The sequence below is a fragment of the Streptomyces sp. NPDC051684 genome (assembly GCF_044453445.1).
In the GTDB taxonomy this organism is placed as follows: Bacteria; Actinomycetota; Actinomycetes; order Streptomycetales; family Streptomycetaceae; genus Streptomyces.
The window spans coordinates 261,145-318,815 of record NZ_JBITCS010000002.1 but is presented as its reverse complement, the minus strand read 5'-3'; the positions used below and the strand labels follow the sequence as shown (position 1 = coordinate 318,815).

43 protein-coding genes and 1 pseudogene (1 of these 44 running past the window's edge) are annotated in these 57,671 nt (G+C 71.7%); 19 read left to right on the top strand and 25 right to left on the bottom strand.

What is annotated here, in order from left to right; translation table 11 throughout:
• Positions 1-155: 155 nt before the first annotated feature.
• Together ACIA8D_RS03915 and eccE are read right to left on the bottom strand one after the other, a co-directional pair.
• The gene (locus tag ACIA8D_RS03915; protein WP_399228423.1) at positions 156-1,709 is read right to left on the bottom strand and encodes a hypothetical protein; all 1,554 of its coding nucleotides are present in this window, start codon (positions 1,707-1,709) and stop codon (positions 156-158) included.
• Complete coding sequence (gene eccE / locus ACIA8D_RS03910) at positions 1,709-2,926, bottom strand: type VII secretion protein EccE (protein WP_399228546.1); 1,218 nt, start codon at positions 2,924-2,926, stop codon at positions 1,709-1,711. The genes ACIA8D_RS03915 and eccE overlap by 1 nt, the downstream gene beginning before the upstream one ends.
• Positions 2,927-3,369: 443 nt before the next feature.
• Between eccE and eccB the strand changes: the two genes are divergently transcribed.
• From eccB to ACIA8D_RS03865, 9 genes are all read left to right on the top strand, one after another.
• The gene (gene eccB, locus ACIA8D_RS03905) at positions 3,370-4,872 is read left to right on the top strand and encodes a type VII secretion protein EccB (RefSeq protein ID WP_399228422.1); all 1,503 of its coding nucleotides are present in this window, start codon (positions 3,370-3,372) and stop codon (positions 4,870-4,872) included.
• 82 nt (positions 4,873-4,954) lie between these two features.
• On the top strand, positions 4,955-6,193 hold the full coding sequence (mycP, locus tag ACIA8D_RS03900; RefSeq protein WP_399228545.1) for a type VII secretion-associated serine protease mycosin: 1,239 nt from the start codon (positions 4,955-4,957) through the stop codon (positions 6,191-6,193).
• 177 nt (positions 6,194-6,370) lie between these two features.
• Positions 6,371-6,712 carry a hypothetical protein gene (locus ACIA8D_RS03895; RefSeq protein WP_399228420.1) on the top strand — a complete coding sequence of 114 codons (342 nt, stop codon included), beginning with the start codon at positions 6,371-6,373 and terminating at the stop codon, positions 6,710-6,712.
• Positions 6,713-6,726: 14 nt separating this feature from the next.
• Positions 6,727-8,286: a hypothetical protein gene (locus ACIA8D_RS03890; protein WP_399228418.1), complete on the top strand. Its 1,560-nt coding sequence runs from the start codon at positions 6,727-6,729 to the stop codon at positions 8,284-8,286.
• 87 nt (positions 8,287-8,373) lie between these two features.
• Positions 8,374-9,759, top strand: a complete 1,386-nt coding sequence (locus ACIA8D_RS03885) for a S8 family serine peptidase (RefSeq protein WP_399228416.1) — start codon at positions 8,374-8,376, stop codon at positions 9,757-9,759.
• 181 nt (positions 9,760-9,940) lie between these two features.
• Positions 9,941-10,105: a hypothetical protein gene (locus ACIA8D_RS03880; protein ID WP_399228415.1), complete on the top strand. Its 165-nt coding sequence runs from the start codon at positions 9,941-9,943 to the stop codon at positions 10,103-10,105.
• Between the two features lie 434 nt (positions 10,106-10,539).
• Entirely contained in the window at positions 10,540-11,547 is a 1,008-nt protein-coding gene (locus ACIA8D_RS03875; protein ID WP_399228414.1) for an SUKH-4 family immunity protein, read from the top strand.
• 280 nt (positions 11,548-11,827) lie between these two features.
• Positions 11,828-11,953: a hypothetical protein gene (locus ACIA8D_RS03870; protein WP_399228411.1), complete on the top strand. Its 126-nt coding sequence runs from the start codon at positions 11,828-11,830 to the stop codon at positions 11,951-11,953.
• Positions 11,954-12,020: 67 nt separating this feature from the next.
• The gene (locus ACIA8D_RS03865; protein ID WP_399228409.1) at positions 12,021-12,320 is read left to right on the top strand and encodes a DUF397 domain-containing protein; all 300 of its coding nucleotides are present in this window, start codon (positions 12,021-12,023) and stop codon (positions 12,318-12,320) included.
• Here ACIA8D_RS03865 and ACIA8D_RS03860 read toward each other — a convergent pair.
• Genes ACIA8D_RS03860 through ACIA8D_RS03850 form a run of 3 tightly spaced genes read right to left on the bottom strand, consistent with a single transcriptional unit; the run spans position 12,317 to position 17,647 of the window.
• Positions 12,317-13,243: a serine/threonine protein kinase gene (locus ACIA8D_RS03860; RefSeq protein ID WP_399228407.1), complete on the bottom strand. Its 927-nt coding sequence runs from the start codon at positions 13,241-13,243 to the stop codon at positions 12,317-12,319. The two genes, ACIA8D_RS03865 and ACIA8D_RS03860, sit on opposite strands and share 4 nt — an antisense overlap.
• 49 nt (positions 13,244-13,292) lie before the next feature.
• Positions 13,293-15,386, bottom strand: a complete 2,094-nt coding sequence (locus tag ACIA8D_RS03855) for a protein kinase (protein WP_399228405.1) — start codon at positions 15,384-15,386, stop codon at positions 13,293-13,295.
• A gap of 56 nt (positions 15,387-15,442) precedes the next feature.
• The gene (locus ACIA8D_RS03850) at positions 15,443-17,647 is read right to left on the bottom strand and encodes a protein kinase (RefSeq protein WP_399228403.1); all 2,205 of its coding nucleotides are present in this window, start codon (positions 17,645-17,647) and stop codon (positions 15,443-15,445) included.
• 223 nt (positions 17,648-17,870) lie between these two features.
• Here ACIA8D_RS03850 and ACIA8D_RS03845 point away from each other — a divergent pair.
• The 7 genes and pseudogenes from ACIA8D_RS03845 to ACIA8D_RS03815 form a co-directional block, all read left to right on the top strand.
• Positions 17,871-18,077, top strand: a pseudogene (locus ACIA8D_RS03845) (SCO5717 family growth-regulating ATPase); the annotation flags it as partial.
• A 1,977-nt stretch (positions 18,078-20,054) separates the two neighbouring features.
• Positions 20,055-21,128 (top strand): MinD/ParA family protein, encoded by a 1,074-nt coding sequence (locus tag ACIA8D_RS03840; protein WP_399228543.1) that lies wholly within the window; start codon positions 20,055-20,057, stop codon positions 21,126-21,128.
• 304 nt (positions 21,129-21,432) lie between these two features.
• On the top strand, positions 21,433-23,322 hold the full coding sequence (locus ACIA8D_RS03835) for an ABC transporter substrate-binding protein (protein ID WP_399228401.1): 1,890 nt from the start codon (positions 21,433-21,435) through the stop codon (positions 23,320-23,322).
• Between the two features lie 49 nt (positions 23,323-23,371).
• Positions 23,372-24,457, top strand: coding sequence for an ABC transporter permease (locus tag ACIA8D_RS03830; protein WP_399228399.1), 1,086 nt, complete (start codon positions 23,372-23,374; stop codon positions 24,455-24,457).
• Positions 24,454-25,395, top strand: a complete 942-nt coding sequence (locus ACIA8D_RS03825; RefSeq protein ID WP_399228398.1) for an ABC transporter permease — start codon at positions 24,454-24,456, stop codon at positions 25,393-25,395. Before ACIA8D_RS03830 ends, ACIA8D_RS03825 begins: the two co-directional genes overlap by 4 nt.
• Complete coding sequence (locus tag ACIA8D_RS03820; RefSeq protein ID WP_399228396.1) at positions 25,392-26,387, top strand: ABC transporter ATP-binding protein; 996 nt, start codon at positions 25,392-25,394, stop codon at positions 26,385-26,387. The genes ACIA8D_RS03825 and ACIA8D_RS03820 overlap by 4 nt, the downstream gene beginning before the upstream one ends.
• A complete protein-coding gene (locus tag ACIA8D_RS03815; RefSeq protein ID WP_399228394.1) occupies positions 26,384-27,400 on the top strand; it encodes an oligopeptide/dipeptide ABC transporter ATP-binding protein in 1,017 nt (338 codons plus the stop codon). The genes ACIA8D_RS03820 and ACIA8D_RS03815 overlap by 4 nt, the downstream gene beginning before the upstream one ends.
• 70 nt (positions 27,401-27,470) lie before the next feature.
• On the opposite strand, the gene ACIA8D_RS03810 is transcribed toward ACIA8D_RS03815, so the two are convergent.
• The 10 genes from ACIA8D_RS03810 to rimP form a co-directional block, all read right to left on the bottom strand.
• Positions 27,471-27,941, bottom strand: coding sequence for a carboxymuconolactone decarboxylase family protein (locus ACIA8D_RS03810; protein ID WP_399228392.1), 471 nt, complete (start codon positions 27,939-27,941; stop codon positions 27,471-27,473).
• Positions 27,942-28,054: 113 nt separating this feature from the next.
• Positions 28,055-29,005 carry a bifunctional riboflavin kinase/FAD synthetase gene (locus ACIA8D_RS03805; RefSeq protein ID WP_399228390.1) on the bottom strand — a complete coding sequence of 317 codons (951 nt, stop codon included), beginning with the start codon at positions 29,003-29,005 and terminating at the stop codon, positions 28,055-28,057.
• A gap of 121 nt (positions 29,006-29,126) precedes the next feature.
• Positions 29,127-32,729, bottom strand: a complete 3,603-nt coding sequence (locus tag ACIA8D_RS03800; RefSeq protein ID WP_399228388.1) for a serine protease — start codon at positions 32,727-32,729, stop codon at positions 29,127-29,129.
• A 240-nt stretch (positions 32,730-32,969) separates the two neighbouring features.
• Complete coding sequence (gene truB, locus ACIA8D_RS03795; RefSeq protein WP_399228386.1) at positions 32,970-33,875, bottom strand: tRNA pseudouridine(55) synthase TruB; 906 nt, start codon at positions 33,873-33,875, stop codon at positions 32,970-32,972.
• A 2-nt stretch (positions 33,876-33,877) separates the two neighbouring features.
• Positions 33,878-34,348 (bottom strand): 30S ribosome-binding factor RbfA, encoded by a 471-nt coding sequence (gene rbfA, locus ACIA8D_RS03790; RefSeq protein ID WP_399228385.1) that lies wholly within the window; start codon positions 34,346-34,348, stop codon positions 33,878-33,880.
• Positions 34,349-34,396: 48 nt separating this feature from the next.
• Positions 34,397-34,690 carry a DUF503 domain-containing protein gene (locus tag ACIA8D_RS03785; RefSeq protein WP_385761001.1) on the bottom strand — a complete coding sequence of 98 codons (294 nt, stop codon included), beginning with the start codon at positions 34,688-34,690 and terminating at the stop codon, positions 34,397-34,399.
• 137 nt (positions 34,691-34,827) lie between these two features.
• Positions 34,828-37,902 carry a translation initiation factor IF-2 gene (gene infB / locus ACIA8D_RS03780; RefSeq protein ID WP_399228383.1) on the bottom strand — a complete coding sequence of 1,025 codons (3,075 nt, stop codon included), beginning with the start codon at positions 37,900-37,902 and terminating at the stop codon, positions 34,828-34,830.
• Between the two features lie 146 nt (positions 37,903-38,048).
• Positions 38,049-38,327, bottom strand: coding sequence for a YlxR family protein (locus ACIA8D_RS03775; protein ID WP_399228381.1), 279 nt, complete (start codon positions 38,325-38,327; stop codon positions 38,049-38,051).
• Between the two features lie 101 nt (positions 38,328-38,428).
• Positions 38,429-39,439 (bottom strand): transcription termination factor NusA, encoded by a 1,011-nt coding sequence (nusA, locus tag ACIA8D_RS03770; RefSeq protein WP_399228379.1) that lies wholly within the window; start codon positions 39,437-39,439, stop codon positions 38,429-38,431.
• 2 nt (positions 39,440-39,441) lie between these two features.
• Entirely contained in the window at positions 39,442-39,960 is a 519-nt protein-coding gene (gene rimP, locus ACIA8D_RS03765) for a ribosome maturation factor RimP (RefSeq protein WP_399228377.1), read from the bottom strand.
• Between the two features lie 238 nt (positions 39,961-40,198).
• On the opposite strand from rimP, the gene ACIA8D_RS03760 reads away from it, so the two are divergent.
• The 3 genes from ACIA8D_RS03760 to ACIA8D_RS03750 are packed head-to-tail and all read left to right on the top strand — an operon-like array spanning position 40,199 to position 42,111.
• Positions 40,199-40,714: a hypothetical protein gene (locus ACIA8D_RS03760; RefSeq protein ID WP_399228375.1), complete on the top strand. Its 516-nt coding sequence runs from the start codon at positions 40,199-40,201 to the stop codon at positions 40,712-40,714.
• Positions 40,711-41,181: a ferritin-like domain-containing protein gene (locus tag ACIA8D_RS03755; RefSeq protein ID WP_399228373.1), complete on the top strand. Its 471-nt coding sequence runs from the start codon at positions 40,711-40,713 to the stop codon at positions 41,179-41,181. The genes ACIA8D_RS03760 and ACIA8D_RS03755 overlap by 4 nt, the downstream gene beginning before the upstream one ends.
• Positions 41,182-41,208: 27 nt before the next feature.
• Complete coding sequence (locus ACIA8D_RS03750) at positions 41,209-42,111, top strand: aminoglycoside phosphotransferase family protein (RefSeq protein WP_399228371.1); 903 nt, start codon at positions 41,209-41,211, stop codon at positions 42,109-42,111.
• 1,090 nt (positions 42,112-43,201) lie between these two features.
• Here ACIA8D_RS03750 and ACIA8D_RS03745 read toward each other — a convergent pair.
• The 10 genes from ACIA8D_RS03745 to ACIA8D_RS03700 form a co-directional block, all read right to left on the bottom strand.
• Positions 43,202-44,902 carry a proline--tRNA ligase gene (locus ACIA8D_RS03745; RefSeq protein ID WP_399228370.1) on the bottom strand — a complete coding sequence of 567 codons (1,701 nt, stop codon included), beginning with the start codon at positions 44,900-44,902 and terminating at the stop codon, positions 43,202-43,204.
• A gap of 108 nt (positions 44,903-45,010) precedes the next feature.
• Positions 45,011-45,574, bottom strand: a complete 564-nt coding sequence (locus ACIA8D_RS03740) for a GNAT family N-acetyltransferase (RefSeq protein WP_399228368.1) — start codon at positions 45,572-45,574, stop codon at positions 45,011-45,013.
• A 29-nt stretch (positions 45,575-45,603) separates the two neighbouring features.
• Positions 45,604-46,452 carry a GNAT family N-acetyltransferase gene (locus ACIA8D_RS03735; protein ID WP_399228367.1) on the bottom strand — a complete coding sequence of 283 codons (849 nt, stop codon included), beginning with the start codon at positions 46,450-46,452 and terminating at the stop codon, positions 45,604-45,606.
• Between the two features lie 257 nt (positions 46,453-46,709).
• A complete protein-coding gene (ispG, locus tag ACIA8D_RS03730) occupies positions 46,710-47,867 on the bottom strand; it encodes a flavodoxin-dependent (E)-4-hydroxy-3-methylbut-2-enyl-diphosphate synthase (protein ID WP_399228365.1) in 1,158 nt (385 codons plus the stop codon).
• A gap of 184 nt (positions 47,868-48,051) precedes the next feature.
• Positions 48,052-49,341 carry a M50 family metallopeptidase gene (locus tag ACIA8D_RS03725; RefSeq protein ID WP_399228541.1) on the bottom strand — a complete coding sequence of 430 codons (1,290 nt, stop codon included), beginning with the start codon at positions 49,339-49,341 and terminating at the stop codon, positions 48,052-48,054.
• Positions 49,342-49,349: 8 nt separating this feature from the next.
• Positions 49,350-50,618, bottom strand: coding sequence for a 1-deoxy-D-xylulose-5-phosphate reductoisomerase (gene dxr / locus ACIA8D_RS03720; protein ID WP_399228364.1), 1,269 nt, complete (start codon positions 50,616-50,618; stop codon positions 49,350-49,352).
• A gap of 61 nt (positions 50,619-50,679) precedes the next feature.
• Positions 50,680-52,614, bottom strand: coding sequence for an acyl-CoA dehydrogenase family protein (locus ACIA8D_RS03715; RefSeq protein WP_399228361.1), 1,935 nt, complete (start codon positions 52,612-52,614; stop codon positions 50,680-50,682).
• Between the two features lie 198 nt (positions 52,615-52,812).
• Complete coding sequence (locus ACIA8D_RS03710) at positions 52,813-54,255, bottom strand: aldehyde dehydrogenase family protein (protein WP_399228359.1); 1,443 nt, start codon at positions 54,253-54,255, stop codon at positions 52,813-52,815.
• A gap of 306 nt (positions 54,256-54,561) precedes the next feature.
• The gene (locus ACIA8D_RS03705; protein WP_399228356.1) at positions 54,562-56,223 is read right to left on the bottom strand and encodes a PucR family transcriptional regulator; all 1,662 of its coding nucleotides are present in this window, start codon (positions 56,221-56,223) and stop codon (positions 54,562-54,564) included.
• A gap of 217 nt (positions 56,224-56,440) precedes the next feature.
• A protein-coding gene (locus tag ACIA8D_RS03700) for an ATP/GTP-binding protein (protein ID WP_399228354.1) crosses the window boundary here: on the bottom strand, positions 56,441-57,671 show its 3' portion. The gene runs 1,130 nt beyond the window's last position; 1,231 of the gene's 2,361 nt are visible here — the last part of the coding sequence; its start codon lies beyond the right edge, outside the window; it ends in the stop codon at positions 56,441-56,443.

Below are 57,671 nucleotides of genomic sequence, written 5' to 3'. Positions count from 1 at the left end.
CAGCCGTTCGTCCGGACAGCGTAAACGGTTCGGGGCGGCCCCCGTAAAGGCGGTACGTGTCACGTACCCGTCGGTACACGTCGCGTACCCGCTCTTCACGGGGCCACCCCACGCCTCTTCGGGGCCACCGGCCCCACGCCCGGTTCCGGCGGGTATCAGTCCATCCGGCGCGGGCCGCCGAGCAGCCCGGTCTCCGGCTCCGTCGGCTGCACCATGACGAACTGGCGCTTGTCGCCCGCGATCCACAGCATCGTCGCGTCGCTGAGCGTCGGCAGCGTCTGGGTGAGCTGCTCGGGAAGGCGCAGCACCCGGCCGATGACCTCGGCCTCCTGCGGGGAGAGGTTCTGCAGTCCGATGACGTCGGCGCGGGCGAGCAGACGCGGCGCGCGCGGGCCGAGGAACGGCACGACGGTGAGCGTCGACTGCCAGGGCGTCGGAGCGATCTGGGAGCGTCCGGGCTGCGCGCCCAGGTCCCGTACGACGAGGACCGGGCTGGCGACCGACGCGCCCTGCGCGGCCATTTGGCGCGGCTCGTACACCGAGACGCACTGCAGTCCGCCGCCCGCGGCCTGCGCCATCGGCGCCCACGCGGCGGGCCGCACGGACTCGACGGCGATCCGGGCGCCGATCGCCGCGGTGCGCAGCGCGATGATCTGCGCGGTCCACATCGAGCCGACGACGAGGATCTCGCGCGGCTTGGGCCGCAGCACGTCGAGGACGGCGGGCGCGCCCTGCGGGTCGACGCCGATGACGACGCCGTCGTCGCCGACGCTCACGCCGAGCGAGCCGAGGGACCTCTTCGACATGACGTGCCGACGGCGACGCGGGCCGCGCAGCCCGTAGCCGGGGCTGGTGAACTCCTCCTCGAACTCCGCGAAGTCGTCCTCGTGCGCGGGGTCCTCGGGGAGCGCCCGGTGCGTGGGCCGGCCGGAGCCGACCTCCGGCGCGGGCGCGTACGTCATGGTGGTGCCGGTGGCGGGGGCCGCCTGCTGCGGCACCTGGGCGATGCCGCCGACGACGCCCTGGGACGGGTCCTGCGGCTGCTGGTCCGGGTGCGGCTGCGCGTACTGCTGCTGGGCGGCGGCCTGCTGCTGGGCCGCGAGCTGTTGCTGCTGCGCCATCTGCTGCTGGCGCTGCTGGTCCTCCCACTCGCGGCGGCGGGCCTCGGCCTCCTCCGCGCGGCGCTGCTCCGCCTGGTAGCGGGCACGCAACTGCTGCTGCTCCGCGGCGTGTTGGGCCGCGGCGGACTGCTGCTGGGCGGCGGCCTGCTGCTGGGCCGCCTGCTCGGGGGTGGGCTGCTGTTGGTGCTGCTGCGGATAGCCGTAACCGCCCGCCTCGGGCGTGGGCTGCTGCTGTTGTTGCTGCTGCTGCGGGTAGCCGTAGCCCCCCGCCTCGGGAACCGGCTGCTGCTGTTGCGGGTAACCGTATCCGTCCGGCTGCTGGGCGGCGGCCTGCTGCGCCTCCCACTGCCTGCGCCGCTCCGCCGCCTCCGCGGCCCGGCGCTCCTGCTCCGCGTGCTGCTCGGGCGTCAACTGCTGCTGTTCCTGCTGCTGTTCCTGCTGCGGGTAGCCGTACCCACCCTGCTGCTGGGCGGCCGCCTGCTGCGCCTCCCACTGCCTGCGCCGCTCCGCCGCCTCCGCGGCCCGGCGCTCCTGCTCCGCGTGCTGCTCGGGCGTCAACTGCCCGTTGGGGCCCTGGGGGGTGCTCATCAGCGCGTGCCTCCGAGGGGAAGGGTGGCGAGGAGGCCGGGCAGCTGTTCCCGGTCGAGACGGACGAGGCCGGCCTTGAGGCCGGAGGCGGCGCGCTCGAGTTCGCGCTTGGCCTGCCCGAGTTCGTTCTCGCTCCGCGCCGAGAGGCGCACGTGCCCGCTGACCGCGACGTCCTCACGGCCCGCGCGCGCGAGGGCGACGCTGAACGTCGTCGCGAGCGTACGGGTCGTGGACAGGCCCGACGCGAGCGCGCCGAGCGGCGTGCCACCGCGGCCGAGCTGCGGCCAGGTGCCGATCCAGTACGAGGCGTGCCAGCGGTCGTCGCACCGCCAGGCGCGCACGCTCTCCTCGGTGCGCGGGCCCGAACGGCCCTGCTGGGACTGGGCGTTGAGGTTGGCGCGCGGGTTGACGCAGGTCGCGACGGAGAGCGCCGAGAGCACGGCGTTCTCGTCGAGGACCTCGGCGACGAAGCCCTGTCCGTTGAGCCGGCTGATCAGCTGGTCGGCGGCGCGCAGCAGCGCGCGCTGGGCACCGCGCAGGTCGCCGCCGCGGGCCTCCACGGCCTCGGGGCACAGCTCGGGGTCGAGCTTGAGCGCCACCCACGTCATACGGACCGCCGGGGTGCCGGCCTGCGCCTGGAGCGCGGCGTACGCCTGCGCGGCGAGGGCCTGCGGCGGCAGGTGCGGGGCGGGCGCGGGCTGGGTGTACTGCACCAACTGCACCGATTCGAGGTGGATGTCCTCGACGTCGAGGGAGTCGGCCAGCAGCTCGACGGGCAGCGGCCGCGCGTCACCCTGCGGGCGCAGCGGGCCGGGCGCGGAGTCCACCTGAACGAGTGCCGTCAGGAACGAGCCGTCGCCGACGAAGCCCACCAGGCGCCGGTCCCGGGCCTCGTACTCGTACGTGCGCAGGCTCGGGTCGGCTTCGAGCAGCGGCGCGAAACCGCTGTCGATGTCGGCGGGCGGCGGCCCGTTGAAGGCGCGGCGGCGGCGCTTGAGGGCGCGACCGATCGCCATCCACTCGGGCAGCGGGTGGCGGCGGCGCCGGCCGAGCTGCAGGAAGACGAGCAGCCCGCCGACTACGGCGGCGGGCAGGATCAGCACGGCCTTGATCGCGGCGGCCGCCACGACGAGCGCCAGCGCGATCTCGATGATCACCAAGTGGTGCGTGCTGATCGGTCCGAAGCTGCCGATCTTGCGAGGCAGCTTCGGCCGCACCGGACCTGCGGCCTGCTGCTGCGGCGGCGGAGCGACCTGCGCGGGGCGGCCACCACGCCCGCCGCGTCCGCTCTGCCCGCCCGGTCGACCGGTGGGGCGACCGCCGGAACGGCCCCCTCCGCGGCGCCCGTTCGGGGCCGGTCGCCCCTGATTGCCGCGCTGTCGGGTCCTGCTGGCGCTGGACATCCCCCGCCCTGCTCCTTCGCTCGCTGCTGTGATGATTCGTGATGGCCGGCTGGGTTGAATCGGTCGGAATCGGACCGCCCCGGGCCATCGGGACCCAACGTCGGCTGGCGCGTGGAAAAACCGTACCCGTACGCTACGGCCCGATCACCACACGGCATAGTAGAGGCCCGTGCGGCGCATGCGCCGGGGGTGGTCCAGAAGTGGGCCAGCAGCAATAGTCCAGCACGGTCCAGCGAAGACGGGGAGAAAACGTAACGATGGCATCACGTCGTGATGAGCTGAATGCCTACACTTTCGCACGCAAGCGGACCGTTGCCGCTTTTCTCAAGCCACTCCCCAATGGATCGGTGGACAGCGCCCCGCGGCCGCTCAAGCACGCGGTCCCGGGCATCGTCATGGCCGTGGTGGTACTGGCCGGCTTCGGCGCCTGCGGCATGATCAGCCCGGTGGCGCCCAAGGGTTGGGACACCCCCGAGGCCGGGATCATCGTCACGGACCCGTCGGCCACGCGATACGTCGTACTCAAGTCGGACAAGAAGGATAAGAACGGCAAGGACAAGCCCGTCCTGCACCCCGTCCTCAACCTCGCGTCCGCGAAGCTTCTACTGAACCCGAAAAACAGCGGTGAGGGTTCCGTGAAGACCGTCAAGGAGAAGTTCCTCGACGAATCGAATATCGCCCAGGGTTCGATGGTCGGAATTCCGTACGCCCCCGACCGAATGCCGAACGACAAGGACGCGGGCACGTCCAAGGTGTGGGCGCTGTGCCAGCAGGCGATCGGCGGCGCCGACGCGATGTCCACGTCCACGCAGCAGACCGTGTTCGTACTCGACAAGGACGACGCGAAGAAGGTCACGGCGAAGGGCTCCGGCAAGCTGGACTCCGGCAAGGCGCTGTACGTCCAGGACGAGGCGAGAACGCCGTATCTGGTGAGCAGCCGCGGCGTGGCGTACAAGCTCGAGGCCGGCCGGGGCGGGAGCCTCGACTCGCTCGTGCGCACCCTGTTCGGCAACAGCGCCCAGCCGCGCACCGTCACCGACGACTGGCTGGCCACGCTCGCCCAGAGCCGCCAGCCGATCAAGCTGCCGTACGTGCCGGGCGACGGCGGCACCTCCAACGCGAGCGGCGTTCCGCCCAAATTCCGCACCACCGGCACGCTCCTGAAGACCAACGGCGGCGACCACTACCTGGTCGAGCAGGACCAGGTGGTCCCCGTCTCCGACTTCCAGGCGAAGCTGCTCCGGGAGACGCTCAGCGACTCCACCCCGAAAACGATCCAGGAGCCCGAGTTCTCGGTGGACAGGGGCGCGTCCATGCAGGGCGCCAACACCTGGCCCACCCAGTCCGTCTCGCTCGCCAACGGCGGCTCGAACGACACCTCCTGCTCCGTCTACAACGGCGGCAAGTCGACCAACCTGTCCGCCTGGGCCGGCTCCTCCCTGCCCATCTCCTCGGTCGCGTCGAGCGCATCCTCGTACGTGAGCCCGGGCAGCGGCCTGCTCTACCAGGAGGAGGAGGGCCAGTCCGCCAGCGGCTTCAACTACCTGGTCACGGACACCGGCCTGCGCTACTACCTTCCCGTCAACAACGACTCCGGCAAGGACTCGTCGGGCTCGGAGAAGGAAGAGGTCGGCAAGGCGCAGATCCGCCTCGGCTACGAGAAGACGCGCAAGGTGTCGGTCCCGGCCCAGTGGTCCAAGCTCCTGCCGTCCGGTCCCGACCTGACGACCAAGGCCGCCGAGCAGACGCAGAACTCCTGACGCGGAACTCCTGACGCCGCATCGCCGGCGCAGAACTCATGGCGCAGAACTCATAGGGGGAACAGAGACCGTGGCACCCACCATGGCACCCATCGTCACCGCTCGACGCACGGCCGCCGCGCTCGCGACGCTCGCGGCGACGACCGTCCTCGCCTGCCTGACCGCGACGCCCGCCGTCGCCGACGACGGGACTCAACTGGCCTCCACCGACTGCCAGTTCGGCGGCAACGTCATCAAGGGCACGCCGTGGTCGCTGCAACGCGTCATCCCCGAGCAGCTGTGGGAGGGCACGTCGCTCCAGGGTGCCGGCGTGACCGTGGCCGTCATCGACACGGGCGTCGACACGAAGAACGAGCAACTGGCGGGGAAGGTCCTCGGCGGCAAGTCGTTCGCGAAGGGCAAGGCCACGACCGACGGCGTCGGCCACGGCACGAAGGTGGCCGGCATCATCGCGGCCTCCCCGATCTCCGGCTCGGGCTTCCACGGCCTGGCCCCCGACGCCAAGATCCTGCCCCTCCAGACGAGCACGGCGGAGGAGGGCGGCAACCTGGCGACGATGATCGACGCCATCAACGCCGCGGTCTCGGCCGACGTCGATGTCATCAACATCTCGCAGGGCACGACGGCGAACGTGTCCAAGCTCGCCCCCCTGCAGGCGGCGGTGAACCGTGCCGAGGCCAAGGGCATCCTCATCGTCGCCTCGGCCGGCAACAGCGGCTCGTCCGGCAAGGCCTCCGACACCTACCCGGCGGCCCTTCCGAACCCCAACGTGCTGTCCGTCGCGGCCTCCGACCGCAACAACGAACGCGCCCCGTTCTCCACGCCGAACAAGCACGTGGACCTCGCGGCCCCCGGCGTCGACATGGTCTCGACCGTCCCGCAGGGCGGCCAGTGCGTCGACCAGGGCACGTCGTTCGCCGCTCCGTACGCGGCCGGGGTGGCCGCCCTGCTCAAGCAGAAGCACTCCAAGTGGACGCCCGAGCAGATCATCTGGCACCTCGAGGACACGGCGTCGCGCTCGCACGCGTACCGCGACAACAACATCGGCTGGGGTGTCATCGACCCCGTGGCCGCCATCAAGGACGAGACCCCGCCGGCCCAGCAGATCACCAACAAGGACCTGCAGGGATCGACGGCCGCAGGCCCCGGCGGCGAAAAGATCACCGCCGCGAAACTGACCCTCGGCGAAACCCCGGCGGAGCGCAACTCCCGCTATGGCACGTACCTGGTGATCGGCGGCGGCATCGGCCTCGCGGTGATCGCGGCCGGGGCGATGGCGCGACGGGACTGGTTGCGGCGGCGGGGCGAGGACGTTGTGTGAGGCGGCGGGGCGGTTCGCTGCGCGGGCGTGAGGCGGCGCGGCGGGGACGTTCTGTGAGGGAACCTGTGCTCGACTTGTGAGTTCAGTGTGCGGAGAGAGATCCTAGAGAAGCTGTCTGCGTACTGAACTGCGCGCGGCACAACAGCATTTCGGGGAGAACGGGGAAGGCGGCCTGCGATGGCTGATGGTTACGAGGTCGATCTTGACGCCCTTGACCAGGTGGTCAAGGAGCTGAATCAGGTCCTCAGCGATATGAGTGGACCGAAGGACAAGGCGAAGTACGGGACGTACCTGCCGAACGGGTCGTTGGGGAACGGCTTCACCGAGGCGCAGGAGCTGTACGACGCGCACGGTGAGATGAAGCAGAAGATCGAAGTCGACATGATCGCGAAGATCGAGAAGCTCGTCGACAAGTTCGGCAAGAAGGCGGACAAGGCCCGCGGCGTGTATCAGGACGCCGAAGCGGAGAATGCCGTCAAGGAAACCGGCGGCTCCGGCGTCGCCGACCGCAACTCCTGAAGGGGGACGAGGAGATGGTGAGCGCGGCACAGGACGGCGGCGGAGCGAGCGGCGGCGGTCAGGGCGAGAAGTGGGACACCCACTTCAACCAGAACGACCTCGACAAACTGAAGCAGATGGTCGCGGACGCCAAGCCGCAGACCGTCAAGGAAGTCGCACAGAACTGGACCGAGGTCCACGAGCACCTTGTGGGTTCGGACGGCAGCGGCGGCCTCAAGAAGCAGTTCGACGACGCCGTGAAGAAGGTCCTGGAGAAGTGGAAGGGCTCCTCCGCAGACAAGTTCATGGGAGAGGCCGACAAGATCAGCCAGGAGATGGCGACAGGCGGCAACTTCGCCAAGCTGGCGGGTGACGCGATGGACCACTCTGCGGACCAGCTCTACCAGATCCAGGACCAGATCCAGAGCATCGACGTCAGCTGGTGGGACGAGGCATGGGACACCGCGACGGACATGTTCACCAACATGACCGCCACGGACTACGCCAAGATGATCGCCCACCCCGCCTCTGCCCTCTACGCCGACTATCAGCTGTACCAGCGGGTCAGAAGCTCCGAGGGCAGTATCCAGGCGGACTTGGCCAGTGGCATTTCGTCCAAGAACGTCTTGGATCGATGGGGCGACAAGATGGGCGCCAAGCAGCAGGCGGCACTCCAGGCTGCCATGCACATGGAGTCGTTGGGGTCGACCTACAAGTCGAACGCCTCTTCGCTCAAGAACGCCGGCCCCGGTGAGTCGTTCAAGCCGCCCAAGATCGACAACCCGGGTGGTGGCGGTGACATGAACGTGCCAGGAGCTGGTGGCGCGAACCCGGGTATCAGCGGCGGCGCGGGCATCGGTGGCGGCGGTGCGGGCCAGGGCATCCCCGGCTTCCGATCGGACGGCCTGAAGCCGCCGACCGCCTCCGGCGCCGAACTCCCGGACGCGTCCCAGATCGGTACGGGTCTGGAGAGCGCCGGTCCCGGTCTCGGCGGCGGCGCCGGCTCGGGTGCCGGCCTCGGCGCGGGCGGTGGCCTCGGCGGCGGAGCCGGAGCCGCGGGAGCCGGTCTCGGCGGCGGCATGGCCGGTGGTATCGCCGGTGGCATGGCTGGCGGCGCGGCCGGTCTGGCCCGTGGTGCCGGAGCGGGCGGTGCCGCAGGACGTGGCGCGGGCGCCGCTGGCCGGGGCGCCGGTGCCGGCACGGGTCGAGGCGCGGGCACGGGTCGCGGTATGGGCGGCATGGGCGGCGGCGCAGGCGGCGCGGCCGGCAAGGGAGCACTCGGCGGCAAGAACGGCGCAGGAGCACGCCTGAAGGGCGGCGTGGTCGGCGGAGCCAAGGGCAAGACCGGCGGGGCATTCACCCCCGGCGGTTCGGGACTCCGCAACCGTGGCGCGGGCGCGGGCGGTGCCGGCGCCGCAGGCAAGGGCCAGAACGGCCGCAACGGTTTCGGCCCCGCCGGAGCCGCCGGTGGGCGCGGTGCAGGAAAGCAGCGTGGCGAGGGCGGGAACGGCAGTCGTCTTCCCGATTACCTCGTCGAGGACGAGAGCACCTGGAAGCCGAAGGACCGCAAGGCGAATCCGCCCGTCATCGAGTAACCAGATACCGTTCGTGGGGCCCACGACCATTCCGGTCGTGGGCCCCACGTACATCGGCACGGAATTCACCACGAAAGGTGTCAGAGCATGCGCTTCGCGCACAGGACGCTACGCGCGATCGGCGGCGCGGCCATGGTGGGAGCCCTGGTGCTCGGCACCGCATCGGCCGCCTCGGCAGACGCGACCCGCGACAAACAGTGGCAGAACAAGGCGTTCGACATCGACGCCGTCCACAAAGTCGCCACAGGCAAGGGCGTCACCGTCGCCGTCCTCGACGCCGGTGTGGACGGCGAGCACCCCGACCTGACCGGCAGCGTGCTCGCCGGTAAGCGCTGCTCGGACGGGCAGCCCGCCAATCGAGAAGTCGACGACGACCACGGCACCGGAATGGCCTCGCTGATCGCCGGCCACGGACACGGCGCCGGCAACAGCCAGGGCATGCTCGGAATGGCCCCGGACGCGAAGATCCTCCCCGTCGACATCTACAAGACGGATGGCGGGACCATTGGTGAAGCCAGGCCGGTCGCGTGCACGGTCGGCGAAGCGATCCGCTACGCAGTGGATCAGGGTGCTGATGTCATCAACATGTCCCTGTCCAACGACTACGCGGGCGCGGACACGAAGGATGCGATCGCCTACGCAATCGCCCACGACGTCGTGCTGGTCCAGGCATCCGGTAACGACGGAGTCGAGAACAACAGCGGCATCGGCTCCACCCCTGGTATCGCCCAGGTGGGGGGCTCCACGCAGGACGGCAGCCGCTGGGACGATGACAACGGTGGCTCGAACTACTCCAAGCAACTGATGTTCACCGCCCCGGGCAAGGACATCACCGTCGCCACGTCCAACGGCGACTTCGACGACGCCGACGGCAACAGCCACAAGGGCGACTACCTCACCACCGACGGCACCTCCATGTCGTCCGCGGTTGCCTCCGGCACCTTCGCCCTCCTCAAGCAGAAGTTCCCGGACTACACCCCCGGCCAGTTGGTCAACCGCATCATCAAGTCGACCTACATCGCCAAGGGCGTCGACAAGTCGAAGCTCCCGGACGCGTACCACGGATATGGCGACCTGAGCCCGCTCAAGGCCCTCACCGCCAACATCCCCAAGGGCGACGCGAACGGTCCCTGGGACCTGTCCTCGCTTCCGAAGGCATCGGGTGACAAGGGCAAGGCAGCCGGCAACTCGTCCGACGCCGCCTCCGACTCCTCGGACAGCGACAGCTCCAACATGCTCCTCTACGTCGGCATCGGCCTCGCCGCGCTCGTCATCATCGTGGTGGTGGTCGTCGTGATCGTCGTCTCCCGCAACAAGAACAACCGCGGCGGCCCGGGCGGGCCTGGCGGACCCGGTGCCCCCGGCACCATGCCCCCGCCCGCCTACCACCAGGGCGGCTACCCGCCCCAGCCCCAGCAGCCCGGCCCCTATGGCCAGCAACAGCCCCCACAGTGGGGGCCTCCGCGCCAGTAAGCAAGACCACGAGACGAGACCCGTGACCGCTCACCCGGTCACGGGTCTCGTGCATTCCGTGGCGAACTGCGTGCCGTGGTAGCCCTGTTGTTCGAGTGCAATTGGTAACCTCCGCGCAAAATTACGTCTGTTGAGGCACACGGGGCCCTGCGGGTGTACGGCGACACGGGGAGATGCCGCCATGGCGATGATGCTGCCGGATGAGCTGGCGTGGCCGTTGGAGATGTTTGGGTTCGATTGGCCGACGGCCAATGAGGAGCACATACAGGATCAGAGTCACACCGCATACGAGAACGGGGCGGTGCTGCTCAGTGGTCCACTGAGCGCGAACGGGGCGGTGGAATGACGCGGAATTCACGCTGATCGGTCGGGCCGCCGTCGCCGCCCGGCTCGTGAACTGACTCGCCGAGGACGCCCCCTGGGATCCGGTGCGGGTCGTCACGTGGTCCCGAGGTTGTGGAAAGTCCTGGTTCACTTCTTGGGCGATCATGGCTTCCGACGCCGACGCCCGGGAGCACGTCCCTACCGTCGTCGACGAACTGCCGCCGGTCGGGACCATCGATCTGGCCCTCGACTGCCGACAGCGCACCACGGCCGAGTTGACCGCCACTCTCTCGCAGGCTCTGCTGCTGGACCGCGAACCGCCTCCGGGGAACCCGGGGAGGCTGCCTCTCATCGAGTTGGCGCGCGGCCGAGCGCAGGGGACGGTCGTTCACCCTCGCACTCACGGACATCACCGGCAGTGGCCGGCTCCGGGGCAGCGGTGAAGCGGAGAAGGTGTTGGAGCACCTGGTGCTGCCCCTGGTCACCGCGGCAGAGCGGGTGCGACGTTCCGTCACGGCGTCACGCGCCCCGGTGCGTCTTCTGGTTGACCTCCCTCAGGACATGGCGGCCGCACTGACGGCCGCCGCCGAGCTGCCCGACCCGGCCGTACTCGATCTGGACGCGGCGCCCTACGCGCCTCCCCGTGTCGAGTTCGGCGACTGGGTTCGGCGGTTGCTGGCACACCACCGAGGCGAGGGACTCAGTACGGAGCAGCAGGCGCGAACGGCTCAGTTGATCTGCGAACAGGCCTGGCCGAACTTTGTGTTCGCCGAGTCGCTCGCGAGCGACTACCGCTCCCGCCCCGCCGCCTCGCTCCCCGACTCCCTCGATGCGCTGCCGCGCGGCCTGGCGCACGCTTGGCACGACATGGTCACCTTCCGGAGCGCGGGCCGGGACCGGCTGGACATGGTGGCCGCCCCCATCATGCTCGCGCAGGGGGAACTCGGTATGCCGGAGTCCTTGTGCGCGGAAGCCGTCGAGGCCCTGACCGGACCGCACGGAGCGCCGTGTGCGCGGTCGGTCCGCCCACCAGCTCTCCCCCCCTTCTTCCGCGCGGACACCGCCCCGACCACTCAGCTGTGCGATCTCACTCGCTTCGCACAGATCAATGGAACCGATCTCCGAGCCGAAGTTCAGGAGAGCCATCAGCAGCGCGGCTATCTCCGGCTCGGGGACGATTTCGGACGCGAAATGTGTTTGGAGCAGGCCACAGGGCAGGTGTGGCCCGTGGAACTGACGTCCGGATGGGCCTCTTTCGTGAACTCGGACGTCCTCCGCTTCGCCGAGTGCCTTTCACTGCTGGCCCGACGATGGCCGGCCCGGCGCGGCCTGAACTCTCGTCAGGCCGCGGTCGACACCGCGGAATTCCAGCGGGATCTCGCTGCCATCGATGAAGCATGCCTGGCTGGGGCCAACCGATGGTGGGCGGTCATCGTCGAGCAGATGTGGAACGGCCTTCCGTGAAGCCGTATGCCCAGCCGACAGTCGACACCCGCCCGCCCTCTGGTGGAGTAGCAAAATGACCTCTGCTGAAAACCACGGCCCCACGCCTCCCCGCAATCCCGACGAGGCACTGGAGACAGTTCTCCGCACCTACGGTCGACCGACCAGACCGGACGGCACGCCGCTGCCCCTACGGGTACGTGAGTTCTCCATCGGGTATCTCGTCCATGCCACGGCCCCGCCCCTTCCACCTGCCGACGGCACACCACGCCCCGCGGCGCCAGGTGGAAGCTGTTTCATCGTGGCCAAGGACACCGGGCAGACCACCCCCGTTCCCAACTACCCGCCCGATCGGGCGATCGACGTCTACCTCCGTCACGTCCAACGGCTCGCACCGGACGCCGCGCAGCGGCCCACCGATTCCTGACTGCCGTCGCCCGACTCTCGCTAAGCTGAAGTTGTTTGCCATGAGAAACGGAAAGGGCTGATGCGGCGTGGGGACCACAGGCGAGACGCCGGAGGAGATCGAGGCCCGTAAGGAGCGCGAGAAGAACGAGTTGTACGCGCTCGACATCTCCGGCGTCACGTGGGAGAGCGCGCCCGGGACCGAGCAGGACGAGGAGCGCGTCGAGATCGCCAAGTTGCCGGGCGGCGCCGTGGCCATGCGGTCGTCCCTCGAGCCGGAGACGGTGCTGCGGTACACCGAGGCCGAGTGGACGGCGTTCGTGCTCGGTGCCCGGGACGGGGAGTTCGACCTGGAGCCGGCTCCGGGCAATGGTGGCGCGGAGGTCTAGTAGCCGTACGTACCCGTCGCCGGCGGCGCCGTCGGCACCGGCATGTCCGCGTCCAGCACCGACGCCGCCTGGTGCGCCAGCGCGGCGACGAGGCGGGCCGGCAGCCAGCCGGGCGTGAGGAGCGTCGAGGCGTGGTCGGTCGAGCCGAATCCGGCGGGGCGGGCCGCACCGCCGGCGCTCAACTCACCTACCAGTTCGGCAAGTTGGGGCCGCCGCACCGGGTCCCGCGACAGGCATCTGCTCACCAGTGAGCGCAACGACGCCGGGAGTTCGTCCCGTTCGGGCACCGTGTGGCCCGTCGCGGCGTACGCGAGCGTCGCGCCCAGTCCGTACACGTCGCCGAGCGGGCGCGGCTGTCCGCCCGCCGCCTGCTCCGGCGCGAGGGCCGTGGCGTCGACGCCCGGCAGGTCGCGGCGCACCGCGCCGTCGGGTGCCACCGCCCGTACCGCGCCGAAGCAGTCGAGGCGCGGACCGTCGAAGGAGAGCAGTACGGCCGCCGGGGAGAGCCCCGCGTGGACGAGGCTCTGGCCGTGGATGACGGACAGGGTCTCGGCGAGCGCGACGCCGAGTGCGCGGACCGTACGCTCCGGCAGCGGGCCGCCGTTGAGTGCGAGGGCGATCGGCAGCGGCAGTACGGGGACGTAGGGGCGCGCGTGCCAGGGCGCGCCGCCGGGCGGCGCCAGTTCGACGGTCGGCAGCGTCCAGCTGCCCAGCAGGTAGCGTGCCGCGTCCGCCTCCGCCATGAATCGGTTCGGGTCCACTCCGGGGGCCGGGGTGCTCAGCAGGACCGTGCGGTCGCCACCGACGGTGCGGGCGATCCAGCGGGCCGCCGGCGCGCCGCCCTCCTGGTCGATGGGCGTGAGCAGCAGATACGGGCCCACCTGTTGGACGCCGCCCCCGCCCCCGCCTCTGCCGCTGTGCACCTGCGATCACTCCCCCGTACGAACCCGATGCCGTCGACCCTACCGCCGCCTAGAACACCGACAGCGCCTCCACCGTGCTGTCCATCAGCAGGAACACCCGGTTTCCACCGACGGCGAGCTGCGTGTAGTGGGGCCGCGGGTACCTGGTCGTCCAGGGGTTCTTGCCGTCCTTCTGCGGGATGCCCTTCAGCTGGAGCTCCCCGATTCCGCCGCCGTCGTCGACGGACCAGACGCTGGTGCCCTGGGTCAGCACCCGGCTGGCCGTGGACGGGCCGACCGCGAACCACTCCTGGTTGCCGTCGGCCCGGTTGTGGCAGCGGGTGACGTCGACGGCGTTGGCGTACACCCGGTCTCCCTTCACCTCGGGCGGACCCCACTTGCTGTACACGGAGTCGGCGCCGCCCAGCGGGAACGTGCTCCACTCCCGGTTGCCGTCGCGGAGCCGGTAGGCCTCCAGGGTCTTGCCGTTGAGGTAGACCATGCCGTCGGCGATGGCGGGGCGGACGACGGACTCCGACTCCTCGTTCTGCTGCCATGCCGTGCGGCCGTCGTCGGTGCGCACCGCGAGCACCGTGCCGTCGGTGGACGGGACGGCCAGGACGCCCCCGCCGACGGCGGCCGGGCCGTGCAGCTTCTTGCGGAACTTCGCGGGCACGGTGACCGTCCACCGCACCTCGGCGTCCTCGCTGTTGACGCAGCGCAGCCGGTCGTCCTTCGTGATCAGGTAGACCGCGTCGGGGCCCGCGGCGAGCAGTGTCTCGGCCTCGGCCTGCTCGCACGTCCACTTCGCCGCTCCGGTGGCGGGTACGAAGGTGTGCAGCGTGCCCTGTTCGTCCGCGCCGACGACGAGCCGGTCGGCCACCGACACGTAGCCGGACCTGGCCCGCAGTCCGGCGGCGGACCAGCGCCGCTTGCCGTTCTCGACGCCGTACGCCCCGATGCCGCCGGAGCCGAGCGCGAAGACCAGCACGTCGCGCACGGGCAGCAGTTCGGGCGAGGTCGCGTCGGCCGTGGTGACGGACCAGAGCTTCATGGACCCGCCGCTCTCGGCGTAGTCGTCGGCGGGTTTGGGCTTCAGGGCCTGGGCGGGGGTCCTGACCGCGGCGGGGACGTCGAACAGCGCGCTGTCGGGGCGCGAGCCGTACCACCAGGCGGCCGTGCCGCCGCCGACCGCGGCGACGCTGCCGCCGACGGCGAGGGTCGTCAGCAGGCGTCTTCGCGACATGGCGGGCTGCTGCGGCCGCACCCCGCCCACGACGGTGGTCGCCAGATGCCTGGCCCCGGTCTCCCGCTCGGTGATGGCGTCGGCGATGGAACCGCGCCGCCAGGTCTTCTCCGCACCCTTGGGCGGCCGCATCGCCTCGGCGATCTGGGCGGGGACGGGCCGGTGGGTGGGGTCCTTCGCGAGGCAGGGGGCGATCAGTGCGAGCAACTCCGGGTTGATTCCCTGGAGTTGGGGCTCGCCGTGCACCACCTCGTACTGCACGGCCGCCACGTGTCCGCCGTCGAACGCGCGCCGCCCGGTGGCCGCGTACACGAGCACCGCGCCCAGCGAGAAGACGTCGGCGGCCGGTGTGACGCGGCGGCCGAGCACCTGCTCGGGCGCCCCGTACCCGGGGGTGACCGGCACTTCCCCGGTCGTGGTGAGGGTCAGTCCGTGCTCGGGGCGGGCGATGCCGAAGTCGATGATGCGCGGGCCCGTCGACGTCAGCACGATGTTCGGCGGCTTGAGGTCGCGGTGGATGAAGCCGGCCGCGTGGATGTCGGCGAGGGTGTGCGCGAGGGAGGCCGCGAGGGCGCGGAGGGTGGGTTCGGGCAGCGGGCCGTGCGCCTCGACGGCCTGGTCGAGGGTGAGCCCCGCGAGGAACTCGGTGGCCATCCACGGGCGGCCGCCCTCGGTCCACGCGCCGAGGACGTTCGCGACTCCCTTGCTGCGTACGGCCTGTGCGGCCTGCGCCTCGCGCACGAACCGCTGGGCGAGGTTGGTGTCGTGGGCGAGTTCGGGCTTGAGCACCTTGACCGCGGCGAGCGTCCCGGCGCCGTCCTGACCGACGTACACCTTGCCCATGCCGCCCTCGCCGAGGACGCCGAGGACGCGGTAGGGACCGAGGCGGAGGGGGTCGCCGATGCCGAGGGGTTTCATGTGGGGCCTTCTGCCGGGGAGGCGGTCTTGGAACGTATGCGTGCGTGGGGGGGGTGTCACTTCATGGGGTACGCGGCGAGCTTCGCGTTGTCGCTCAGGGAGAGGATCCGCGTGCGTTCCGGGTTCGCGTAGAAGCGGTCGCCGTCCGTCTTGTACGTCCACGCGACCTCGTGGCTCTTGAGGTCGACGGCGTGCAACTGCGCGCCGTTGCGGTAGTACGCGCACTGCTTGCCGACGAGCGGCCGCCACGCCCTGGACTGCTCGTCGGCGCTGCCGTCCTTCTCCACCCACAGCCGTTCGCCGCCGCCCGCCTTGTACGCGGCGAGTCCGACACCGTCGCCCACCGCGTACACGACACCACCGTCCAGCGTCGGCGGGCCGAACGCGCGGCCCTCCGGCGTCTGCCACTGCGCCTTGCCGTCCTTGAGGCGCACGGCGCGCAGCCGGGTGCCGCCGATGTAGAGGTGGGTGTCGTCGGCCGCGATCCCGGCCCACAGCGGAGCGACGTCGTCGACGAGGTACGGGACGTCCCACAGGACGCCGCCGGTCTTCAGGTTCCGTACGACGATGTGGGGTTCGTCCTCCTTCATCTGCTGGTACGTGACCAGGCGCCCGCCGGCCACCTTCGCGGCGAGGATGTACATGGACTGGTCGAGGTCGTCGCGCCGGGGCAGCGGCTTGGTCCACAGGGTCTTGCCGGTCGCGCAGTTCACTGCGCGCAGCGTCCACTTCTGCGCCTTCGCGTAACCGAGCTTCTCGCCGGTCCCCTTGCCGACGACCACGTAGGCGATGTCGTCGGCGACGCAGAGGAGTTGGTTCCCCTCCAGCTGGTCGGTGGTGTCGGCGAGGCGGGCGAGCGTCTTGATCTTCTTGCCGGTGCGCGGGGCGATCGTCTCGAGGGTGACGGGGGCGCCTGCCCGGTCGTCCTGGTAGACGTTGTACGACAGGTGGTAGAGCTTGCCGTCCGCGGCGGTCCACTGCCAGCCGCCGCCGATGTGGTCGTCCCACTTCTTCGCGCCGTCGGAGACGGCGAGGCCGCGGGCGTACCCGCGCATCGCGACGGCGACTCCGTCGACGATGGCCGGGATCATCGACTTCCCGCCGTCGACGACGCTGCTCTCGAAGTAGCCCTCGTCCTTCCAGAGGGGGTCGAGGTCGCGGCGGCCGCGGGTGTCGCTGGCCTTGGGGTCCGCCGCCTTCTTCTTCTCCTCCGAGGAGCGGCCGGTCCACCACAGGGCGCCTCCCGCCGCGAGCGCGCCGACGCCGAGGACGCCGCCGGCGGCGAGGAAGCGGCGCCGGGACACGGGGCGGTTTCCGGTGGAGTCCACGGCGGTGGGATGCGGGAGCGTGTGCGTCAGGGGTGCGGCCAGCCGTTGCGGGGCGGGCTGCCATACGTCGGTGGCCCGGCGGCCGATGTCGCCGAGCAGCGCCCCGGACAGATGGTCGGCGAACTCCCCTGCCCCGGTGTGGAGTTGAGAGGCCAGCTCATGTGTGGTGGGGCGCCGCGCCGGGTCCTTGTCGAGACAGCGCGCCAGTACGGGGACGAGTCCCGCGGGCACGCCCGTGAGGTCGGGCTCGCCGTAGCGCACGCGGTAGAGCAGGTCGGCGGCCTGCCCGTTGCCGAACGCGCCGCTGCCGCGGGCCGCGAACACCAGCACGCCCGCGAGCGCGAACACGTCGCCCGCAGGGCCGTGTTCCTGGCCGGTGGCCTGCTCGGGGGACATGAACGCGGGGGTTCCGACGGCGGAGCCGACGCGGGTCAGGCGGTCGTCGCCGATGGCCCGGGCGATGCCGAAGTCGATGACCTTCGGGCCGTACGCCGTGACGAGGATGTTGGACGGCTTGAGGTCGCGGTGCACGACGTCGCTGCGGTGCAGTTGGCCGAGCGCTCCGCACAGGGCGGCGCCCAGCGCGCGCACAGTCGTCTCGGGCATCGGCCCGCCGGCCTCGACGGCCTCGTCGAGGGGCGGCCCGAGCACGTATTCGGTGGCCAGCCACGGGGTCTCGGCCAGCGGGTCCGCGTCGACGACCTTCGCCCCGAACTGCCCGCCGATGACGCGGGCGGCGTCGATCTCCAGGCGGAACCGGGTGCGTCCCGCCTGGTCGGCGGCGAGCGCGGCGTGCATCGTCTTGACGGCGACGGTGCGCCCGCCGGCGGTCCGCGCGACGTACACGGTGCCCATGCCGCCGCTGCCGAGGCGGGCGACGAGGCGGAACGGGCCGAGGTGTACGGGGTCGTCGTGGGTGAGCGCGGTAGGCATGGGGTGAGTTCTCGCCGTGGTCGGGTGCGGTGCGGGTCAGTCGGGGTGCCGTACGCACCCGGGCGGGGCGCCGCCCCTCATCCGATTCCGCACGCCACGCCCTCCCCGCCGCCGTCCGAGCCACGACCTCCCCGGTCACGGCGCGGCGAGTCTAGTCGACGGGGTCTGGACGGGCCTGCCGTGCGGGCGGTTTTGGTGATTAGGCTGGGACAGGACGTGTCCTGTGTTCCCGCGCGCGCGTCACGGGGGACGGGGGGAGGCACGCCGGTGCTCGACCACACCAGGAGGCATTGTGAGCAGCGATCGGGACGACGTCCACGGGGGCGGCGGTTCACCCGCCGGCGACCCACCTGTCGCGGGACCCGGTGCCGAGCAGACAGCCGATTTCACGGGCGAGTTCACCATCGACTACGCACCACCACCGTGGTACGAGCAGGCGAACTCGCGGGCTGGCGGGGGCGATTGGGCTGCGGGGGCGGGCGCTGCCGCGGGGGCGGCGGGGTCGGTGGGCTCGGCGGAGCCGATGGGAGCGGTGGGCCCGGCGGGGGCGGCGGCTCCGGCGGCTCCGAGCTATCCGGCGGGTCCGGGCGCTCCGGCAGCTTCCCCGGTGCCGGGGGCACCTGGGGCCCAGGCGGCTCCGGCCGCTTCCCCGGTACCGAGGGCACCGGGTGCACAGGCGGCTCCGGATGCCTCGGCCGCGCCAGGGGTGCCGGTGGAAACGGTGGCTCCACCGGCCCCTCCTTCTCCGGGAGCACCGTGGGCTCCAGCAGCCCCGACCACGTCGGGAACTCCCGTCGCGCCGGGGGCATCAGGCGCCCCAGCAGCACCCGCCAGTCCCGAGGCTCCCGCCTGGCCGGTGGGTCCGGCGACCCAGGCAGCTCCGGCAGCTCCGGCAGCTCCGGCTGAGTCGACCGCGTCGACCGCGTCGGCAACTCCCGTCGCGCCGGGAGCAACAGCGACGCCATCGGCCCCGGCAGCACCCGCCACTCCGGAGGCTCCCGCTCAGCCCGTGACTCCCATCCCCCCGGTGGATCCGGCGACCCAAGCCGCGTCGGCAATCCCCGTCGCGCCGGGAGCGCCAGCGGTCCCACCAGCACCGACTGGGCCCGCCACTCCGGAGGGCCCGGTCGCGCCGACCGCGCCCGCCGAGTCGACCGGTCCCGTCGCCGCGGCGTACGCGCCCGGCGGCACGGCCGGAGGCCGTGAGGGCCTGGGCCAGGGGGACTTGGGCAGCGGGGATCTTGAAAGCGGGACCACGCTGCGTTTCTCCGCGCCCTCGCTGAAGCGCAGCTTCGAGGAGCTCGCTGCGCTCGGAGAGCCTCCCGCCCCCGCGCCCCCGGAGGACAAGACTCCCGAGGAGAGGGCACGCGCATGGGTCGACGCCCACCGGGTGCACGTCGACATCGACACGGAGAGCTCCCGCGCGAAGACGGCCGATGCCGTCCCGGCGGACACCGACTTCCCGCTCGCGGCGCCGGACTTCGCAGAGACCGATGCGGCGCCCACCGGCGAGGCCGCGGCGGAGCCGGCGGCAACCGCCACGGATTCCAGGGTGCCCCTCCCCGAACCGGTCGCCGACGCCCCCGCGGCCACCGGCCCCACGACGCCACAACCGGCCCCGGCCCCGCACGACGTCACCAGCGCACCGTCCGCCTCGGCCACGCCCACCACCCCCGAACCCATGGCGGAGCCGCCGACTCCGGCCCCGCGCCACAACGCCAGCGCACCGGCCCCCGGCACCGCCCCCACCCCACCGGCAGGCTGGGCTCCCCCGCCCCCGCCGGCAGGCGGAGTGCCCCCGTTGCCGCCGTCGTTCCAGCCGGCCGCGCCGCCCGCGGCCCCGCAGTGGACCGACCCCGCACCCGGCCAACCATCCCTCGCCGCCCCGAACACCCCGCCCGCCGTGGCCCCGCCACACCCCCAGAGCGCATACGGCTTCCCGCAACCGGCACCACCGGCCGAGGGCCAACCCCCGGCACCCCAGGGTGGATACGGCCCGCCCGGCCACGGTCTCCCGCAGCCCGCCGCCCCCAACGCACCCGCACCCCAGCCCCCGGCCCAAGCGGCTTACGGCTCCCAGCCCCCCGCCCAGCCGATGCCCCAGCCCGGCTACGGCTTCCCCCAGCCCCCGCTTCAACCGGCACCGCCGGCCCACGGCCAACAGCCCACCGCCCCCGCGCCCCCGGCCGGTTACGGCTTCCCGCAACCGCCCACCACACCCGCACCACAGCCCGCCTACGGCTCCCCGCAACCGCCCGCCGCACCGACACCACAACCCGCCTACGGCTTCCCGCCGGCACCCGCCCAACCGGCACCGCCGCCCCAGAACCAGCCACCGGCCACACCCACCCCACCGGCCGCATACGGCTCCCCCCACCCCGCTCAACCACAGCCACCCGCCCAACCGTTGCCCCACGCCACCCCCACCTGGCAACAGCCCCCCGCCCCCACCCACCAACAGCCCTACCCCCACGACACCAACGCCCCCCTCGGCTACACCGCCGCCGTCGAGCTGTCCGCCGACCGGCTGGTCAACAGCAAGCGGCAGAAGCAGCGCAGCAAAGCACCCGGCGCCGGTGGCGGGCGGTTCAAGTTCGGGGGCAAGAAGGAGGAGGCGGAGCGGCAGCGGAAGCTGGAGCTCATCCGCACCCCGGTCTCGTCCTGCTACCGCATCGCCGTGATCAGCCTCAAGGGCGGCGTCGGCAAGACGACCACCACGACGGCCCTCGGCTCGACCCTCGCCTCGGAACGCCAGGACAAGATCCTCGCCATCGACGCCAACCCGGACGCCGGCACGCTCGGCCGCCGCGTCCGCCGCGAGACCGGCGCCACCATCCGCGACCTGGTGCAGAACATCCCGCACCTGCACTCGTACGCGGACATCCGCCAGTACACCTCGCAGACCCCCTCCGGCCTGGAGATCATCGCCAACGACGTGGAGCCGGAGGTCTCCTCGACGTTCGACAACGAGGACTACCGACGCGCGATCGACGTGCTCGGCAAGCAGTACCCGGTCATCCTGACCGACTCGGGCACCGGCCTGCTCTACTCGGCGATGCGCGGAGTCCTCGACCTGGCCGACCAGTTGATCATCATCTCGACGCCGTCCGTCGACGGCGCGTCCAGCGCCAGCACCACCCTCGACTGGCTGTCCGCGCACGGGTACTCCGAGCTCATCGCCCGTTCCCTCACGGTCATCTCCGGCGTCCGAGAGACCGGCAAGATGATCAAGGTGGACGACATCGTCAGCCACTTCGAGACGCGCTGCCGCGGCGTGATCGTCATCCCCTTCGACGAGCACCTGGCGGCCGGCGCCGAGGTCGACCTCGACATGATGCGCCCGAAGGTGCGGGAGGCCTACTTCGACCTCTCCGCGATGGTCGCCGAGGGCTTCGCCCGCCCCCATCAACACCAGCACCCGGCACCGCAGCAGCCGATGCACCCCGGCTGGCAGACCCCACCGCCGCCCCCGCACCAGTAACTCCCCCACGCACACACCCACCAGGGGCCCGCACCCGTCGAACACGGTTGCGGGCCCCCGGCGTGTCCTGCACCCATCCGGGTGCCATCCCCTGGCCTGCAAAGCGTCAGAGGTCTCGACCAATGTGCGTGAAATGCAGGTCAACTCGTTATTTCCGCAGGCCACATGGGGTTCACCCACCGTTGACGTTCCTCAACTGCCGCTGATAAACCAACACTTCAGTCGACCTGAATTCTCAGATCCAGCCCAGCTGTGCGAGCGATGCGCGAGGTCACCGCCGATGGACACACCAGCTCAGCAAGACATGGACCACAGAACGGCCCGCCCACCGCGGCGCGGAGTGCGGATACTCCTCGCGGCCGGAGCCGCGGCGTTCACCCTGACGGCAGGCCTCGCCACGCCGCTCAACCCGGCGCCGCAGCAGGCCGAGGCGAAGGCGAGCGGCAACGCCGCGGCCAAGGCCGACAGCGGCAAGAACAAGACCCTCACCGTGGCCGTCGCGCAGAGCGTCGACTCGCTGAGCCCGTTCCTGGCGACGCGCCTGGTCAGTACGAGCATCCACCGGCTGATGTACGAGTACCTGACCAATTACGACCCGAAGGACAACCACGTCGTCCCCGGGTTCGCCACGAAGTGGAAGCCCTCGGCCGACAAGCTGACGTGGACGTACACCATCCGCTCGGACTCGAAGTGGTCCGACGGCCAGAAGGCCACCGCCCACGACGCCGCCTTCACCTTCAACAAGATGATGACGGACGACGGCGCGGCGACCGCCAACGGCTCGTTCGTCGGCAACTTCAAGAAGGTCACGGCGCCCAGCGACACCGAGCTCGTCGTCGAGCTGAAGAAGCCGCAGGCGACCATGACGTCCCTCGACATCCCGATCGTGCCCGAGCACATCTGGAAGGACGTCAAGGACTACTCGAAGTTCAACAACGACAAGGACTTCCCGATCGTCGGGAACGGCCCGTACGTCGTCACCGGCTACAAGACCGACCAGTACGTGAAGCTGAAGCGCAACCCGGACTTCTGGCGCAAGACGAAGACGCCGCAGTTCGACAACATCGTCTTCAAGACGTACAAGGACCAGGACGCCGCGGTCGCCGCCCTGCGCAAGGGCGAGGTCTCCTTCGTGGCCGGCTCCCCCGCCCTGACGCCCGCTCAGGCGGCGTCCCTCAAGGGCGAGAAGGACATCAAGGTCAACGAGGGCCCGGGACGCCGCTTCTACGCCATAGCGGTGAACCCCGGCTGGAAGACCAAGAGCGGCAAGAAGTTCGGCGACGGCAACCCGGCGCTGCTGGACAAGGACTTCCGCCAGGCACTCTTCCGGTCCGTCGACACCAAGACCATCGTCGAGAAGGTCTTCCAGGGCCACGCCGTGCGCGGCCAGGGCTACATCCCGCCGCGCTTCCAGGACTACTACTGGCAGCCCTCGGGCGACCAGCAGCTGAGCTACGACCCGAAGGCCGCGGGCCAGATGCTCGACGACGCGGGCTACAAGATGAAGGACGGCAAGCGCGTCGGCAAGGACGGCAAGCCGATCAACCTGCGGATGCTGTGCCACGCCACCGACCCCAACGACAAGGCGGTCGGCAAGTACCTGAAGGAGTGGTGGGGCAAGGTCGGCATCGGCCTCAAGCTCAACTGCGTCGACGACGTCTCCGTGCCCTGGTACGCCGGTGAGTACGACCTCGCCTTCGACGGCTGGTCGGTCAACCCGGACCCGGACTTCGTGCTCGGCATCCACACCTGCGCCGCCCTGCCGAGCAAGCCGAAGGAGGTCGCGCAGACCGACAACGGCATCTGCGACAAGACCTTCGACAAGCTCTACAACCAGCAGCTCGCCGATTACGACCCGGACTCGCGCGCGCAGACCGTGAAGAAGATGGAGTCCTGGCTCTACGACTCCGGCTACATGAACGTCATGGCGTACCCGAACGCGGTCGAGGCCTACCGCACCGACCAGATCAAGTCCATCCAGACGATGCCCACCGCCGCCGGCAACATCTACGGCCAGGACGGGTATTGGAGCTGGTGGTCGGCCGAACCCGCGGCGGCGTCCGACAGCGAGGACAGCGGTTCGTCCAGTTCCACCGGGATCGTGATCGGCATCGTGGTCGCGGCGCTCGTCGTCATCGGCGGCGGAGTGCTCTTCGCGCGGCGGCGCCGGACGACGGCGGACGAGCGCGAGTAGGCGACGCACAGCCACGCGAGCAACACGCGAGTAAGAAGACATGTGAACCATGACAGCTGACAGCACTCCGGCGCTCGTGCAGCCCGCGGACGGCACGGACGGCGACCCGGCTTCGGCCGGGGCGCCGCCCGCCGCCCGCGGGCCCCGGGCCCGCAACACCAAGGCGTACGTCCAGTACGCGCTCGCGAAGATCGGCGGCGCGATCGTCTCGCTGTTCGCCGTTCTCGTCACGAGCTTCTTCCTGTTCCGGCTCATCCCCTCCGACCCGGTCAAGCAGATGACCGGCGGCCGCAAGGTCTCCTCGGAGCAACTGCAGAACCTGCGCCACCAGTACGGCCTCGACCAGCCGATGTGGAAGCAGTTCACGTCGTACATCGGGGACGCGCTCTCCGGTGACTTCGGTATCTCGTACCAGTTCCACACCCCGGTGATGGACAAGATCCTCGACGCGCTCCCGGCGACGCTGCTGCTCACGGGCACGGCGTACGTCCTGTACTCGGCGCTCGGCATCTGGCTCGGCACACGCACGGCGTGGCGCAACGGGTCACGCAGCGACCGGTTCAACACGGCGTTCGCGCTGACGCTCTACTCGGTCCCGGCGTTCTGGCTGGGGCTGCTGCTCATCATCGTGTTCGCCGTCGGCATCGGGCCGATCCCGGGCATGTTCCCGACGGGCGGCCTCGAATCGGGCGGCGAGACCGGGTTCGCGTACATCCTCGATGTCGCGCACCATCTGATCCTTCCGGTGGTCACCCTGGTCGCGGTCGGCTACGCGCAGACGCTCCTCGTCATGCGCTCCTCGCTGCTCGACGAGATGGGCAGCGACTATCTGACGACCGCGCGCGCCAAGGGCCTCCGCGACGACCTGGTGCGCCGCAAGCACGCGGTGCCGAACGCGATGCTGCCGACGTTCACGCTGATGTTCGTGAACCTGGGGCATGTGGTCGCCGGGCAGATCCTCGTGGAGACCGTCTTCTCGTGGCCCGGACTCGGCGGGCTCTTCTACCAGGCGCTGTCCGTGCCCGATCTCCCGCTCGTCCAGGGCCTGTTCTTCGTCTTCGCCACCGCGGTGATCCTCGCGAACACCCTCGCCGACATCCTCTATCCGCTGCTCGACCCGAGGGTGGGCCGATGACGACGACCGAAACCGCGCCTTCGAAGGACCCGAAAGCCCCGAAGGCGCCCAGCGCGCGCTCCCTCGCGCGCGCCCGCAAGCGCCAGTCCCTGACCCGCTTCTGGCGCTCCTACCGCGCGCACCGCAGCGGCCTGTGGGGGCTCGGGCTGCTGATCCTGATCGCACTGATCGCGATCCTCGCGCCGGTCCTGGTCGGCGCAGACTCGCAGAGCGTCACGGACGCGCCCGGCGGTCCCCTTGAGGGGCCGAGCGCCGAATTCCCGCTGGGCACCGACCAGTTCGGCCGCAGCGTGCTCGCCCTCCTGGTGTACGGGGCGCGCATCTCGCTCACCGTGGGGCTGCTCGCGGCGTTCCTGTGCGTGGCGATCGGCACCGTTATCGGCATCGTCGCGGGCCACTTCCGCGGCGGGTACTCGACGGTCCTGATGCGCGTCACGGACTGGTTCCTCGTGATGCCGACGCTGGTGCTCGCCATCGCGCTCGCGACCGTCATGGACCGTTCGATGTGGACCGTGATCATCGCGATCGGCGTGACGACCTGGCCGACGACCGCACGTCTGGTGCGCGCCCAGACCCTCTCGGTCGAGGCGCGCCCGTACATCGAGCGGGCGCGGGCGCTCGGCGGCAGCCACGGCCACGTCATGACGCGGCACGTGCTGCCGAACGTGATGCCGCTGGTCCTCGCCCAGACCACGATGATCATCTCCTCGGCGATCCTGACCGAGGCGACCCTGGCGTTCCTCGGCCTGTCCGACCCGACCGTCACCTCCTGGGGCGGCATGCTCCAGGACGCGCGCGAGGCGGGCGCGGTCAGCGCGGGCGACTGGTGGTACCTGGCCCCGCCCGGCATCGCCATCGCGATCGTCGCGCTCTCCTTCACCCTGTGCGGCCGCGCGGTCGAATCCGTCCTCAACCCGAAGCTGGGGGCCCGTTCATGACGCTTCTCGAGGTACGGGACCTCACCGTGACGTACGCCGGCGGGGCGCAGGCCGTCCGCGGCGTGAACCTGGCCGTGGAGGCCGGCCAGAAGCTCGGCATCGCGGGCGAGTCCGGCTGCGGAAAGTCCACGCTCGCGCTCGCGCTGCTGCGCCTGCTCCCCAAGGACGCCAAGGTCACCGGCGAGATCCTGCTGAACGGCGAGGACGTCCTCGCCATGAAGTGGGGCCGGGTGCGGGCCGTGCGCTGGGCGGGCGCCTCGATCGTCTTCCAGGGCGCGATGCACTCGCTCAACGCGGTGCACCGCATCGGCGACCAGATCGCCGAACCGATCCTCCTGCACAAGAAGGCGACGCAGGAGGGCGCGAAGAAGAAGGTCGGCGAGCTGCTCGAACACGTGGGCCTCCCGGCCGCGCGCGCCAACGCCTACCCGCACGAGCTCTCCGGCGGCCAGCGCCAGCGCGTGATGATCGCCATGGCGCTCGCCTGCGAGCCCGACCTGATCATCGCCGACGAGCCGACGACGGCCCTCGACGTGATGATCCAGGCCCAGATCCTGCGCCTGATCGAGCAGTTGGTGACCGAGGAGAACCTCGGCCTGATCATGATCAGCCACGACCTCGCGGTCCTCTCCGACACCTGCGACCGGCTCGCCGTGATGTACGCGGGCCGCGTCGTCGAGGAGGGCCCGGCCCTCCAGGTGTACGAGGACGCGGTGCACCCCTACGCGAAGGCGCTGTCGGCGGCGTTCCCGACGATCGGCGACCCGGCGTCCCGGTTCGCGCCGCGTGGGCTGCCCGGCGACCCGCCGGACCCGTCGGCGCTGCCGTCCGGCTGCACGTTCCATCCGCGCTGCCCGGTGGCGCTCGACGTCTGTTCGAGCGAGGACCAGGTGCTGCGGGTGGCGGGCCCGGAGCGGCGGGCGGCGTGTGTGCACGTGGGTTCAAGTGACGCCCTGGGCGCGGAAGCCGAAGCAAGGAGCACCACAGCATGACGGAAACGCTTCAGAAGCCGGACGGTTCCGTGCGGACCCTCCTCAGCGCCGACCAGTTGCACGTCACGTTCCCCGGCCGGCGCGGCGCCGCCGAGGCGCGGGCCGTGGACGGCGTCGACCTGGACATCGCGCCCGGCGAGATCGTGGCGCTGGTCGGCGAGTCCGGCTGCGGCAAGACGAGCCTGGCACGCACCCTGCTGGGCCTGGAGAAGCCGACGGCGGGCAAGGTCACGTTCGCGGGCCGGCCGCTGGACTACGCCTCGAAGGCGCTCAAGTCGTACCGCAAGCGCGTCCAGTTGGTCCTCCAGGACCCGAGCGGCTCCCTGAACCCGCGGCACACGGTGTACGACGCGGTGGCCGAGGGGCTGCGCATCCACGGCTACGCGGGCGACGAGCGCGAGGCGGTCACAAGCGCCCTGTCCCGCGCGGGACTTCGCCCTCCGGAGCGCTTCTTCCTGCGCTATCCGCACGAGTTGTCGGGCGGTCAGCGCCAGCGCGTGGTCATCGCGGGCGCGCTGGTCCTCGACCCCGAACTGATCGTGGCGGACGAGCCGGTGGCGTCCCTGGACGCGTCCGTACGGGGTGAGATCCTCGCCCTGCTGCTGCGGCTGCGGGACGAGCTGGGCCTGTCGGCGCTGGTGGTCACGCACGACCTCGGTCTCGCCTGGAACATCGCGGACCGGGTGGCGGTGATGTACCTGGGCCGCATCGTGGAGACGGGCCGGGTGGAGGACGTCCTGACCGCGCCACAACACCCGTACACCCAGGCGCTGTTGTCGGTGCTCCCGGAGGCCCCGGGCGAACCGGTGGTCCTCACGGGCGAGCCCCCGGACCCGTCCCGCATCCCCGGCGGCTGCCGCTTCCACGCGCGCTGCCAGGTCCTGGCGGACGGCCGGGCGCAGGAGGCGGGGGTCGCCGACGCGTGCCGGACGGTGGATCTGCCGGTGCTCACGGGCGCGGCGACGTCGCAGGTGGCGTGCCACTGGGCGGCGGCGAAGGCCGCGGCCGAGTAGCCCGACGTGAGACCGACGAAGGCCCGGCTCCCCCGGAACCGGGCCTTCGTCGGTTGCCCCCGAGGACGACTCAGCCGAACATGCCGGGCACGTAGTCGCCCGCCGGCTGCTGGGTCATCACGTTGAACCGGTTGAACGTATTGATCATCGCGATGCAGCCGACGAGGCCGCCGAGCTGCGCCTCGTCGTAGTGCTTGGCGGCCTTCTCCCACACCTCGTCGGAGACACCGGCGCTGTCCGCGATGCGGGTGCCCGCCTCGGCCAGCTCCAGGGCCGCCTTCTCGGCCTCGGTGAAGACCTTGGCCTCGCGCCAGGCGGCGACCAGGGCGAGCCGGACCGCCGTCTCACCGGCCTCGGCCGCGTCCTTGACGTGCATGTCCAGACAGCCCGAGCAGCCGTTGATCTGGCTGGCCCGGATCATGACCAGGTTCAGCGTCGGCGCCGGCACACCGGATCCCTCGGCGGCCTTGCCCGCCGCGATGACGTGCTTGAGCATCTTGCCGATGACCGGGTTCTTGAAGAGGTCGAGTCGCGGTTCCATGAGGGGCTCCTTCGCACTTCGTCTCAAGTGGTGACACCACTACGACGGAGCGCCCAGCCGCGATGTGACACATCCCGAAGTGACCTGCGTCACTCCGGTGCGGATCGCGGGCCTCAGGCCTTGGACGCCTCGACGAGCTCACGCGAGCGCTTCACGTCGTCCGCGATGGCGGCGATCAGCTCGTCGAGCGACTCGAACTTCGCCATGCCGCGCACGAACGCCACGAACTCCACGGCCACGTGCAGCCCGTACAGGTCGAGGCCGACACGGTCGATGGCGTAGGCCTCGACCGTGCGCTCGGTGCCGTCGAACTGGGGGTTCGTGCCGACGGAGATCGCCGCGGGCATCGCCTCGTCGTTCACGTACAGCCACCCGGCGTAGACACCGTCGGCCGGGACCGCGGTGTGCGGGAGGGTCTCGACGTTGGCGGTCGGGAAGCCGAGCTCGCGGCCGCGCTGCGCGCCGCGCACGACGACGCCCTCGACGCGGTGCGGCCGGCCGAGGATCTCGGCGGCGCCCACCACGTCGCCGTCGGCGACGAGCCGCCGCGTCAGCGTGGAGGAGAACGGCTGACCGCCCCCGGCGGAACCGCTGACGTACAGGTCCACGACCTCGACTTCAAAGTCGTACGTCTGTCCCTGCTCGGCCAGGAAGTCGACATTGCCGGCGGCCTTGTGGCCGAAGCGGAAGTTGGGGCCCTCGACGACCACGCGCGCGTGCAGCTTGTCGACGAGCACCTTCGCCACGAAGTCGGCGGGCGACAGCTTCGAGAACTCGGTGGTGAACGGGAGGATCAGCACCGCGTCCACGCCGAGCTCGGCCATCAGTTCGGCGCGCCGGTGGTGCGGGGCGAGCAGCGGCGGGTGCGAGCCCGGGCGCACGACCTCGCTGGGGTGCGGGTCGAAGGTGACCACGACGGCCGGGACGCCGAGCTCGCGCGCCCGCTCCACGGCCCGCCCGATGATCAACTGGTGCCCGCGATGCACCCCGTCGTAGGAGCCGATGGTGACGACGCTGCGCCCCCAGTCCTGGGGGATGTCCTCCAAGCCACGCCAGCGCTGCACGGTGATTGCCCCTCGCAAACCTGTGTCCGACCGTTTGGAACCTTGCGTCTCTCTACCGAATACGCAGGTCTAAGAGTGCCATGCCGCCCGCCCGCGCTTCGCATCGGGCGGGCCCGCGACGCTACGCGGGCACCCGCACCCCGGCCAGGTCCTCGATCATCCGCCGGGAGCTCGGGCCGACGAGCGTCGCCCACTCGCGGGGCGCCCCCGCCAGCCACCGCGCCACCTGGCCGGCGAAGCCCGGCACGGACCGCGCGAGCTCCACGAGCAGCGCGTCGAAGCGGGACGCCCCTTCCGGCGTGCGCACCAGCAGCATGCCCGTGCGGTGCACCAGGTCCCGGGTCCTGGCCTGCCCGCGCCGCGCCGCGTCCCGCGCGGCGGCACACAGCAGGGCGTCGAGCACGACGGGGTCCCGCTCCTCCTCAAGCAGTACGTCGAGCAGCTCGGCCCGCAGCGCGCGCGACGCGGTCGTGCCGGGCGCCGCGAGCACCCGTGCCAGGGCGCTGCGCACGACCGGGGGCCGCTCCGACACCAGGCCCACGACCAGCGGGTACATCACGGCCCGTGCGTCGTCCCCGCGTTCGAGACACCGGTCGACGAACGCCGCCACCTGCGCGGCCGCGGCATCCGGCCAGTCCTCGGCGAGCTCCCGTACGAGCGCGGCGGCGCGCCGGGCCTGCGCGGGTTCGGTCAGTCCGGCGAGGGTCCGCAGGATGTCGCCGAGGCCGGGGCCCGGCTCCCGCAGGCGCGCCTGGAAGGCCGCGAACACGGGTTCCGGGTGGGTGGCCAGGGCCGGGGCGAGCGCGTCGGCGGGCAACCCGGCGGCGCCCGCCGCGAACCGCTCCAGCGCCCGGGCCAGATACACCGGCCGCGCGTCCGGATCCCGTACGAGGAGGGCGAGCGCGGGGCCGTGCAGCGCGCGGTCGGGCCCCGCGAGGAGGGCGAGCGCGACGCGGCGCAGCAGCTCCCGGTCGGTCGCGCCGTCGGCCCTGGGCGCGACCCGCACGCCGTACGCGGCGGCGGCGATGTGCCGCTCGGGGCGCTCGTCGTGGGCCCACCGGTCGATGGCCCGGCACACGGCGGACGGCTCCTCGTCGGCCAGCGTCGCGAGCAGTTCGTCGGCGCGCGGGTGGGCGCACTCGACGAGGGCCTCGAGAAGATCGTCGAGGTCGCGGTGGCGGTGGGTGTGGAGCAGGGCCTGGGCGACGTCGGCGACAGTGGCGTCGGGCAGGGCGGACAGCGCCCGCTCGTCGTCGAACCACCGCGTCAGTCTGCGTTGCACGCGCCGCGGCTCGGCGGCGAGCGCCTCCGCGACGGTGTCCAGGCATCGGTCGCCGGCCTCGTCCGCGTCGTGCACGACGGCGCGGCGCAGCAGTTCGAACCGGGTGTCGTCGTCCACGGCCAGCCGCATCCAGAATGCTCCGTCGAAGCATCCCGCCTCGGCGAGCGCTTCCAGCACCCCGCGATACGCCCCGGCGTCGTCCGCCCCCTCCAGCACCCCCCGCACCAGTGCGGCCCCCCACCAGGCCGCTTCCAGGTCACCGTCCCCCCACGCCTCGGGGCTCCGCCCCGGACCCCGCTGCTCAATCGCCGCAGGGGCTTGATTCGCCCACCCTTCGCCCGGGGCACACCAGGCGGCCGCCCCCGCCTCGGGCACCCTCGCCTTGGGCACCCGGCCACCAACCCCGGCTCCCCGCCCATTGCGCTCGGCCGCCCCCGACTTGGGCAATCTGCCGCCTTGGGCGGCAGGGTGGGCAAGGCGGCCCCCGGTGCCGCCCCCGCCCTCGTCAAGGCCCGGCCCCGCCGGCAGGGCCCACGGCAGCAACTCCCGCAACCGGGACTCCAGTTCGGCGCGGCCGCCCGACCGTTCCAGGAAAAGCAGCGCCCGCACCACGGGCCCCGACCGGTGCCGCGGAACCGGGAAACCGTCCTCCCGCCGCCGGAACACGAGCGCCTCCAACGCCCCGTCCACATCCAGATGCATCCCCTGGATCCAGTCCGCGACCTCCTCGTGGGCGAACCGGAACCCGCCCCCCGCCGGCACCAGCACCCCCTCTGTGAGCACCGCCGACGCCCACCCGGAGACCCCGCCCCGCGCCCCCCACGGAAACAGCTCCTCGAACGACTCCCGGTCCAACTCCCCCTGCCCCGGCCCAAGACTGCGCCGCGCGGCCTCGTGCACCCGCCCGGCCACCCGCGCCGCCAGCCTGCGCACCCCGCTCCCCCGCACCCCCGAGGACGCGGCCAGCCGAACCGCCACCCGCAGACACATCAGGTCCAGATACGCCCCGAAGATCCCGTCCCGGTCGGGGCACCCGGCCACGTCCCCGGGCAGCGCCGCCCGCACCTCGCTCAGCAACCGCAACGACAGCGGATGCCCGGCCTCCCGCTCCGCGAGCGCCCCCTCCGGCACCCCGAACCGCTCCCGCGCCCGCCGCGCCGCCTCCCCCTCCAGGTCCCCGATCCGTACACCGGGCGGCAGCGCCCCCGCCGCCCGCCCGCACAGCACATCCGCGCCGAACAGCGCGCCCGCCTGCTCCCAGTACGCACCGCGGCACGCCACCACGAGCCGTACTCCGCACGCCGCGAGCCACCGCTCGGTCCCCCGCGACCAAGCGGCAAGGCGGTGCGCGAGCACGGGCGGCATCTCCTCCGGCCCGTCGAGCAGCAGGACGAGCGGACGGCCCGCCTCCCGGGCGACCTCGGCGATCCGCTCGGCGGAGACGTCCCCCACGTCGCCCGTGACCGGCTCCTCGCGGGAGGCCGCCACGATCCGCCCCGCCCGCGCGAGCGTCCGCCCGACCGCCTGCGCCACCGACGCGTCGTCCTCGCTCAGGTCCGCGCCCCGCAGCCACACCGTGGGCGCGGCGCCGTCCCCCTCGGCCCGCCGCGCGGCGAACGCGGCGAGTTCCGTGGTGCGCCCGCTGCCCGGCTCCCCGACCAGGGCCAGCACCCGCGCCGCACCATCGCCGCCCGCCGTGAAGGTGTCCAACTCCCGTGCCACATCCGGCCGTTCGACCGGCTCCGGCCCGTCCGTCCCCGGCCCGTCGCTGCCCACCGAGACCCCGGCCAGCTGCAACACCCCGCCGAGATTCAGCTCGTCCCCGTACGCGGGCACGGCCGCGGCGTTGCGCGCGAGCAGCTCGGCCAGCGGCCCCCGCCCGCCCGTACCGGCGGCCGCCGCCCGCAGCGGCACCGCGAACCCGGCCGCCCGGTGTCCGGCCCGCAGCGCGGTACCGAGCACCGCGAGAACCGCCCCCGTACGCGCGTCGAGCACCGGACCACCCGCGGCGCCGCCGCCGACGCGCAGCGCGTCGGCCCCGTCCGTGCCGACGGCCAGCTCCAGGGCGCCGTCGACCAGATGCGTGCGGCCGCCGGCCGCGTACGCGACCGGCGAGCGCCCCAGCACGCGCGCCTCGCGCCAGCCGCCCGCGGGAATCCGGACGTAGGCCCCGGCCACCGGCGGGCCCGCGGCCGCCACCGGAAGCGGCATCGCGCCGAGCCCCCGCGTGCGCAGCAGCGCCAGGTTCGCCTCGGGCAGTTCGACGATCGACCCGGGTTCCACCACACAGGTCGCACCGCCCGGCCCGTGCACCAACAGGCGCCCGAGCCCGCTCACCACCTCGTGTCCTGTGACGACCGTCCCCCGGTCGTCCGCCGCGAAGCCCGCACCGCGCGGTCGCCCGGCCAGATCACTGATCCGTACCAGCGGCGGGTCCATCATGACGCGACCCTCCCGCCGTCCTCCGCCACGCCCCGTGCCTCGACGGTAGGCGCGCAATGATCAGCAGGACAGCTTCAGAGGCGAACGCGCCCCCTTGCGCTCCCCCTGTTCACTCCGAGCGCCTGCCCGAAGGGGTGAAGTGAACGGGCGTGCTGGATACACCCTTGAGAGGGGGACGTGGAGCGGCGGCCACCCAGAGACCGGAACCCGCCGCTCCACCGCAATCCTCATGGCGTGGGCTCAGCCGAACACAGCCAGGCTCTTCGCCTTGCCCTTCTGCTCCTCGACCAGAGCGAGGAACTGCCCACCGGGCCCGAACACGGCGACGGGACCCGCCCCCGCGTACTCCTCGGGCACCTCCAGGCGCACGCCGTTGAGCAGCAGCTTCCCGCGGCGCCCGTCGACGTCCCAGCGGGGGAACGCGGCGGCGGCCGCCTCGGCCACCGGCATCACGGTCAGCGACTCCTGGAGCTGGTCCAGGGTGCGCGCCGAGTCGAGCTTGTACGGGCCGACGCGCGTGCGCCGCAGCGCCGTCAGATGCCCGCCGACGCCGAGCCCGGCGCCCAGGTCGCGGGCGAGCGCCCTGATGTACGTACCGGACGAGCAGACCACGGACACGACCAGGTCGAGGACCGGCGTGCCGTCCTCGGCGACCGCGTCCCGGACGTCGTACACAGCGAAGGACGAGACGGTGACCGGCCGCGCCGGGATCTCGAACTCCTCGCCCTCGCGGGCCCGCTTGTAGCTGCGGACGCCGTTGATCTTGATGGCGCTGACCTTCGACGGCACCTGCATGATGTCGCCGCTGAGCTTGGCGATCTCCGCGTCGATGGCCTCGCGCTTCACCCCGGACGCGTCGGTGGACGAGGTGAGCTCGCCCTCCGCGTCGTCCGTGAGCGTGTTCTGCCCGAGCCTGATCGTGCCCAGGTACTCCTTCTCGGTCAGCGCGAGATGGCCGAGGAGCTTGGTCGCGCGCTCGACGCCGAGCACGAGCACACCCGTCGCCATCGGGTCGAGGGTGCCCGCGTGGCCGACCTTGCGGGTCTTGGCGATCCCGCGCATCTTGGCCACGACGTCGTGCGAAGTGAAGCCCGACGGCTTGTCGACGATGACAAGGCCGTCGGGCGGAGGGGTGCGGTCGGACATGCTCAGGCTTCGCCGTCCTTCTCAGGGGCGTCCGCAGCGTCCGTGTCGGCATCCTCGGGCTTCCTGTACGGGTCGGCGCCACCCGCGAAATCGGCACCCGCGGAGGCCTCGCGCACCTTCTCGTCGGACTGCCGGGCCCGGTCGAGGAGGTCCTCGATGGTCCGGGCGTTCTCCGGCAGGGCGTCCGCGACGAAGGTCAGGGTCGGCGTGAACTTCACACCGGCCGCCTGACCGACCGCGGAACGCAGGATGCCCTTGGCGCTCTCCAGACCGGCGGCCGCCTCGGCCCGCTCCTCGTCGCCCCCGTACACCGTGTAGAAGACGGTCGCTTCCCGCAGGTCGCCCGTCACACGGGTGTCGGTGATGGTGATGTGGGAGCCGAGCCGCGGGTCCTTGATCCCACGCTGCAGCTTCTGGGCCACCACCTCTCGAATGAGGTCCGCCAGCCTCTTGGCGCGCGCGTTGTCGGCCACTGGTCCGTCTCCTTTTAAGTGCTTACTTGCTTGTTGCTTCAGTCTGCGTCAGTCGTCGTCGCCGTGGAGCCTGCGGCGGACCGAGAGCAGTTCCACCTCGGGCCGCCCGGCGACGAGCCGCTCGCAGCGGTCCAGTACGTCGGTCAGGTGGCCGGTGTCCCCGGAGACCACCGCGAGCCCGATCTCGGCCCGGCGGTGGAGGTTCTGGTTGCCCGTCTCCGCGACGCTCACCGCGTACTTGCGGTGCAGTTCGGCCACGATCGGACGGACGAGGGAGCGCTTCTCCTTCAGCGAGTGGACGTCGCCGAGGAGCAGGTCGAAGGACAGAGTCCCCACATACATGTGTGTCCGGATGTCCCGCCGGTCCGGGGTCGTATGGGCGACCGCTTCCGGCCACCGATACGGGAACGGTACACGCAACGGCCGGGGCCGATCGACGGAAATAAGTCCCGTCGACCGGCCCCAGTCGTGCATCAGGATCAGACGCGCGGCTTCTCGCGCATCTCGTACGTCGCGATGACGTCGTCGACCTTGATGTCGTTGAAGTTGCCGAGGTTGATACCGCCCTCGAACCCTTCGCGGATCTCGGTGACGTCGTCCTTGAAACGACGCAGGCCCTGGATGTTGAGGTCCTCCGCGATGACCTTGCCGTCGCGGACGAGCCGGGCCTTCGTGTTGCGCTTGACCTCGCCGGAGCGGATGAGAACACCCGCGATGTTGCCCAGCTTGGACGACTTGAAGACCTCGCGGATCTCCGCCGTGCCGAGCTCGACCTCCTCGTACTCCGGCTTGAGCATGCCCTTGAGGGCCGCCTCGATCTCCTCGATGGCCTGGTAGATCACCGAGTAGTACCGGACGTCGACACCCTCGCGCTCGGCCATCTGCGCGGCACGACCGGCCGCACGGACGTTGAAGCCGATGACGATGGCGTCCGAGCCCATGGCCAGGTCGATGTCCGACTCCGTGACCGCACCGACGCCGCGGTGCAGGATCCGGATGTCGACCTCTTCGCCGACGTCCAGCTGGAGCAGCGAGGACTCGAGAGCCTCGACGGAACCAGAAGCGTCACCCTTGATGATGAGGTTGAGCTGCTGGACCTCGCCGGCCTTGAGCACCTTGTCCAGGTCCTCGAGGGAGACACGGCGCACGCGCTTGGCGAAGGCCGCGTTCCGCTCGCGGGCGGCACGCTTCTCGGCGATCTGACGGGCCGTACGGTCCTCGTCGACCACCAGGAAGTTGTCGCCGGCGCCCGGGACGTTGGTGAGACCGAGCACGAGGACCGGGGTCGAGGGACCCGCCTCCTGCACGTTCTCGCCCTTGTCGTCGAGCAGGGCACGGACACGGCCGTAGGCGTCGCCCGCGACCAGCGTGTCGCCGACACGGAGCGTGCCTCGCTGGACGAGGACGGTCGCGACGGCACCGCGGCCCTTGTCGAGGTGGGCCTCGATCGCAATACCCTGCGCGTCCTGGTCGGGGTTGGCCCGCAGGTCGAGCGAGGCGTCCGCGGTCAGGACCACGGCCTCGAGCAGGGAGTCGATGTTCTCACCCTGCTTGGCGGAGATGTCGACGAACATGGTGTCGCCGCCGTACTCCTCGGCCACCAGGCCGTACTCGGTCAGCTGACCGCGCACCTTGGTCGGATCGGCACCCTCGACGTCGATCTTGTTGACCGCGACGACGATCGGGACCTCGGCGGCCTTGGCGTGGTTGAGCGCCTCGATCGTCTGCGGCATGACGCCGTCGTTCGCCGCGACCACGAGGATCGCGATGTCGGTCGACTTCGCACCACGGGCACGCATGGCGGTGAACGCCTCGTGACCCGGGGTGTCGATGAAGGTGATCGCGCGCTCTTCGCCGTTGACCTCGGTGCCCACCTGGTAGGCGCCGATGTGCTGGGTGATGCCGCCGGCCTCGCCCGCGATGACGTTGGTCTTGCGGATGGCGTCGAGCAGTCGCGTCTTACCGTGGTCGACGTGACCCATGACGGTCACGACCGGCGGACGCGCCATGAGGGCCTCTTCGCCGCCCTCGTCCTCGCCGAACTCGATGTCGAAGGACTCGAGCAGCTCGCGGTCCTCCTCCTCGGGGGAGACGATCTCGACCGAGTAGTTCATCTCGTCACCGAGAAGCTGCAGCGTCTCGTCGGAGACGGACTGCGTGGCCGTGACCATCTCGCCGAGGTTCAGCATGACCGCGACGAGCGACGCCGGGTTGGCGTTGATCTTCTCCGCGAAGTCGGTGAGCGAGGCACCGCGCGACAGACGCACCGTGGCGCCGTTGCCGCGAGGCAGCATCACACCGCCGACCGACGGGGCCTGCATGGCCTCGTACTCCTGGCGCCTCTGCCGCTTCGACTTGCGACCACGACGCGCCGGACCGCCGGGACGGCCGAAGGCGCCCTGCGTGCCACCACGGGCACCCGGACCACCGGGACGACCACCGAAGCCGGGACGGCCACCGAAGCCGCCGGGACGACCGCCGCCGCCCGGACCACCGGGACGACCGGCGAAGCCGCCGCCACCGCCACCGGGACCACCGGGACGACCGGCGAAGCCGGGACGACCGCCACCGCCGCCGCCCGGACGACCGCCGCCGCCGGGACCGCGACCGCCGCCACCGGGACCCGGACGCGGGCCCGCGGCGGGACGCTGCGGCATCATGCCGGGGTTCGGACGGTTGCCGCCGCCACCACCGGGACGCGGACCGGCCGCACCACCGGCGCCGCCGGCCTGCGGACGGGGCATGTTGCCCGGGCTCGGACGGTTGCCGCCCTGACCCTGCGGACGGGGACCACCCTGGCCGCCACCCTGCGGGCGCGGACCGCCCGGGGCACCCTGGCCGCCGGGACGCGGGGCGCCACCCGGACGGGGCGCCTGCGGGCGCGCCATGCCGGTGGAACCACCAGAGGTGAAGGGGTTGTTGCCCGGACGCGGGCCCGAGGGACGGGCGCCGCCGGGACGCTGGCCCTGGCCACCGGGACGCGGGGCGCCCTGACGGTCGCCACGGTCACCGCGCTGGCCACCCTGGCCCTGGCCACGGTCCTGACCGGGGGCCGGACGGCCACCGGGCTTCGGGGCACCGGGACGCGGAGCGGCCGGGCCGCCGGGCTTCGGGGCCGCGGGGGCCTGCGAAGCGGCGGGAGCCTGGAACTCCGGGGTGCTGGGCGCCGGCGAAGCGGGCTTCGGGGCCGGCTTCGGGCCGGGCGTCGGCCGCGGACCCGGGGTCGCCGGAGCGGCCGGGGCAGCGGGCTTCTCCGCGGCGGGCTTCGGTGCAGCCGGGCCCGGACGCGGGGCGGCAGGCTTGGCGGCCTGCGCGGGAGAGGGGGTGGGACGCGGCGCCGCCGGCTTGGCGGGCGCGGCCTTCTTCGGGGCGGCCTTCTTGGCCGCGCCGTTGGTGCCCTGGTTCAGGGCGTCAGTCAACTTGCGTACAACCGGCGCCTCGATGGTCGAGGACGCCGAACGTACGAATTCACCGAGTTCTTGGAGCTTGGCCATGACGACCTTGCTCTCTACACCGAACTCCTTGGCGAGTTCGTATACCCGGACCTTAGCCACTTCGCTCCTTTTAGGTCCGGGTTACGCCGGACCGTCGCTACTTCATGGGCGTACTCATCGCGTACTCATCGAGTGCTCATCGCAATCTCGACCTACTTCCAACTCGCGAGGTACCAGGGCCGCACGGCGGTTCCGTGCGGCGCTTCTTACGGTGTCGCCTGCTCGACGCGGTGGCGCAGGGCCGCCGTGTCGAACGGTCCAGGGGCCCGATAGGCCCTCTGGAACGCCCGGCGGCGGACCGCCAGGTCAAGACAGGCCAGGGCGGGATGCACATAGGAACCCCGGCCGGGCAGCGTACCGCGATCATCGGGGACGCATTGGCCCTCGATCACCACGATCCGCAGCAGTTCGCTCTTGGCCGCTCGCTCCCGGCATCCCACGCAGGTTCGCTCAGGGCATGCGCGGGCATGCGTCCGACCAGACACGGTTAAGTCTACCTCCCCGTACCGACCTCACCCCTTTGGGGCAAAGATCGAACGGTTGGCTCGTCACATACTGTCGTGATCCAAGCGCTGAGCGCTCGGTTTTATTCCCCGTCGGGAGAGCCCTCGGGGGCGCCGCCCTGGTCGGTGTCCGGGCGGATGTCGATGCGCCAGCCGGTGAGCCGGGCCGCGAGCCGGGCGTTCTGCCCCTCCTTGCCGATGGCAAGGGAGAGCTGATAGTCGGGCACCGTCACACGGGCCGAGCGAGCCGCGAGGTCCACGATCTCGACCTTGGAGACGCGGGCCGGCGACAGCGCGTTGGCCACCATCTCGGCCGGGTCCTCGGACCAGTCGACGATGTCGATCTTCTCGCCGTTGAGCTCGCCCATGACATTGCGCACACGGCCGCCCATCGGGCCGATGCAGGCGCCCTTGGCGTTGAGCCCGCTCCGGGTGGAGCGCACGGCGATCTTCGTGCGGTGCCCCGCCTCGCGCGCGATGGCGCAGATCTCGACGCTGCCGTCGGCGATCTCCGGCACCTCGAGCGAGAAGAGCTTCTTCACGAGGTTCGGGTGCGTACGGGACAGGGTCACGGAGGGGCCGCGGACGCCCTTGGCGACGCGCACGACGTACGAGCGCAGGCGCAGGCCGTGCGGGTACTCCTCGCCGGGGACCTGCTCCTGCACCGGCAGGATGGCCTCCAGCTTGCCGATGTCGACCAGCACGTTCTTCGGGTCGCGGCCCTGCTGGACCTGGCCCATCACGATGTCGCCCTCGCGGCCGGCGTACTCGCCGAGCGTCGCGTCGTCCTCGGCGTCGCGCAGCCGCTGCAGGATGACCTGCTTCGCGGTCGTGGCGGCGATCCGGCCGAAGTCGGAGGGGGTGTCGTCGAACTCGCGGGGCTCCTGGCCCTCCTCGAGGTCGGACGGGTCCTCCTTGGCCCAGACCGTCACGTGGCCGCTGTCGCGGTCGAGCCGCACGCGCGCCTGGCGGAAGCTGCCGTCGGTGCGGTGGTAGGCGATGAGGAGGGCCGACTCGATCGCTTCGACCAGCAGATCGAAGGAGATCTCCTTCTCCCGGACCAGCCCCCGCAGGGCACTCATGTCGATGTCCACGGCTACGCCTCCTCTTCGTTGTCGTTGTCGGTGTCGTCGTTCTTGTTCTTGCGGTTGAACTCGACCTGGACCCGCGCCTTGGCGATGTCCGAGAAGTCGAGCCTTCGGGTGGTCGCCTTGCGGCCCTTCACACCCGGTACTTCGAGGTCGAGGCCGTCGTCGTCGACCTTGAGGATGCGCGCGACCAGCTCGGACTCGTCGTTCAGCGTGAACTTCACGAGGCGGTCCGTCGCACGGACGTAGTGGCGGTGCTCGGAGAGGGGGCGCTCGGCGCCGGGGGTCCCGACCTCGAGTTCGTACTCACCCTCGCCCATGGCGTCGTTCTCGTCGAGCTTCGCCGAGAGCGCGCGGCTCACATCGGCGATCGCGTCAAGGTCGGCGCCCTCTTCGGAGTCGACGACGACGCGCAGCACACGCTTGCGTCCGACCGAGGCCGGTTCGATCTCTTCGAGTTCGAGCCCCTGTGAGGTGACGAGCGGTTCCAGTAGTTCCCGCAGCCTCTCGTTCTGGGTGGTGCTCATCCGGGTGACTCCTCGGCCGCGTGTGCTGTTGTGGTTACTGACTTTCCTTGCGCGTCAGGTCAAAGGGTATCCGGTCCAGGGGGGTGTTGCCGTCCACCCGTGCAAGGGCGGCGGTACGGTGATCACCGCCACTCCCGCTCGATCGAACCTGATCAGTTCCGATCAGGGAGTCGCCCCGAAAGCCGTGCCTCCTTGTTCGTCTCTCCTCCCGCCTCTTCGCCCCTTGAGGACGCCTGCCGTGCCGCTGCCCCCTCTCGCCCGCTCCGGGCCACGTCGTAGGACTCTGCTCGCCTCCCTGGCCGGGACCGCGCTGCTGACCGGCTGCTCGGACTCCGGCGACGGCGCCGACGGGGGCAGCGGAGCGCCCGCCGCCGCGCAGGAGAAGCGGCTGCGGACACAGGCGGCGCGGGAGAGCTCGGACCTCCTCGGCCAGTACGACCGTGCGGTGTCGGCCCGGCCGGCGCTCGCGGAGCGGCTGAACCCGCTGCGGGCCGAGGTCGAGCGGCACGTGAAGGCATTCGGCGCGAAGCACGGGCCATCGGGTGCGGCCGCGCCGCCCGGCCGGAAGGGCGCCCCCGCGCCCGCCGCCGAGAAGGAGATCCTCAAGGCGCTCTCGGTGGCCGAGCAGCAGCTCTCGGACCGCCGGATGGCCGCGCTCACGGACGCGCCCGGCGAGCTGGCGCGGCTGCTCGCCTCGGTGGCGGCGGCCGGGGCGGCCCACGCGTACCTGCTGTCGGAGGACGATCAGAAATGAGCGAGAACCAGCTGCTCGCGGCGGTGCAGGCGGCGCTGCGCGCCGAGCACGCGGCGGTGTACGGCTACGGGGTGGTCGGCGGCCGGATCGGCGAGGACCGCAGGGACCGGGCCAGGGACGCGTACGACGCGCATCGCGCCCGCCGCGACGAACTGCGGCGCACGGTGCGCGACCTGGGCGGCAACCCCGAGGAGTCGGCGGGGGCGTACGCGCTGCCGTTCCCGGTCCCCGACTCCTCGGCGGCGGCGCGGCTCGCCGCGGACATCGAGTCCAGGGTCGCGGGCGTCTACTCGGATCTCGTACGGGCGGCGAGCGGTGAGCGGCGCCGCGGCGCGGCCGACGCGCTCCGTGAGGCGGCGGTCCGTGCCGTGCGCTGGGGCGGCGGCAGCGTAGCCTTCCCTGGGCTCTCCGAACGGGCCGCGGCGCCGTCGGCGTCCGCGTCCCCCTCGCAGGACCCCAGCACGTAGGCAGACTTGGGAAGGGAATCCCCGCGCATGGCATTCGAACCGCCTCCGCGTCTTGTGAACGCGCTCGGCGAGGTGCGCGACGACGGGGCGTCGGCGTGGCTCGACCGGGTCGGCGCGCTGCTCGACGAGGCGGCGGCGCGGCGCGATGTGACGGTGGAACGGGTGCACGTGCCCGGGGGCCGCAGCAGCCTGGTCGCCCACGTCCGCAGGGCGGACGGCTCGCCGGCGATCCTGAAGCTGGCGCCGGAACGGTTCCGTCCGGAGGCGGAGCGCGCGGCGCTGACGCACTGGGACGGCTTCGGCGCGGTACGCCTGCTCGACCCGGGCGTGAACGACGGCGCGCTGCTCCTCGAACGCCTGCACCCGGAGATCTCCGTCCGTACGTTGCCGGAGGCGAAGGCGCTCCTGGAGGCGGCGGGCACACTGCGCCGCCTGTGGGTGGACCCGCCGGAGGGGCGCAACTGCGAGACGGTTCCGGAGCGTACGGGCCGCCAGGCGGTCGGGATGCGGGCGACGGTGGAGTCGTTCCCCGACGTGGCGCCGCTGATCGAGGCGGCCCTCGAGACCCGGGACGAGCTGGTGGCGGCGCCGCCCGAACTCCGTTTGCTGCACGGTACGTTCCGGCAGTCCAAGGTGCTGTCCGGGGAGCGGATGCCGTGGCTGGCGGTCGGGCCGGACCCGGTGGTCGGCGAGACGGCGTTCGACCTGGCGCGGCTTGTCCGTGACCGGGTGGAGGACCTCATCGGCTCCCCGTCGGGCCCCGCCATCACGCGGCGCCGCGTGAAGCGCCTTGCGGAGTCCCTGGAGGTCGACCAGGAGCGGCTGCGGGGGTGGACGTTGTTCCGGGCGGTGGAGTCGGGTGCGCGCGCCCTCCGGGTGGGCCGTCATCAGGACGGCGAGAACCTGTTGGAGTTCGCGGGCTGGCTGTAACGGGTCCCTCCGGGGGTCGACCCGCCACGTCCGGGCCGGTCGGGCCCCCTCCTACGCCTCCCGTGGGAGAAGACGCGGGGCTCTGCCCCGTACCCCGCTGCTCAATCGCCGCAGAGGCTCGAAATACCGGCACCGCCCTCCGCGAACTGGCTGCGCCCCGCTTCCCGCGGGGCATGCCCTTGCCGCCCCCGCCTGTCTCCCACCCGCCCGCCCCCTCCGGGGCTTCGGCCTCACGGGGTGCGGCCACCAACGCTAGTAATCCGCCGCCGCACCACGCCTTGGGCAATCTGGCCAAGGGCTCCGACAGGCCCGACAGGCTCCGAACAAGGGCGTCCTCCTCCGGGCGGCAAGGTAGGCAAGGCGGCGCACGGTGCCGCGCACGCATGACGACGGGCGCCGACCACGGTGTCGCCCCGGGCAACGGCGCAGCCGTACCGGGGACGACGGCGCGTATCGATCACGTGGGGCGCAGTCCCTCAGCCCGGTGCTGCGCATGCGGGGCCGGGGCTGGACGGCCGGAGTCCTGACGGGCGGGCGGTGGAGGAGCGGCAGCGCGCAATCAAAGCAGCCGGCGGACACCACCGCAGTGCCGGCCCCACAACCACGGCGCCCGCAACCAGAACGACGGGCGCTCACCACGAGCGGACCCGCGCCCGGGACGACCGGAGCCCCCGGAGGGGGCGGCGGGTGGGAGATGGGCGGGCAGCGGCCCAAGGGACGGCAGGGTGCGGTCAAGGCGACGGGTGGCACCACGGCAGAGCTCCACGACCACGGCTCCCCGCCACCAGAACCACAAGCGCCCACCACGACACAGGCCCGCGCCCCGGACAGGCCGAAGCCCCCGGAGGAGGCGCGCGGGTGGGAGATGGGCCGGCGGCGGCGCAATCTCGGTGGAGGAACCGCCGCGCTCAATCAAGGGCCGAAGGACGGTAGCCCGCGATCAAGGCGGCAGGCCGCAACCACCGCCGAGCTCCGCGACCACGGTGCCCCGCAACCAGAAACACGGGCGCCCGCCACGGCACCCGACCGCGCCCCGGCGCAACGCGAAGGGCGGCACCAGGCGTCACGCCCGGTGCCGCCCTCCCGTGGGTCAGGACGTGAGCCGGGCGACGGCCTCGTCGACCGTCAGCTCCTCGCGCTCACCGGTGCGGCGGTCCTTGAGCTCCAGGACGCCGTCGGCGCTGCGCCGCCCGGCGACCAGGATCTGCGGGACGCCGATCAGCTCGGAGTCGGTGAACTTCACGCCGGGCGAGATGCCCGGACGGTCGTCGACCAGGACGCGGACCCCGGCGGCCGCCAGCTTGTCCGAGACCTCAAGGGCCAGCTCCGTCTGGAGCGCCTTGCCGGCCGCGACGACGTGCACGTCCGCCGGGGCGATCTCCTCCGGCCAGATCAGCCCCTTGTCGTCGGCGTGCTGCTCGGCGAGCGCCGCGACGGCCCGCGAGACCCCGATGCCGTACGAGCCCATGGTGACGCGCACCGGCTTGCCGTTCTGGCCGAGGACGTCGAGCTGGAACGCGTCCGCGTACTTGCGGCCGAGCTGGAAGATGTGGCCGATCTCGATGGCACGGTCCAGCTTGAGGCCGGTGCCGCACTTGGGGCACGGGTCGCCTTCCTGGACCACGACCACGTCGACGTAATCGGACACCTCGAAGTCACGGCCCGCGACGACGTTGCGCGCGTGCACGCCGTCCTTGTTGGCACCGGTGATCCACGCCGTGCCGGGCGCGACCCGCGGGTCGGCGATGTACGTGACCTTCTCCAGGCCCTGCGGCCCGACGTAACCGCGGACCAGGTCGTCCCGGCCCTCGAAGTCCTCAGCGGTGACCAGCTCGACGGCGGCCGGCGCGAAGTGCGCCTCGACCTTGCCCATGTCGACCTCGCGGTCACCGGGAACGCCGACCGCGACGATCTCGCCGTCGACCTTCACGAGCAGGTTCTTGAGCGTCGCCGACGCCGGGACCTCCATGTACGCGGCGAGCGTCTCGATGGTCGGGGTGTCGGGCGTGGGCACCTCGACGAGCGCGGGCACGCCCTCCGCGTCGACGACCTTCACGGCGAAGCCGACGGCCTCGGTGTTCGCGGCGTAGTCGCAAGCCGGGCAGTCCGCGAAGGTGTCCTCGCCGGCCGCGGCCGGGGCCAGGAACTCCTCCGACTTCGAGCCGCCCATGGCGCCCGCGGTCGCGGCGCAGATCCGGTAGTCGAGGCCGAGGCGCTCGAAGATGCGCTGGTACGCGGCGCGGTGCAGCGCGTACGACTCGCCGAGGCCCTCGTCGGAGAGGTCGAAGGAGTACGAGTCCTTCATCTGGAACTCGCGGCCGCGCAGGATGCCGGCGCGGGGACGCGCCTCGTCGCGGTACTTCGTCTGGATCTGGTAGAGGATCACCGGCAGGTCCTTGTAGGACGTGCACTGGTCCTTGACCAGCTGGGTGAAGATCTCCTCGTGCGTCGGGCCGAGCAGGTAGTCGCCGCCCTTGCGGTCCTGGAGGCGGAACAGCTCGGCGCCGTACTCCTCCCAGCGCCCGGTCGCCTCGTAGGGCTCCTTGGGCAGGAGCGCGGGCAGCAGGACCTCCTGGCCGCCGATGGCGTCCATCTCCTCGCGGATGACGCGCTCGACGTTCGCGTAGACCCGCCGCCCGAGCGGCAGCCAGGACCAGACACCGGCGGCGGTGCGGCGCACGAATCCGGCGCGGACCAGCAGCTTGTGGCTGAGGACTTCGGCGTCCGCCGGGTCGTCGCGCAGTGTCTTCACCATCAACTTCGACATGCGCTGGACCTGGACCTTGGCCATGATTCTGACTCCTGCGACAGGGGGTGCCCCCTGCTCGAACGTAGTTGAGAGCTTGGGGGAGGGTGATGTCAGGAGGTTAGCCGGGTCGTGGGTGCGGCCGGAAATCGGTTACGGATTACGTCGCAGCGGCAGCGGCGCGCCCATCACCGCGTACGGGCGCGGGGCGCTGGGGAACAGCACCTGGCGGGCCAGGTCCGCGTAGCCGAGCGAGTGGTAGAGGCCGCGGGCCGGGCTGTCGATGTCGATCGCGGAGAGGATCGAGCGGGGCTGGGTGGCGCCGTCGGTGATCGACGTGATGAGCGACCGGCCGACGCCACGGTTCTGGTAGCCGGGGTGCACGTGCAGCTCGGTGATCACGAAGGAGTCGTCGAGCCAGTGGTCCTCGCCGCGGGTGCGCAGATACGGCTCGACGACGGTGGACCACCAGTGGGTGCGGTCGTTCGGCATCCCGTAGACGAAACCGACGAGCCGTCCGTTGCCGGTCGTGGCGCCGAGAGAGCGGGCCCCGGGATAGGTGATGTGCCGCAGCACGATCTGCCGGCGGACGGCTATCTCGTCGTCGCTGAGCCCGAACGCGTATGCCTGCACGGCGAGCGCCTCGTCGACACGGCTGCGCAGGTCCAGGGGGCCGATGGTGACGGCGCGGTCGTCCGTGCGGTTCCGGTGCGGCATGCCCGGAGGGTACCCCGGTCCACGCATCGTCAGAACAGCACGCTCATGAACGCCCCGACCTCTTCGAACCCGACGCGCCGGTACGCGGCCCGGGCCGGGGTGTTGAAGTCGTTGACGTAGAGGCTGACCACGGGTGCGACGTCGGCGAGCGCGTAGCGCAGGACCGCCGCCATGCCGGGGGCGGCGAGGCCGAGGCCCCGGTACTCGGGGGCCACCCACACGCCCTGGATCTGGCAGACCTGATCGGTCGCGGCGCCGATCTCGGCCTTGAAGGCGACCTTGCCGTGCTCGTCGAGGCGGGCGAACGAGCGGCCCGAACCGACCAGTTCGGCGACTCGCGCCTGGTACAGCAGGCCGCCGTCACCGGCCAGCGGGGAGACGCCGACCTCCTCGGTGAACATCGCCACGCAGGCCGGCATGATCGTGTCCATCTCGTCCTTGCGGACGCGGCGGACGTACGGGTCGGGGGTGACGTCCGTGGGCATCCGGTCGGTCACCATCAGCGGCTGCTGGTCGCGGATCTCGCGGGCCGGGCCCCAGCCCGGTTCGAGGAGCTGCCACAGCCGGGCGGTGGACTGCGCCGGGCCGACGATGGAGGAGCAGCGGCGGCCCGCCCGCCGGGCGCGGTCGGCGAAGCCGCGGATGGCGCGGTCGGTCGCGCAGATCGGGACGAGGTTGGCGCCCGCGTAGCACAGGGACTCCAGCATTCCGTCCTCGTACCAGCCCCACATCTCGCCGCCGAGCCGCCACGGGTCGAGGCCGGCGACCCGGACCCGGGCCGTGACGAAGGCGTTCGCGACGGGCTCACGGTCGAGGACGGCGAGCGCTGCGTCGAGGTCACTCGGTTCGAGGACCCGAGTGGTGGTCTGAGTCAACACGTGCGGAGGGGCCTCACCAGATGGGCTACTGATCTCCGCACTGTACCTGGCGCTCCGCGGGTGTGGCGGGTCGGTGACTTTCCGGCACCGGCCGGCGACTGTCACGGGCTCGCGCACGGGGCCGATTCCCGTCGGCGGCTGCCGGTCGCGCCGTTGGTCGCTTTCGCGCAGTTCCCCGCGCCCCTGAAAGGCGCACTGGGCCGCCTACGCGAAAGGCCCGCCCACCCGGAGGGTGCGCGGGCCTGGCGGTGATGGGGTCAGCCTGCGATGGAAACCGAGGGCTCACCGGACGGGATTCCGTCCTTCTCCATCTGCTCGGCGATCTTCATCGCCTCGTCGATCAGCGTCTCGACGATCTTCGACTCGGGCACCGTCTTGATGACCTCACCCTTGACGAAGATCTGGCCCTTGCCGTTGCCGGAGGCGACGCCGAGGTCGGCCTCGCGGGCCTCGCCCGGCCCGTTCACGACGCAGCCCATGACGGCCACGCGCAGCGGGACCTCCATACCGTCGAGGCCGGCGGTGACCTCCTCGGCGAGCTTGTAGACGTCGACCTGGGCACGGCCGCAGGACGGGCAGGAGACGATCTCCAGGCGGCGCGGCTTGAGGTTGAGGGACTCCAGGATCGCGTTGCCGACCTTGATCTCCTCGACCGGCGGGGCGGACAGGGAGACGCGGATCGTGTCGCCGATGCCCTCGGAGAGCAGCGCGCCGAAGGCGACCGCGGACTTGATCGTGCCCTGGAACGCCGGGCCCGCCTCGGTCACACCGAGGTGCAACGGGTAGTCGCACTGCGCGGCGAGCTGCCGGTACGCGTTGACCATGACCACCGGGTCGTTGTGCTTCACGGAGATCTTGATGTCGCGGAAGCCGTGCTCCTCGAAGAGGCCCGCCTCCCACAGCGCGGACTCGGCGAGCGCCTCGGGGGTCGCCTTGCCGTACTTCTGGAGCAGCCGCTTGTCGAGGGAGCCCGCGTTCACGCCGATCCGGATCGGCGTGCCGTGGTCCTTCGCCGCCTGGGCGATCTCCTTGACCTTGTCGTCGAACTGCTTGATGTTGCCGGGGTTGACGCGGACCGCGGCGCAGCCGGCCTCGATGGCCGCGAAGACGTATTTCGGCTGGAAGTGGATGTCCGCGATCACCGGGATCTGCGACTTCCTGGCGATGACGGGCAGCGCGTCGGCGTCGTCCTGCGTAGGGCAGGCGACGCGGACGATCTGGCAGCCGGACGCCGTCAGCTCGGCGATCTGCTGCAGGGTCGCGCCGATGTCGGAGGTGCGCGTGGTGGTCATGGACTGCACCGAAACGGGCGCGTCTCCGCCGACCGCCACGGTGCCGACCTGGATCTGGCGGCTCTTGCGCCGCTCGGCGAGCTTGGTCGGTACCGACGGAATGCCGAGAGAAATCGCAGTCATCTGCTGTGCAACCCCAAGGATGTGGATCGAGTCCAGAGGCTTCCGAGATTACGTCACCGGCGCGTGCACCAGCACATCGCGCCCCCGTAAACCCTCATAAAGAGGGACTGCCCGGCACCTATGGTGCCGGGCAGTCACCAACAGCTGTCGACCAGTGCCCGAACGGGGCATGACCGGCTTCTGATCAGGAGATTTTCACCGGGTTCACCACGTCCGCGATCAGCACCAGGATGGTGAAACAGACGAAGACACCGGCCACCACGTACGCCACGGGCATGAGCTTCGCCACGTCGAACGGGCCCGGGTCCGGACGCCGGAACACCTTCGCCACGTTCCTGCGCAGCGCCTCCCACAGGGCGCCCGCGATGTGCCCGCCGTCGAGCGGCAGCAGCGGCAGCATGTTGAAGAGGAACAGCGACAGGTTGAAGCCGGCGACCAGCATCAGCGCCATCGCCAGCTGCTGCGTCGGCGGGATGTCCAGGGTGAAGATCTCGCCGCCGACCCGGGCCGCGCCGACCACGCCCATCGGCGAGTCCTGCTCGCGCGGGCCGTCGCCGAACGCCGCGTCCCACAGGGCCGGGATCTTCGCGGGCAGCGCGATGATGGAGTCCACCGCGTCGCCGACCCGGTCGGACATCCAGGTCACGGAGTCGCCGAAGTCCTGCCGTACGACGCCGGTGGCGGCGGTGAAGCCGAGGAAGCCGGCGTTGACGTAGCCGTCGGTGATCTGGCCGCTGGCGTCCTTCTTCGGCACCTGGTTGGTGGCGATCTTCGCGGTCAGCGTCTGCTGCTGTCCGTCGCGCTCGACCACGATCGGCACGGTGTCGCCGGCGCTCTTGCGGATCTCGTCGGACAGGGCGTTCCACTCGTCCGTCGCGACCCCATTGAAGGACACGATCTTGTCCTTCGGCTGGAGCCCCGCCGCCTTCGCCGGGGACTCCGGGTCGGAGGCATTGCAGCTGTCGCGGTTGGCGCTGGCCTGGATGACGCAGGACGAGACGGACGAGACGACGTTCGTCTGCTGGGTGACGCCGAAGCCCATCAGGACCGTGAGGAACAGGCCGATCGCGAGGACCAGGTTCATGAACGGGCCCGCGAACATGACGATGACGCGCTTCCACGGCTTGCGCGTGTAGAAGAGCCGCGTCTCGTCACCGGGCTTCAGCTCCTCGAAGGCCGCGGCGCGCGCGTCCTCCACCATGGAGCGGAACGGCGAGGTCGAGCGGGACTCGATCTTGCCGTCGGCGCCGGGCGGGAACATGCCGATCATGCGGATGTAGCCGCCGAGCGGGATCGCCTTGACGCCGTACTCGGTGTCGCCCTTCTTCCGCGAGAAGATGGTCGGGCCGAAGCCGACCATGTACTGCGGGACGCGGATGCCGAAGAGCTTCGCCGTCGACAGGTGGCCCAGCTCGTGCCAGGCGATGGAGAAGAGCAGGCCCACCGCGAAGATGACTACGCCGAGGATCATCATCAAGGTCGTCATGCACGAGCCTCCGCGGCTGCCTTGTCCGTTGCGGTCAGTTCACGGGCCCGGGCGCGCGCCCAGGTCTCCGCTTCGAGGACGTCCGCGACGGTGAGCGAAGTTCCCGTTCCGGGTGTGTCGTGTTCCGCCACGACCTTCGTCACCGTTTCCATGATCCCGTTGTACGGCAGGGCGCCCTTCAAGAACGCGTCCACGCACTCCTCGTTGGCGGCATTGAACACCGCCGGGGCCGTGCCCGCGAGCTCCCCCACGTGCCGGGCGAGCCCCACCGCGGGGAAGGCCTCGTTGTCGAGCGGGAAGAACTCCCAGCTGGAGGCCTTCGTCCAGTCGAACGCGGGCGCCGCGTCGGGGATCCGCTCGGGCCAGCCGATGCCGACCGCGATGGGGCCGCGCATGTCGGGCGGGGTGGCCTGGGCGAGCGTCGAGCCGTCGACGAACTCGACCATGGAGTGCACATAGGACTGCGGGTGCACGACGACCTCGATGCGGTCGAAGGGGATGTCGTACAGCAGGTGCGCCTCGATGACCTCGAGCCCCTTGTTGACCAGGGTCGAGGAGTTGATCGTGATGACCGGGCCCATCGCCCAGGTGGGGTGCGCGAGGGCGTCCTCGACGGTGACGTTCGCGAGGTCCGCCTTCGTACGTCCCCGGAAGGGGCCGCCGGAGGCGGTGACGACGAGCTTGCGGACGTCGGCGCGGGTGCCGCCGGCGAGGGCCTGGAAGAGCGCGGCGTGCTCGGAGTCGACCGGGATGATCTGGCCGGGCTCGGCGACCGCCTTCACCAGCGGGCCGCCGACGATCAGCGACTCCTTGTTGGCGAGCGCGAGGGTGCGGCCCGCTTCGAGGGCGGCGAGCGTCGGGGCCAGGCCGATGGAGCCGGTGATGCCGTTGAGCACGGTGTGGCAGTCGCCGCGGCCCGCGATCTCGGTGGCCGCGTCCGGTCCCGCGAGGATCTCGGGGAGCCGCTCCCCCGCCCCGTACTGCGCGGTGAGCGCCTCGCGCAGCGCGGGCACGGCGTCCTCGCGGGCCACGGCCACGGTGCGTACGCGCAGCCGGTGCGCCTGCTCGGCGAGCAGCTCGACGCGGCCGCCCGCGGCGCTGAGCGCGGTGACGCGGAACCGGTCGGGATTGCGCAGGACGAGGTCGACGGCCTGCGTGCCGATGGAGCCCGTGGAGCCCAGGACGGCGACGTCGCGAGGGGCGTCGGCCGGGGCCGGGTCGAAGACGAGATGCGGGTCCGCGAGGGGGGATGGGCTGTCGCTCATCCCCCCATTCTTGCGTGAACTCCCTGTGCGTCCGACACGGGATGGCACAAGTGCGCCGGGATCAGCGGATCGGCCGGTGCACGTTCTCGCGTTTGCTCGGTCCGGGCGCCGCCTCCGCGATCCAGGGGCCGTCGCCGCTGGGGTCGACGACGCCCTGCTCCAGCCATGTGTACGTACCGCCGATGACGCCCTTGACGACCTTGCGGTCCAGTTCGTCGGTGTTGGTCCACAGCCGGTCGAAGAGTTCGTCGACGCGGATGCGGGACTGGCGGCAGAAGGCGTCGGCGAGCTGGTACGCCTCGCGGCCGTACGCCTCCGTGGTGCGCAGGAGTTCGGCGCGTACGCAGGCCGCGCTCATGGCGAAGAGTTCGGCGCCGATGTCGACGATCCGGCCGAGGAAGCCCTGCTTGGTCTCCATGCGGCCCTGCCAGCGGGACATCGCGTAGAAGGTGGAACGGGCGAGCTTGCGGGCCGAGCGTTCGACGAAGCGCAGGTGGATGGAGAGGTCGGGGTGACCGGAGGGGTGGAACTCGCTGTAGGTGCGCGGAAGTTGACCGGGTCCTGCGACCAGCTTCGGGAGCCACTTCGCGTAGAAGCCGCCCGCCTTCGCACCCGCCTTCGCCTTGTCCTGCAAGGACTTCTCGGGGTCGATCAGGTCGCCCGCGACCGACAGGTGGGCGTCCACGGCCTCGCGGGCGATCAGCAGGTGCATGATCTCGGTCGAGCCCTCGAAGATGCGGTTGATGCGCAGATCGCGCAGGACCTGTTCGGCGGGGACCGCGCGTTCGCCGCGGGCCGCGAGGGACTCGGCCGTCTCGAAGCCGCGGCCGCCGCGGATCTGGACGAGCTCGTCGGCCATCAAGCAGGCCATCTCGGAGCCGTAGAGCTTGGCGAGGGCGGCCTCGATGCGGATGTCGTTGCGGTCCTCGTCGGCCATTTGCGAGGAAAGGTCAAGGACGGCTTCGAGCGCGAAGGACGTCGCCGCGATGAAGGAGATCTTCGAGCCGACGGCCTCGTGGAACGCGACGGGCCTGCCCCACTGTTCGCGCTCCGCCGACCACTCGCGGGCGATCTTGAGGCACCACTTGCCCGCGCCGACGCACATCGCAGGCAGGGAGAGGCGGCCGGTGTTGAGAGTGGTGAGCGCGATCTTGAGCCCGGCCCCCTCCGGTCCGATCCGGTTCGCCGCGGGGACCCGGACGCGGTGGAAGCGGGTGACGCCGTTCTCGATGCCGCGCAGGCCCATGAACGCGTTGCGGTTCTCGACGGTGATGCCCTCGGAGGCCACCTCGACGACGAACGCGGTGATGCCGCCCTTGTGGCCCTCCGACTTCGGTACGCGGGCCATGACGACGAGGAGGTCGGCCACGACGCCGTTCGTCGTCCACAGCTTCACGCCGTCGAGGACGTATTCGTCGCCCTCGGGTACCGCGGTGGTGGCGAGCCGGGCCGGGTCGGAGCCGACGTCGGGCTCGGTGAGCAGGAAGGCGGAGATGTCGGTGCGGGCGCAGCGCGGCAGGAAGGTGTCCTTCTGCTCCTGCGTGCCGAACTGCTTGAGCGGCTGCGGTACGCCGATGGACTGGTGCGCGGAGAGCAGGGCGCCGATGGCGGGCGAGGCCGAACCGACCAGCGCGAGCGACTTGTTGTAGTAGACCTGCGTGAGGCCGAGGCCGCCGTACTTCGTATCGATCTTCATGCCGAGCGCGCCGAGCTCCTTGAGCCCGTTGATCGTCTCGTCGGGGATCTGCGACTCGCGCTCGATGCGGGCCGAGTCGATCTTCGTCTCGCAGAAGTCGCGCAGCTTGGCCAGGAATTCCTCGCCGCGCTGCGCGTCCTCGTCGGCGGGCAGCGGGTGCGGGTGGATGAGGTCGAGCCGGAACCGGCCGAGGAACAGTTCCTTGGCGAAGCTGGGCTTGCGCCAGTCCTGTTCACGGGCCGCCTCCGCGACTTCGCGTGCTTCTCGCTCCGAGACCTTGGGCCTGGATGTTGCGGACATGAGGTTCACCTCGCCGCGCGTCGGGTCCACCGCCCGGCTCGTTACCGACCGGTGCTACTGGATCGTATGTACCCGATAACGGGCATGTCGACCAGTCCTCGCGCAGCCGAACGCCGACGGCCGGAGCCCCCGCACAGTGGGCTCCGGCCGTCGTGACCGGCGCGCGGATCAGGCGCGCGCCGGGGTCTTTGGTGCGTACTACAGGGCGAGGCCCGTCAGGACGAGGACTCGCTCGTACGTGTAGTCGTCCATGGCGAACTTGACGCCCTCGCGGCCGACGCCGGACTGCTTGGCGCCGCCGTACGGCATCTGGTCGGCGCGGTAGGACGGGGCGTCGCCGATGACCACGCCGCCGACCTCGAGCGCGCGGTGGGCGCGGAACGCGGTCTGGAGGTCGTGCGTGAACACGCCCGCCTGGAGGCCGTACTTGGAGTCGTTGACGGCGGCGAAGGCAGCGGCCTCGCCGTCCACCTTCTTGACCGTGAGGACCGGTCCGAAGACCTCCTCGCAGGCGATCGTCACGTCGGCCGGGACGTCGGCGAGGACGGTGGGCGCGTAGGTGGCGCCGTCACGCTTGCCGCCCGCGAGGAGCGACGCGCCGGCGTCCACGGCCTCGGTCACCCACGACTCGACGCGCTTGGCGGCGTCCTCGCTGACCAGCGGGCCGACGTCGGTGGCGTCGTCCGCCGGGTCGCCGGTGACCTGGGCCTCGACCGCCGCGACGATCTTCGGCAGCAGCCGGTCGTACACGGTGGCGTCGGCGATGACGCGCTGCACCGAGATGCAGGACTGGCCGCCCTGGTAGTTGGAGAAGGTGGCGATGCGCTGCGCCGCCCAGTCCAGGTCCGCCTCGGAGGCGTAGTCGGCGAGGACGACGGCCGCACCGTTGCCGCCGAGCTCCAGGGTGCAGTGCTTGCGCGGCACGCTGTCCATGATCGCGTAGCCGACCGGGCCCGAGCCGGTGAAGGAGATGACCGGGAGGCGCTCGTCCTGGACCAGGGCGGGCATGCGGTCGTTCGGGACCGTGAGGACGGACCAGGAGCCGGCCGGGAGGTCCGTCTCCGCAAGCAGCTCGCCGAGGATCAGCGAGGAGATCGGGGTGGCCGGGGCCGGCTTGAGGATGATGGGCGCGCCCACCGCGATGGCCGGGGCGACCTTGTGGGCGCTCAGGTTCAGCGGGAAGTTGAAGGGCGCGATGCCGAGGACGACGCCCTTCGGGATGCGGCGGGTGATGGCCATGCGGCCGGTGCCGCCCGCGTCGGTGTCGAGACGCTGGGCCTCGCCGCTGTTCCAGCGGCGGGCCTCCTCGGCGGAGAAGCGGAACACGGAGACGGCGCGGCCGACCTCGCCGCGGGCCCACTTGATCGGCTTGCCGTTCTCGGCGGAGATCAGCTGGGCGATCTCCTCGGTGCGCTCGACGAGGCGGTCGGCCACGTGGTTCAGGGCCTTGGCCCGTACGTGGGCGGGGGTCGCGGCGAACTCGTCGACCACGGCGTGGGCCGCGGCGACGGCCTCCTCCACCTGGGCTTCGGTCGGCTCGGCGACGGTGCCGACGAGGCGGCCGTCGTAGGAGTTGTGGACGTCGAACGTCGTGTCACCGGTGGCCTGGCGGCCGGCGAGCCAGAAGGCGTGGGTGGTCATGGGTCGGTTACCGGCCTCTCCGTGGATGTTGCGGTGGGTGTGACCAAGGTAGGCCGGGAGCGGCGGGTGGTCGTTTCGACGTTACGGAGTGGTGGGCACTGTCGTCTTCGACGGATTGGCACAACGGCGTTACGGCCTCGGGGCTCCGCCCCGGACCCCGCGCCTCAATCGCCGGCGGGGCTTGAAAGGTCCATCGGCGACGGGCCTTGAGAGATCAAGCGCGAGGTGGGCAAATCAAGCCCCTGCGGCGATCGAGCAGCGGGGTCCGGGGCGGAGCCCCGCGGGCGCAACGCCGGGTGGGCGCGATCAGGTCCCGGTCGCCTTCAGCGCCAGCCACAGCTCCATGCGGACGTCCGGGTCGTCCAGGGAGCGGCCGAGGATCTCCTCGACCCGCCGCATCCGGTAGCGGAGCGTGTGGCGGTGGACGCCCAGGTCCGCCGCCGCCGCGTCCCACTGGCCGTGCCGGGAGAGCCACGCCCGGAGCGAGGCCACCAGGTCGCCCCGGCCCGTCGCGTCGTGGTCGCGCAGCGCCCGCAGGAGGCCGTCCGCGAACGCCCGGACCGCGTCGTCGCCGAGCAGGGGCAGCACCGAGCCCGTCGCCACGTCCTCGTGCTCGACGAGGATGCGGCCGCGCCTGCGGGCGACCGAGAGCGCCTGTTCGGCCTGCTTGTACGCGGAGACCGCCGCGATCGGCCCGGCCGGCGCCGAGAAGCCGATGACCAGTTCGTCCTCGGAGGAGCCCTCGCCGCGCGTCGACTCCAGTGCCTCCGCGTACTGGAGGCAGGCCTCGGCCGCCGCCCCGCCGTCGACGGCGAGCAGCACGAGGCGCTCGCCCTCGGGCACGACGAGCAGCGCCTCGCCGGAGCGCGCCGCCGCGGACTCCACGACGTCCGCGAGGGTCAGCAGCGACCCCATCCCCGGCCCACCGGCCCCGGTCACCGCCTCCGCGAGCAGCGCCGCCGTCCCGGCCGACCGGGCCCCGCCCGACTTCGCGCCGGTCGCCGGCGCGACCCCGCTGGGCGGCGGCGCCACGGATTCCGCGATCACCATCCGGAACGGGGCGTCGAGCAGCGCCCCATACAGGTCGCCCGCGACGGCCCGCGCGTGGTCGGGCTCCCCCGCGAGCAGCATCCGCAGCACGGCCGCGCCGATCCGCTGCTCGGCCGCGTACAGCGCCCGAGAGCGTTCGGTGGTGAGGGTCAGCAGGGCGATGGCCGAGTGCAGGGCGTAGCGCTCGGCGGTGCCGAGGGTCGCGGCCGTGCCCACCGCGAGGGCCGCGCGGGGCCGCCGGCCCGTGCCGATGGAGTGCAGTTCGACCCGGTCGTCGGAGCCGCTCTCCACGACCGCGCTGGCGGGCGCGGGCCGGTCCCGCAGCCGCTCCACGTCGCCGGTCAGGCGGGCGGCACGGCGGCCCGCCCAGTCCGGCGCGGTGGCGACGACGGCGCCGGACGCGTCGTACAGCGCCGCCCACCCGTCGACCTGCGCGGCGAGCACGGCCAGCACCCCTTCGGGCCCGCTGCCCAGCGCCTGCTTGGTGAGTTCGCGCTGGGCGGCGAACCCGGACGTGACGGCCTTGTACTGCTCGGCGGCGATCGCGGCGGAGACCGCCTTGCTGATGGCGATGAAGGGCGTGCGCGGCGGCACCGCGAGCAGCGGCAGTCCCTCGTCCTGCGCCGCCTTCACGAGGGCCTCGGGGACGTCGTCGTAGTTGACGCCGACGGCGAAGCCCAGGCCGACGACCCCCGCCTCGGCGAGCCGCTTCACGTAGCGGCGCATGGCGTCGGGGTCCTCGGCGTCCAGCTTGAGCGCGGTGATCAGGAGGAGCTCGCCGCCCTCCATGTACGGGACGGGGTCGGCGAGCTCGCTCACGTGCGCCCAGCGGACCGGCGTGTCCAGGTGCTGCTCGCCCGCGCGCACGCCGAGCTTGAGCGCCGAGTGGTGGACGAGCGAGGCGAGCGTGGGCGGCATGGGCCAGACCTTCGGGTCAGCTGGGCGTACAGGGGGTGGCTGGACGTACTCGGAGATCGGTTCTCGTGGGTCTCACGGGGATCCGGCTCTCGTGGATCCTGTGAAGCTTTTGGCCGGTCCGTATGAACGACCAGTGCCGATTCTGCCTCACCGTACGTACTACCGGGGCCGGGCCCCCTGAAAGCTCAGTCAACCTTCAGGCGCTTTCACGCCCCTCTCAGCCCCTCAGGTCCACGAGCAGCGGCGGAGCGTGCTCACCACGAACGGTGGTGAGCGACAGCACCGCGTGCCCCGGCGGCACCGCGTGCGCCAGGTCGGAGGCCGACCAGCGCTCGCGCTCCACCTTGCGCACCGTGACGGCGTCCGTGGTGACGGCCTTCCCGGTCACCATCCGGCGCGCCTTGTGCAGGGCGCGGGTCAGCGGCTGCTGCGCGAACACCGCGTGCTGCGCGACCTCCTCGGTCTCCACCCACTCCGTGCCCCAGGCCTCCGCGAAGCGCCGCCCGTCCCATGTGGTGACCCCGGAGAACGCCATGCGGCAGCCGACGGCCGCGTACAGCGGGCCCTGCAGGGACTCGGCGACCTCGCCGATGGTGCGCAGCCCGAGCACCACCCCGGCGTTGGTGGAGCGCAATCGCTGAATGCCGCGGACCGTCTCGGGGGTCACGGTGCGCGCCGCGTCGTCGAGGACCAGGCAGGCGAAGTGGGAGCGCCCCGCCCGGCCCCGTACGACGGAGGTGAACTGGGCGAGCAGCAGCCGGGCGAGCAGCCGCGACGCCTCTTCGTGGCCCTGCTCGGGCAGGTCGACGCGGACCCGCAGCGGGTGGTGCGCGAGGGCCCGCACAGAGAACGGGCGGGCGGCCGCCGGGTCGAAGAAGCCGGAGAAGACCGGGCGGTCCAGGAGGGCGAGGCGGTCGGCGAGCATCGGGCCCGGGTCGTTCGCGGTGCCCGACTGGCGCAGCCGGGCGTCGAGTTCGCGGCGCATCGCGGAGTCCGCCGGGAGCCGCCCCTCAAGGTCGGCGAGGGCCCCCGGCTCGCCCTCAAGGAGTTCGCGCAGCACCGGCACCGCCGGGAACGCGTCGTACGCCTCGCGGTAGGGGCCGAGAAGCTGGGCCAGCGCCGTAGCCGCGCGCCGGGTGTCCACGGCGTCCAGGTCGCCGATCAGGCCCTCGGCGAGGAAGCCCGCCGCCTCGTCCGCGTCGGTGGCGTCCGCGTACAGGTCGAGGTCGTGCAGCGACGTCCGGTCGCCCGGACCGACCACCACGTCGTACGCGTCGTCGGGGCCGAGTGGGGTGCCCTTCGCGCAGACCGCGAGCACGGCGCACTGCCCGGTGAGCGCCTGGAGCGCCAGGGACTCGACCACGGGGCGGACGACGCCCGCCGTCTTGCCCGCGCCGGGCGGGCCGACGGCGAGGAGCGAGGTGCCGAGCAGGCTCGGGTCGAGGGCG

Coding starts and splice junctions, on each gene's coding strand:
- ACIA8D_RS03880 (WP_399228415.1), top strand. CDS start 9,941: ATGGCGATGATGCTGCCGGATGAGCTGGCGTGGCCGTTGGAGATGTTT.
- truB (WP_399228386.1), bottom strand. CDS start 33,875: ATGTCCGACCGCACCCCTCCGCCCGACGGCCTTGTCATCGTCGACAAG.
- ACIA8D_RS03715 (WP_399228361.1), bottom strand. CDS start 52,614: ATGTCCGCAACATCCAGGCCCAAGGTCTCGGAGCGAGAAGCACGCGAA.
- ACIA8D_RS03850 (WP_399228403.1), bottom strand. CDS start 17,647: ATGCCTACCGCGCTCACCCACGACGACCCCGTACACCTCGGCCCGTTC.
- eccB (WP_399228422.1), top strand. CDS start 3,370: ATGGCATCACGTCGTGATGAGCTGAATGCCTACACTTTCGCACGCAAG.
- ACIA8D_RS03835 (WP_399228401.1), top strand. CDS start 21,433: ATGGACCACAGAACGGCCCGCCCACCGCGGCGCGGAGTGCGGATACTC.
- ispG (WP_399228365.1), bottom strand. CDS start 47,867: ATGACTGCGATTTCTCTCGGCATTCCGTCGGTACCGACCAAGCTCGCC.
- ACIA8D_RS03750 (WP_399228371.1), top strand. CDS start 41,209: ATGGCATTCGAACCGCCTCCGCGTCTTGTGAACGCGCTCGGCGAGGTG.
- ACIA8D_RS03820 (WP_399228396.1), top strand. CDS start 25,392: ATGACGCTTCTCGAGGTACGGGACCTCACCGTGACGTACGCCGGCGGG.
- ACIA8D_RS03745 (WP_399228370.1), bottom strand. CDS start 44,902: ATGGCCAAGGTCCAGGTCCAGCGCATGTCGAAGTTGATGGTGAAGACA.
- ACIA8D_RS03830 (WP_399228399.1), top strand. CDS start 23,372: ATGACAGCTGACAGCACTCCGGCGCTCGTGCAGCCCGCGGACGGCACG.
- ACIA8D_RS03710 (WP_399228359.1), bottom strand. CDS start 54,255: ATGACCACCCACGCCTTCTGGCTCGCCGGCCGCCAGGCCACCGGTGAC.
- mycP (WP_399228545.1), top strand. CDS start 4,955: ATGGCACCCATCGTCACCGCTCGACGCACGGCCGCCGCGCTCGCGACG.
- ACIA8D_RS03785 (WP_385761001.1), bottom strand. CDS start 34,690: ATGTATGTGGGGACTCTGTCCTTCGACCTGCTCCTCGGCGACGTCCAC.
- ACIA8D_RS03825 (WP_399228398.1), top strand. CDS start 24,454: ATGACGACGACCGAAACCGCGCCTTCGAAGGACCCGAAAGCCCCGAAG.
- dxr (WP_399228364.1), bottom strand. CDS start 50,618: ATGAGCGACAGCCCATCCCCCCTCGCGGACCCGCATCTCGTCTTCGAC.
- ACIA8D_RS03705 (WP_399228356.1), bottom strand. CDS start 56,223: ATGCCGCCCACGCTCGCCTCGCTCGTCCACCACTCGGCGCTCAAGCTC.
- ACIA8D_RS03725 (WP_399228541.1), bottom strand. CDS start 49,341: ATGATGATCCTCGGCGTAGTCATCTTCGCGGTGGGCCTGCTCTTCTCC.
- ACIA8D_RS03755 (WP_399228373.1), top strand. CDS start 40,711: ATGAGCGAGAACCAGCTGCTCGCGGCGGTGCAGGCGGCGCTGCGCGCC.
- ACIA8D_RS03810 (WP_399228392.1), bottom strand. CDS start 27,941: ATGGAACCGCGACTCGACCTCTTCAAGAACCCGGTCATCGGCAAGATG.
- ACIA8D_RS03855 (WP_399228405.1), bottom strand. CDS start 15,386: ATGAAACCCCTCGGCATCGGCGACCCCCTCCGCCTCGGTCCCTACCGC.
- ACIA8D_RS03800 (WP_399228388.1), bottom strand. CDS start 32,729: ATGATGGACCCGCCGCTGGTACGGATCAGTGATCTGGCCGGGCGACCG.
- ACIA8D_RS03890 (WP_399228418.1), top strand. CDS start 6,727: ATGGTGAGCGCGGCACAGGACGGCGGCGGAGCGAGCGGCGGCGGTCAG.
- ACIA8D_RS03740 (WP_399228368.1), bottom strand. CDS start 45,574: ATGCCGCACCGGAACCGCACGGACGACCGCGCCGTCACCATCGGCCCC.
- ACIA8D_RS03915 (WP_399228423.1), bottom strand. CDS start 1,709: ATGAGCACCCCCCAGGGCCCCAACGGGCAGTTGACGCCCGAGCAGCAC.
- ACIA8D_RS03895 (WP_399228420.1), top strand. CDS start 6,371: ATGGCTGATGGTTACGAGGTCGATCTTGACGCCCTTGACCAGGTGGTC.
- rimP (WP_399228377.1), bottom strand. CDS start 39,960: ATGAGCACCACCCAGAACGAGAGGCTGCGGGAACTACTGGAACCGCTC.
- ACIA8D_RS03885 (WP_399228416.1), top strand. CDS start 8,374: ATGCGCTTCGCGCACAGGACGCTACGCGCGATCGGCGGCGCGGCCATG.
- ACIA8D_RS03815 (WP_399228394.1), top strand. CDS start 26,384: ATGACGGAAACGCTTCAGAAGCCGGACGGTTCCGTGCGGACCCTCCTC.